This is a genomic window from Pseudoalteromonas distincta (genome assembly GCF_000814675.1).
Classification (GTDB): Bacteria; Pseudomonadota; Gammaproteobacteria; order Enterobacterales; family Alteromonadaceae; genus Pseudoalteromonas; species Pseudoalteromonas distincta.
The window spans coordinates 1-57,671 of the sequence record NZ_JWIG01000031.1 but is presented as its reverse complement, the minus strand read 5'-3'; the positions used below and the strand labels follow the sequence as shown (position 1 = coordinate 57,671).

General features: G+C 40.5%; 55 protein-coding genes, 1 rRNA gene and 2 pseudogenes (1 of these 58 running past the window's edge). 43 read left to right on the top strand and 15 right to left on the bottom strand.

Annotated features, from left to right (window positions below; genetic code table 11):
- Nucleotides 1-1,280 carry the 3' portion of an EcoAI/FtnUII family type I restriction enzme subunit R gene (hsdR, locus tag QT16_RS20290; protein ID WP_039490527.1) on the top strand. The gene continues 1,231 nt to the left of window position 1, outside the view, so the window shows 1,280 of its 2,511 coding nt (coding positions 1,232-2,511); its start codon lies off the left edge, out of view; it ends in the stop codon at nt 1,278-1,280.
- A 516-nt stretch (nt 1,281-1,796) separates the two neighbouring features.
- The gene (locus QT16_RS20285) at nt 1,797-3,083 is read left to right on the top strand and encodes a hypothetical protein (protein ID WP_039490525.1); all 1,287 of its coding nucleotides are present in this window, start codon (nt 1,797-1,799) and stop codon (nt 3,081-3,083) included.
- Between the two features lie 95 nt (nt 3,084-3,178).
- Here the strand turns inward: QT16_RS20285 and QT16_RS20735 are convergent.
- Nucleotides 3,179-3,319 (bottom strand): annotated as a pseudogene (locus tag QT16_RS20735) (transcription elongation factor GreB); the annotation flags it as partial.
- A gap of 195 nt (nt 3,320-3,514) precedes the next feature.
- Here QT16_RS20735 and ompR point away from each other — a divergent pair.
- Nucleotides 3,515-4,234, top strand: a complete 720-nt coding sequence (gene ompR / locus QT16_RS20280) for an osmolarity response regulator transcription factor OmpR (protein ID WP_002959552.1) — start codon at nt 3,515-3,517, stop codon at nt 4,232-4,234.
- A gap of 5 nt (nt 4,235-4,239) precedes the next feature.
- On the top strand, nt 4,240-5,556 hold the full coding sequence (gene envZ, locus QT16_RS20275) for a two-component system sensor histidine kinase EnvZ (protein WP_039490522.1): 1,317 nt from the start codon (nt 4,240-4,242) through the stop codon (nt 5,554-5,556).
- 19 nt (nt 5,557-5,575) lie between these two features.
- Here the strand turns inward: envZ and QT16_RS20270 are convergent, their stop codons facing one another.
- Nucleotides 5,576-7,618 carry a glycoside hydrolase family 97 protein gene (locus QT16_RS20270; protein ID WP_039490520.1) on the bottom strand — a complete coding sequence of 681 codons (2,043 nt, stop codon included), beginning with the start codon at nt 7,616-7,618 and terminating at the stop codon, nt 5,576-5,578.
- A gap of 158 nt (nt 7,619-7,776) precedes the next feature.
- Here QT16_RS20270 and QT16_RS20265 point away from each other — a divergent pair, with 158 nt between their 5' ends.
- The 3 genes from QT16_RS20265 to QT16_RS20255 all read left to right on the top strand — a co-directional run bounded on the left by QT16_RS20265 (nt 7,777) and on the right by QT16_RS20255 (nt 11,289).
- Nucleotides 7,777-8,400: a cupredoxin domain-containing protein gene (locus QT16_RS20265; protein ID WP_039490518.1), complete on the top strand. Its 624-nt coding sequence runs from the start codon at nt 7,777-7,779 to the stop codon at nt 8,398-8,400.
- The gene (locus QT16_RS20260; protein ID WP_039490539.1) at nt 8,390-9,622 is read left to right on the top strand and encodes a hypothetical protein; all 1,233 of its coding nucleotides are present in this window, start codon (nt 8,390-8,392) and stop codon (nt 9,620-9,622) included. The genes QT16_RS20265 and QT16_RS20260 overlap by 11 nt, the downstream gene beginning before the upstream one ends.
- A gap of 65 nt (nt 9,623-9,687) precedes the next feature.
- On the top strand, nt 9,688-11,289 hold the full coding sequence (locus QT16_RS20255) for a methyl-accepting chemotaxis protein (protein WP_039490515.1): 1,602 nt from the start codon (nt 9,688-9,690) through the stop codon (nt 11,287-11,289).
- A gap of 180 nt (nt 11,290-11,469) precedes the next feature.
- Here the strand turns inward: QT16_RS20255 and speE are convergent, their stop codons facing one another.
- Nucleotides 11,470-12,333: a polyamine aminopropyltransferase gene (speE, locus tag QT16_RS20250; RefSeq protein ID WP_008138747.1), complete on the bottom strand. Its 864-nt coding sequence runs from the start codon at nt 12,331-12,333 to the stop codon at nt 11,470-11,472.
- A gap of 198 nt (nt 12,334-12,531) precedes the next feature.
- On the opposite strand from speE, the gene speA reads away from it, so the two are divergent.
- From speA to QT16_RS20230, 4 genes are read left to right on the top strand one after another with little or no spacing between them, the layout of a single operon-like run.
- Nucleotides 12,532-14,412, top strand: a complete 1,881-nt coding sequence (gene speA / locus QT16_RS20245; protein WP_002959544.1) for a biosynthetic arginine decarboxylase — start codon at nt 12,532-12,534, stop codon at nt 14,410-14,412.
- Nucleotides 14,413-14,472: 60 nt separating this feature from the next.
- Nucleotides 14,473-15,351, top strand: a complete 879-nt coding sequence (gene yihG, locus QT16_RS20240) for a 1-acylglycerol-3-phosphate O-acyltransferase, YihG family (RefSeq protein ID WP_002959542.1) — start codon at nt 14,473-14,475, stop codon at nt 15,349-15,351.
- Between the two features lie 25 nt (nt 15,352-15,376).
- Nucleotides 15,377-16,297, top strand: a complete 921-nt coding sequence (gene yihG, locus QT16_RS20235; protein ID WP_002959541.1) for a 1-acylglycerol-3-phosphate O-acyltransferase, YihG family — start codon at nt 15,377-15,379, stop codon at nt 16,295-16,297.
- Entirely contained in the window at nt 16,294-17,553 is a 1,260-nt protein-coding gene (locus tag QT16_RS20230) for a mechanosensitive ion channel family protein (RefSeq protein ID WP_039490513.1), read from the top strand. Before yihG (QT16_RS20235) ends, QT16_RS20230 begins: the two co-directional genes overlap by 4 nt.
- Here the strand turns inward: QT16_RS20230 and chrA are convergent.
- A complete protein-coding gene (gene chrA / locus QT16_RS20225) occupies nt 17,510-18,664 on the bottom strand; it encodes a chromate efflux transporter (RefSeq protein WP_039490510.1) in 1,155 nt (384 codons plus the stop codon). The two genes, QT16_RS20230 and chrA, sit on opposite strands and share 44 nt — an antisense overlap.
- Nucleotides 18,665-18,854: 190 nt before the next feature.
- Here chrA and QT16_RS20220 point away from each other — a divergent pair, with 190 nt between their 5' ends.
- Nucleotides 18,855-19,487 carry a YiaD family glycine zipper/OmpA-like lipoprotein gene (locus QT16_RS20220; protein WP_002959537.1) on the top strand — a complete coding sequence of 211 codons (633 nt, stop codon included), beginning with the start codon at nt 18,855-18,857 and terminating at the stop codon, nt 19,485-19,487.
- Here QT16_RS20220 and QT16_RS20215 read toward each other — a convergent pair whose 3' ends face one another.
- On the bottom strand, nt 19,488-21,266 hold the full coding sequence (locus tag QT16_RS20215; protein WP_039490507.1) for an ABC transporter transmembrane domain-containing protein: 1,779 nt from the start codon (nt 21,264-21,266) through the stop codon (nt 19,488-19,490).
- Nucleotides 21,267-21,357: 91 nt separating this feature from the next.
- Between QT16_RS20215 and QT16_RS20210 the strand changes: the two genes are divergently transcribed.
- The 7 genes from QT16_RS20210 (at nt 21,358) to QT16_RS20180 (ending at nt 31,100) form a co-directional block, all read left to right on the top strand.
- Complete coding sequence (locus QT16_RS20210; protein WP_024604489.1) at nt 21,358-21,756, top strand: DUF3224 domain-containing protein; 399 nt, start codon at nt 21,358-21,360, stop codon at nt 21,754-21,756.
- Between the two features lie 17 nt (nt 21,757-21,773).
- Nucleotides 21,774-21,956 carry a hypothetical protein gene (locus tag QT16_RS20205; RefSeq protein ID WP_002959534.1) on the top strand — a complete coding sequence of 61 codons (183 nt, stop codon included), beginning with the start codon at nt 21,774-21,776 and terminating at the stop codon, nt 21,954-21,956.
- Nucleotides 21,957-22,574: a LysE family translocator gene (locus QT16_RS20200; protein WP_039490504.1), complete on the top strand. Its 618-nt coding sequence runs from the start codon at nt 21,957-21,959 to the stop codon at nt 22,572-22,574.
- Nucleotides 22,575-22,740: 166 nt separating this feature from the next.
- On the top strand, nt 22,741-25,614 hold the full coding sequence (locus tag QT16_RS20195) for a TonB-dependent receptor (RefSeq protein ID WP_039490502.1): 2,874 nt from the start codon (nt 22,741-22,743) through the stop codon (nt 25,612-25,614).
- A gap of 22 nt (nt 25,615-25,636) precedes the next feature.
- Nucleotides 25,637-29,941 (top strand): alpha-1,6-glucosidase domain-containing protein, encoded by a 4,305-nt coding sequence (locus QT16_RS20190; protein WP_039490500.1) that lies wholly within the window; start codon nt 25,637-25,639, stop codon nt 29,939-29,941.
- Nucleotides 29,942-30,115: 174 nt separating this feature from the next.
- Nucleotides 30,116-30,661 (top strand): PH domain-containing protein, encoded by a 546-nt coding sequence (locus QT16_RS20185; RefSeq protein WP_039490497.1) that lies wholly within the window; start codon nt 30,116-30,118, stop codon nt 30,659-30,661.
- 37 nt (nt 30,662-30,698) lie between these two features.
- Nucleotides 30,699-31,100: a DUF1801 domain-containing protein gene (locus tag QT16_RS20180; protein WP_002959527.1), complete on the top strand. Its 402-nt coding sequence runs from the start codon at nt 30,699-30,701 to the stop codon at nt 31,098-31,100.
- Nucleotides 31,101-31,115: 15 nt separating this feature from the next.
- On the opposite strand, the gene QT16_RS20175 is transcribed toward QT16_RS20180, so the two are convergent.
- A complete protein-coding gene (locus tag QT16_RS20175; RefSeq protein ID WP_039490495.1) occupies nt 31,116-31,460 on the bottom strand; it encodes a rhodanese-like domain-containing protein in 345 nt (114 codons plus the stop codon).
- 285 nt (nt 31,461-31,745) lie between these two features.
- Here QT16_RS20175 and QT16_RS20170 point away from each other — a divergent pair, with 285 nt between their 5' ends.
- Nucleotides 31,746-32,054 (top strand): ArsR/SmtB family transcription factor, encoded by a 309-nt coding sequence (locus QT16_RS20170; protein WP_010554926.1) that lies wholly within the window; start codon nt 31,746-31,748, stop codon nt 32,052-32,054.
- On the opposite strand, the gene QT16_RS20165 is transcribed toward QT16_RS20170, so the two are convergent.
- Nucleotides 32,047-32,724 (bottom strand): nitroreductase family protein, encoded by a 678-nt coding sequence (locus QT16_RS20165; RefSeq protein WP_024594835.1) that lies wholly within the window; start codon nt 32,722-32,724, stop codon nt 32,047-32,049. The genes QT16_RS20170 and QT16_RS20165 overlap by 8 nt on opposite strands.
- 187 nt (nt 32,725-32,911) lie before the next feature.
- Between QT16_RS20165 and QT16_RS20160 the strand changes: the two genes are divergently transcribed.
- The 4 genes and pseudogenes from QT16_RS20160 (at nt 32,912) to QT16_RS20145 (ending at nt 38,202) form a co-directional block, all read left to right on the top strand.
- Nucleotides 32,912-33,793, top strand: coding sequence for an ABC transporter ATP-binding protein (locus tag QT16_RS20160; RefSeq protein ID WP_039490492.1), 882 nt, complete (start codon nt 32,912-32,914; stop codon nt 33,791-33,793).
- A gap of 9 nt (nt 33,794-33,802) precedes the next feature.
- On the top strand, nt 33,803-37,381 hold the full coding sequence (locus QT16_RS20155) for an ABC transporter permease/M1 family aminopeptidase (protein WP_039490490.1): 3,579 nt from the start codon (nt 33,803-33,805) through the stop codon (nt 37,379-37,381).
- 183 nt (nt 37,382-37,564) lie between these two features.
- A pseudogene (locus QT16_RS21110) lies at nt 37,565-37,876 on the top strand (Bor family protein).
- Nucleotides 37,873-38,202, top strand: a complete 330-nt coding sequence (locus QT16_RS20145) for a Bor/Iss family lipoprotein (RefSeq protein ID WP_039490488.1) — start codon at nt 37,873-37,875, stop codon at nt 38,200-38,202. The pseudogene QT16_RS21110 and the gene QT16_RS20145 overlap by 4 nt, the downstream one beginning before the upstream one ends.
- Nucleotides 38,203-38,215: 13 nt before the next feature.
- Here the strand turns inward: QT16_RS20145 and QT16_RS20140 are convergent, their stop codons facing one another.
- The 8 genes from QT16_RS20140 to QT16_RS20105 all read right to left on the bottom strand — a co-directional run bounded on the left by QT16_RS20140 (nt 38,216) and on the right by QT16_RS20105 (nt 45,192).
- Entirely contained in the window at nt 38,216-39,454 is a 1,239-nt protein-coding gene (locus QT16_RS20140) for an ABC transporter permease (RefSeq protein ID WP_039490486.1), read from the bottom strand.
- Nucleotides 39,447-40,154, bottom strand: a complete 708-nt coding sequence (locus tag QT16_RS20135) for an ABC transporter ATP-binding protein (RefSeq protein ID WP_039490484.1) — start codon at nt 40,152-40,154, stop codon at nt 39,447-39,449. The genes QT16_RS20140 and QT16_RS20135 overlap by 8 nt, the downstream gene beginning before the upstream one ends.
- The gene (locus tag QT16_RS20130; RefSeq protein WP_024595210.1) at nt 40,154-41,320 is read right to left on the bottom strand and encodes an efflux RND transporter periplasmic adaptor subunit; all 1,167 of its coding nucleotides are present in this window, start codon (nt 41,318-41,320) and stop codon (nt 40,154-40,156) included. Before QT16_RS20130 ends, QT16_RS20135 begins: the two co-directional genes overlap by 1 nt.
- A 55-nt stretch (nt 41,321-41,375) precedes the next feature.
- Nucleotides 41,376-42,089, bottom strand: coding sequence for a YIP1 family protein (locus QT16_RS20125; RefSeq protein ID WP_039490481.1), 714 nt, complete (start codon nt 42,087-42,089; stop codon nt 41,376-41,378).
- Between the two features lie 192 nt (nt 42,090-42,281).
- Nucleotides 42,282-42,968 (bottom strand): TorF family putative porin, encoded by a 687-nt coding sequence (locus QT16_RS20120; protein WP_033020855.1) that lies wholly within the window; start codon nt 42,966-42,968, stop codon nt 42,282-42,284.
- Between the two features lie 276 nt (nt 42,969-43,244).
- On the bottom strand, nt 43,245-44,408 hold the full coding sequence (locus QT16_RS20115; protein WP_024606326.1) for a hypothetical protein: 1,164 nt from the start codon (nt 44,406-44,408) through the stop codon (nt 43,245-43,247).
- A gap of 155 nt (nt 44,409-44,563) precedes the next feature.
- A complete protein-coding gene (locus QT16_RS20110) occupies nt 44,564-44,764 on the bottom strand; it encodes a helix-turn-helix transcriptional regulator (RefSeq protein ID WP_002959505.1) in 201 nt (66 codons plus the stop codon).
- Nucleotides 44,765-44,772: 8 nt separating this feature from the next.
- The gene (locus QT16_RS20105; protein WP_002959502.1) at nt 44,773-45,192 is read right to left on the bottom strand and encodes a hypothetical protein; all 420 of its coding nucleotides are present in this window, start codon (nt 45,190-45,192) and stop codon (nt 44,773-44,775) included.
- Nucleotides 45,193-45,405: 213 nt separating this feature from the next.
- Between QT16_RS20105 and QT16_RS20100 the strand changes: the two genes are divergently transcribed.
- The 19 genes from QT16_RS20100 to QT16_RS20010 form a co-directional block, all read left to right on the top strand.
- The gene (locus tag QT16_RS20100; RefSeq protein ID WP_039490479.1) at nt 45,406-47,376 is read left to right on the top strand and encodes an AsmA family protein; all 1,971 of its coding nucleotides are present in this window, start codon (nt 45,406-45,408) and stop codon (nt 47,374-47,376) included.
- A 272-nt stretch (nt 47,377-47,648) separates the two neighbouring features.
- Nucleotides 47,649-48,017: a 50S ribosomal protein L14 gene (gene rplN, locus QT16_RS20095; protein ID WP_002959498.1), complete on the top strand. Its 369-nt coding sequence runs from the start codon at nt 47,649-47,651 to the stop codon at nt 48,015-48,017.
- Nucleotides 48,018-48,027: 10 nt separating this feature from the next.
- Nucleotides 48,028-48,342: a 50S ribosomal protein L24 gene (gene rplX, locus QT16_RS20090; RefSeq protein WP_002959496.1), complete on the top strand. Its 315-nt coding sequence runs from the start codon at nt 48,028-48,030 to the stop codon at nt 48,340-48,342.
- 16 nt (nt 48,343-48,358) lie between these two features.
- Nucleotides 48,359-48,898, top strand: coding sequence for a 50S ribosomal protein L5 (rplE, locus tag QT16_RS20085; RefSeq protein ID WP_010554915.1), 540 nt, complete (start codon nt 48,359-48,361; stop codon nt 48,896-48,898).
- 10 nt (nt 48,899-48,908) lie between these two features.
- Nucleotides 48,909-49,214, top strand: coding sequence for a 30S ribosomal protein S14 (gene rpsN / locus QT16_RS20080; protein ID WP_006794245.1), 306 nt, complete (start codon nt 48,909-48,911; stop codon nt 49,212-49,214).
- A gap of 21 nt (nt 49,215-49,235) precedes the next feature.
- The gene (gene rpsH, locus QT16_RS20075; RefSeq protein WP_002959491.1) at nt 49,236-49,628 is read left to right on the top strand and encodes a 30S ribosomal protein S8; all 393 of its coding nucleotides are present in this window, start codon (nt 49,236-49,238) and stop codon (nt 49,626-49,628) included.
- A gap of 13 nt (nt 49,629-49,641) precedes the next feature.
- A complete protein-coding gene (gene rplF / locus QT16_RS20070) occupies nt 49,642-50,175 on the top strand; it encodes a 50S ribosomal protein L6 (protein ID WP_002959488.1) in 534 nt (177 codons plus the stop codon).
- Nucleotides 50,176-50,184: 9 nt separating this feature from the next.
- Nucleotides 50,185-50,535, top strand: coding sequence for a 50S ribosomal protein L18 (rplR, locus tag QT16_RS20065; protein ID WP_002959486.1), 351 nt, complete (start codon nt 50,185-50,187; stop codon nt 50,533-50,535).
- Between the two features lie 9 nt (nt 50,536-50,544).
- Nucleotides 50,545-51,051 (top strand): 30S ribosomal protein S5, encoded by a 507-nt coding sequence (gene rpsE, locus QT16_RS20060; protein ID WP_002959485.1) that lies wholly within the window; start codon nt 50,545-50,547, stop codon nt 51,049-51,051.
- Nucleotides 51,052-51,053: 2 nt separating this feature from the next.
- A complete protein-coding gene (rpmD, locus tag QT16_RS20055; protein WP_002959482.1) occupies nt 51,054-51,236 on the top strand; it encodes a 50S ribosomal protein L30 in 183 nt (60 codons plus the stop codon).
- A gap of 4 nt (nt 51,237-51,240) precedes the next feature.
- A complete protein-coding gene (gene rplO / locus QT16_RS20050; protein ID WP_002959480.1) occupies nt 51,241-51,675 on the top strand; it encodes a 50S ribosomal protein L15 in 435 nt (144 codons plus the stop codon).
- A gap of 10 nt (nt 51,676-51,685) precedes the next feature.
- Nucleotides 51,686-53,014 (top strand): preprotein translocase subunit SecY, encoded by a 1,329-nt coding sequence (secY, locus tag QT16_RS20045; protein ID WP_002959478.1) that lies wholly within the window; start codon nt 51,686-51,688, stop codon nt 53,012-53,014.
- 22 nt (nt 53,015-53,036) lie between these two features.
- On the top strand, nt 53,037-53,150 hold the full coding sequence (gene rpmJ, locus QT16_RS20040; protein ID WP_002959476.1) for a 50S ribosomal protein L36: 114 nt from the start codon (nt 53,037-53,039) through the stop codon (nt 53,148-53,150).
- A 125-nt stretch (nt 53,151-53,275) separates the two neighbouring features.
- The gene (gene rpsM, locus QT16_RS20035) at nt 53,276-53,632 is read left to right on the top strand and encodes a 30S ribosomal protein S13 (protein WP_002959473.1); all 357 of its coding nucleotides are present in this window, start codon (nt 53,276-53,278) and stop codon (nt 53,630-53,632) included.
- 12 nt (nt 53,633-53,644) lie between these two features.
- Nucleotides 53,645-54,031 (top strand): 30S ribosomal protein S11, encoded by a 387-nt coding sequence (gene rpsK, locus QT16_RS20030; protein ID WP_002959471.1) that lies wholly within the window; start codon nt 53,645-53,647, stop codon nt 54,029-54,031.
- Between the two features lie 21 nt (nt 54,032-54,052).
- Nucleotides 54,053-54,673 carry a 30S ribosomal protein S4 gene (gene rpsD / locus QT16_RS20025; protein WP_002959461.1) on the top strand — a complete coding sequence of 207 codons (621 nt, stop codon included), beginning with the start codon at nt 54,053-54,055 and terminating at the stop codon, nt 54,671-54,673.
- Nucleotides 54,674-54,697: 24 nt separating this feature from the next.
- Complete coding sequence (locus tag QT16_RS20020; protein WP_002959452.1) at nt 54,698-55,684, top strand: DNA-directed RNA polymerase subunit alpha; 987 nt, start codon at nt 54,698-54,700, stop codon at nt 55,682-55,684.
- A gap of 39 nt (nt 55,685-55,723) precedes the next feature.
- On the top strand, nt 55,724-56,125 hold the full coding sequence (gene rplQ, locus QT16_RS20015; protein ID WP_002959450.1) for a 50S ribosomal protein L17: 402 nt from the start codon (nt 55,724-55,726) through the stop codon (nt 56,123-56,125).
- Nucleotides 56,126-57,219: 1,094 nt separating this feature from the next.
- Nucleotides 57,220-57,671, top strand: a 16S ribosomal RNA gene (locus tag QT16_RS20010); the annotation flags it as partial.

The following is a 57,671-nucleotide window of genomic DNA, read 5'->3' as shown; positions in this document are numbered from 1 at the left end:
TTGTTGTAAAAGGCGATCCTGAGCCTGGTAAACTGTATAAAGAAGGTGACTTTAACCGCATTATTACCATACCTCAGCGCGAAGAGCGCCGTGTACACTATTGGATGGAGCGCTTTAATCCTAAAGAAAAAACCATCGTGTTTTGTGCAACACAAGTTCATGCAGGTATGGTGCGCGATTTTATTAATCAGTATGCAGTTAAAAAGGGCTGGACTACCAACACTAACTATTGTGTTCGTGTTACCGCTAACGATGGCGTAGCGGGTGAAAACGACTTAAAAATCTTTTGTGATAACGAAAAAACTATTCCGACAATTTTAACCACATCACGCAAACTCTCTACCGGCGTTGATGCGCGTAACGTACGTAACATTGTGCTCATGCGCCTTTGTAACAATATGATTGAGTTTAAACAGATTATAGGCCGAGGAACCCGCACATACGATGGCAAAGACTATTTTACCATTTACGACTTTGTAAAAGCGCACCATAACTTTGCTGATCCTGCTTGGGATGGTGAGCCAATACCCAGCGAAGTATGCCCTGAGTGCGGCACAACGCCGTGCCAATGTGAAGACACTGGCGGCGATGGTGCCGGTGAAAAGAAACCGTGCAAGGTGTGTGAACAAAAACTATGTATTTGTGAAAAACCAGAGCCTGAAGGCTGTGATAAATGTGGCGAAAGACCATGTGTATGTGAAAAGCTTGAAATAAAGCTCTCAGACGGCCGTACACGACAAATTAAGCATATATCCTCAGCAATGTACTGGAGTGCTGAAGGCAAGCCCATTACAGCAAAAGAATTTGTTGAACGTATGTTTGACGACTTACCGCGCTTTTTTGAAAATGAAGACCAACTACGCGAAATCTGGAGCGATCCAACCACTCGCGAAAAGCTATTAGAAGATTTAACCGAAGCGGGCTACGATAGCGAAAAACTCGATAGTATGAAAGCCGTAATTGATGCACAAGACAGCGATGTATACGATGTTTTATCCTACGTAGCGTATGCCTCAGAGGCACAAACACGCACTGAACGAGCTCAACAAGCAAAACCTAAAATAAACTCTGCTTTTAGCGATTATAAACAACAAGAGTTTATAAACTTTATATTAAGTAAATACATTGAAGATGGCGTGCAAGAACTCGCACCTAAAAAAATGCGCAGTTTAGTAGAGCTTAAATACAACACCATTAACGACGCCGCCATTGAGTTTGGATCACCGACAGCGATACGCGATACGTTTATTGGTTTTCAGAAGTATTTGTATGCAAGGTAGTTAAATTATATAACTATCTGTAAGCGGAGGAACAACGAATTAACTTTCTCAAGTTGATGTCTCTGAGCTACTACATATAACAGGTTCAAATAAATACTGCTTTAATAGCGTTTACTCATACATTGATACTCAGAATATTATACTGTAGCCAACGCGTTTGAGCATAAGTTTCAAATTTTCCTCAGGAATTTTTTAAATTCATTTAGCTATGCACTTACGTTATTTTGTTTATCGAATTTCTAATGACTAATTAAACATTTTCGTTTAAATCCAGACACATCATGATACCCATATCATTCTCTACTTAATTTGCTGTAATAGGGAATACTGTTGCACCCAGCCATAGCATAAAAGCAAGTTATAGATGTAATAGTTCAGTCTTAGTTTATAAAAATGAAAGTAAAAATGTATATTGTTAACTTTGTTTGAATTTAGGTGTTTTACATTTAGAATAGTAATAAATTACTAATAAACTAATTGAAGCCAATTCTTTAGGCTTTCTTTGTCTGGAAAAAAATGAAAAATTACGCTTATATTTGTTATGAACAAGCGGTTAGTGAAGCTGAAGTTGAACTAATAAATCAATTTTGGGAATTAGAGAAAGGTGAGAATATTAAATTTGCAAATAATGCTCAAAATGTATTTAAAGAATTTAAAAGCAAACTAGATAAGCCTTTGTCAATAATAAAAAGTAAAAGTAGCTGTACCAATGTTCATTCAGCATTTAACTGCGATAGCTGCAATAAAAAAAAACTATTTTCTACTCGTAAAGAGTGCATTGAGCAGTTTGAGTCTGAGCGATATGTGTGTAAAAGTTGCCTTGTTGAGTGCTATTTAAAAGATGGAAAATTAACAATAGAAAAGTTAGGTGAGTATATTGAGCAGAGGCTAAAGTCTGAAAGTGCAATTTCTTGTTTAACATATATCGAAAAACTATATTTATTTCTTCTACTTACACGGTTTAATGATGGCAATAAGGCGCCGATTAAGCATCATTACGATGCTCATTCAGAAACTCTCGGTTGCGAAGAAGCAGAAAAAAGAATGATGAAAAGCTTAATTTCCAAAGGTTTTTTAGTCCGCATCACTGAGCATGACTTTAGGGAGGCTCAAGCTCAAGGTCGTGAATCTATAAGATCTTTTCTAGGCGCTTGTTTGCATCTATTTATTCGCAAAGATAATATTTTATCTGAATTGCCAACTTATTCGACTTCATTCATCAACTCCTTTGGATTGTACTTACGCTACTCTGAGGAATATAGCTCAGTTAGCGAATTAACTAAGAGGTTATATGATGATATTTGCGCTCGCAAAGTTAGTAAGAATGATGTAGAGGAGATTCAAGAATTATTGGAAAAAAATAGGATATACAACATCCTGTTGATTATAGAAGACGCTTGTTGTGACTTTAAAGTTACAGTGCAAAAATCACTCCGTTTTGGGAATCTTTTACAGTACCTTGCCAAAAATTATTCATTACCGATTATTAGCTATGTTGTATACAAAGAAGCAAGAAATTTAAGTGCATATTTATATAACAGAAATATCCCCAGTTACATATCTGATAAACTTTTAACAAAGAGAATAGAAGAGTATTTAGACTTAATAAAAAGAAAGAATTACTCTGCTGTTTACACTCGTAGATTGCCTGAAAATATTAGAGTATCAGAAATGGAGGCTTTTTTTTGTAGGGAATTTAATGAAGATTGCTTTAACTGGTTTCATTTAACAAATGAGGAGGTTTTGGACTCCTGGATATCAGGTGCAACAATTGAGTTTAATGTTCCATCTTTACTAAGTTGAAGAGTACATTAAAATAGTACTTGTACTATTTATAAGTTGTTGTTTTTAATGTGAACTTTGTATTCATAGTATGTTTTATGGGGTTATAAAGCTAGGTCTGCGTTCTCAGAGCGATCTCCGAGGCTGGCTGCCCAGCTAACTATTTTTGTTACTTCTGGGCGTTTTACGTTCCATAGTTGATCGTGTTCTTGTTGTAATTGCAAGTAACCTTCGCGGGTAACTAAATTTGTTTTCATGGCCAATTCTTTATTAACTCTAATGGTGTGCACGTTATTAAATTTGCCAAAACTTGTCGAGCGTAAAATATAATAAAGTACGAGTAAGTAAGCTTTGAAATGTTCAGTAACAATCTAAGCAAGTAATTAGTTTTTGATTATTAAGTTTTTCATTTATATTAACTAGTAATTGGATATAAAAATAAGAAAGAGATTATGGGACACGAGACCACAAAAGTATTAGTTGTTGATGACGATATGCGCTTACGCAGTTTGCTTGAACGTTACTTAGTAGAGCAAGGCTTTATTGTTAGAACAGCAGGAAACTCGGAGCAAATGGATAGACTCCTAGAGCGAGAAAACTTCCACTTAATGGTTCTCGATTTAATGCTCCCAGGCGAGGATGGTTTATCTATTTGCCGCCGACTACGCCAAAAAGAAAATGAAATTCCTATTGTTATGCTTACTGCAAAGGGCGACGAAGTAGACCGTATTATTGGCCTTGAACTTGGCGCTGACGATTACATTCCAAAACCATTTAATCCACGTGAGCTACTTGCTCGCATAAAAGCAATTTTACGCCGCCGCGCAAAAGAAGTGCCAGGTGCTCCAGCTGCTGAAGAAAACTTAATCGCTTTTGGTAAATTTACGCTTAATTTAGCAACGCGCGAAATGAGTGAAGGGGATAAAACAATATCGCTTACCAGTGGTGAGTTTGCAGTGCTTAAAGCGCTTGTTTCGCATCCGCGTGAGCCACTTAGCCGCGATAAGCTAATGAACTTAGCGCGTGGACGTGATTACAGTGCGCTTGAGCGAAGTATTGATGTGCAAGTATCGCGACTTCGCCGCATGATTGAAGTAGATGCAGCTAATCCTCGATATATTCAAACCGTTTGGGGCTTGGGGTATGTGTTTGTTCCCGACGGTGAAAAGTAATATTTATGGGCATGTTTCCGCGAAGTGCTTTTGGGCAAACTGTTTTTTTAGTGGCGGCTTTGCTGCTAATAAATCAAATAGTGTCTTATGTTACGGTTAGTTTTTATGTTGTAAAGCCAACTATTGAGCAAGTTAACTTGATGCTTGCTAAGCAAATTAAAACGGTATTTATTGACTGGGAAGATGGCGTTGAAATAAACGACGAAGTATCTGCAAAGTTTTTTGAAATTACCGGCATTGAAGTAATGACGCAGCGCGAAGCAATGCGTCAAGGACTTGGGCAAAGCCGCGAATATTCTATGCTATCGCGTAGCATGACTGAGCAACTTGGTGGTTATTCTCGTGTACGTATTAGCCAAACTGATCCATTGATTTATTGGGTTGAAGCACCGCAAGCGCCAGGTTATTGGGTAAAAGTACCGCTTAAAGGCTTTAAAGAGAACAACTTAGAGTTTTTAACTTTTTACTTATCAAGTATTGGCTTTTTAAGTGTGCTGGGTGGGTGGTTGTTTGCAAGGCACCTTAATAGACCATTAAAAGCACTGCAACAGGCTGCAGTGAAAGTGGGTAAAGGCGACTTTTCTACCAAGTTAGAAGAACAAGGCTCAACAGAAGTAATAGAAGTAACGCGCGCGTTTAACCAAATGTCGCGCGGAATTGCCGCACTTGAAAACGACCGCCGTTTACTAATGGCCGGTGTATCTCATGATTTACGTACGCCGCTTACGCGTATCCGTTTAGCCACCGAAATGATGGTTGATGAAGATGACTATCTCCGTGAAGGTATTATTTACGATATAGAAGACATGAACGGGATTATCGATCAGTTTATTGAGTATCTACGCCACCATAAACGTGAAGAACTAAGCTGCGAAGATATAAATGCTTTAGTTGCCGAGGTTGTCAATTCTGAGCTTCAGCATCAACGTACTATTACGTTTAAAAGTAATCCAAATATAGGCAATATACCGTTAAGCTCTGTGGCTATTAAACGTGTAATTACCAACATGATTGGTAATGCGCTGCGTTATTCTGAGGGCGATATTGAAGTACTTAGCTACTTTAATTCAAACAAAAAGTATGTAGTTATCGCTGTAAACGATAGTGGTCCTGGGATCCCTGAAAACGAATTAGAGTCTGTGTTTGAGCCCTTTAAACAAGGCGATGCTGCACGAGGCAGTGAAGGTAGTGGCTTAGGCCTTGCCATTATTAAACGCATTGTTGATATGCACGACGGTAAAGTAAAACTAGAAAACCGCCCAGAAGGCGGTTTAAGTGCACAAGTATATTTGCCAATCAAGGTATCAACCCCTGCACAATAAATGCAGGGGTTTTATTGTACTAAAGTGCTTTAAAGCGAATAGCAGTACCGCCACTGGTGGCCAGTTTAAGCGTAAGTTTATCGTTTGCAGTTACAACACGTTTTTCGATAGCTAGATCGTACGGATTGTTTTTCCACTCTGCATTTTTACCATCTTTATAAATTTGTGCTTCAAACTTTTTGTCTTGCTCTAAAAAGTTGAGTTTCACTTCAATTGTTCTGGCTTTCTCGTCAGTAACAGCACCTAGGTACCAATCGTTTCCTGAGTATTTAGTGCTTTTACGTTCTTTACGGGCAAATACAATAAAGTCGCCTACTTCGCCATCAAGGGCAATACTTTGCTGCCAATCTGTTGGTACGTCTTGAATAAATTGAAATGCGTCGGGCTTAGCCAAATAGTTTTTAGGTAAGTCGGCAACCATTTGAATTGGGCTATACAACACAACATAAAGTGCAAGTTGTTTGGCAAGTGTAGTTTGTGGGCGGTTTGTATCGCCTCCTAAACCATTAAAGCTCATATCAAAAATACCTGGCGTAAAGTCCATAGGGCCAGAGAGCATGCGGATAAAGGCAAGCATTGGTACGTGTTCTGGTGGGTTAGGAGGCGAACCCCATGCATTATATTCTTGCCCGCGTGCACCTTCGCGCGCGATCCAGTTTGGGTAAGTACGGCGCAGGCCTGTATCTTTAATTGGCTCGTGAGTATTAATGCTAATTTTATGTTTAGCCGCAAGCTTTACGTTATAAAGGTATTCGTTAACCATAAATTGGCCGTCATGCCATTCATGGCGCGCAATACCGTTTTTGTCTATACGTTTTATATTTCCGCCATCGGCTACATAACCTGTTTTTACTTGGCTGACGTTTGATTTTTCGTAAAGTGTAAAGGCATCTTCCATTTGGTCTCGGTAGTTGCTTACATTGCCTGATGTTTCGTGATGGCCAATGAGCTGTACGCCTTTTTCTTTGCCGTATTGAGTCAGCGCTGCTATATCAAAATCATCGTACGGTTTGGTAAAGTTAAATACATCGCCATTAAAGTACCAATCGCCATCCCAGCCAATATTCCAGCCTTCAACGAGTACGCCATCAAAACCATACTGCGCTGCAAAATCCATATAGTATTTTGTGGTTTGCGTAGTGGCGCCGTGTTTTTTACCGCTACCCCAAGTTTGCGTGTTTATATGCATACCCCACCAAATACCGACATATTTGCCAGGTTTAACCCACGACACGTCACCGAGTTTATTAGGCTCGTTTAGGTTTAGTATTATATCTGAATTAACTAAGCCAACAGCGCTGTCGGCTATTTGAATGGTGCGCCATGGTGTTTTAAAAGCGCCTTGCTTTTTAACGGCAATACCATCTGACCAAGGGGTTAAGTCGGCTGTAAATGTGCCTGGACGGCGCTGATTAAGCACCATACCCGCGTAATCAACAAGAGCGGCTTCATGAATACTAATATGAGTACCGTCACTTGTTTTAAACGTAAATGGTGTGTGAGCTAGTGGAGCTTCGTTAAGCGCGGTGGTGTTATAAACATATTCGTAGCGGTTCCAGCCACGAGCAGGTATCCACCATGCTGTTGCATCATGGCTATTGTTTATTGCAAATTCAGTTAACTCCTTGGTTATTTCTGTATGTTCGAAGCCAGTTTGTTGTGGTACTTCGTATCTAAAACCTACACCACTATCAAATGCTTTAAATCGAATAGTGTAGGTGCCTTTATTTGGCTCGTTTTTTGTAAAGGTAACGGCTACTTCGTTATATTCGTCAACAACGTTTTGGCGTTCGCCCCAAGGTTGTTGCCACTGCGAGTTAACGCTTTGTTGTTCAATGCTTTTAATTTTAAAGCCGTCGCTAAAAGCTGCTTGTGTTTTAAATTCAAACCCCAGTAAAGATTTGTTTATAACCGCTTTGTTTTTAAATTTTATTGCGTAGCTTGGCGTGTTGTTTTCGTCAGAGATGCTTACTGTTATTTGTGTGTCTGGCGATTTTAGCTCTACGGTTTGTCCGTAGCTATTACTAGCAAAGGCTAAAAGCACAAGTGTAGGGATTCTCATGGTGTGTCCTTAGATGAGTCGGTGGTGACATTTAAGGATAATGACTGTTGATGATTAATACGACTGCCTACATACGTATTCAATGTTTTAAAAAATAGAAAGAATTTGGTGGCTTAATCGGTCTATAATGTAAACAAATTGATAATAGCGACAAGAAAATGATAAAAAGCTTACTTTGTGTATTTTTACTAAGTGTTAGTACTGGAGTTTTTGCAGCAAATATTACAATTAAAAATGCTAATAATGACCCATTACCTAATGCTGTTGTGTGGTTAACTGCAGGTGATTCCTCTAGCGTTATTCCTCCAGAAGCACCTTATGCGATGACCCAGCAAAATCGAGAATTTAAGCCGCGTATTTTAGTTGTCCCACAAAATGCAAAGGTAGAGTTTCCGAATGCGGACTCAATCATGCATCACGTTTATTCATTTTCTAAAGCTAAAACATTTGAATTAAAGCTATATAAGGAGCATCCAAAAGCGCCCATTACTTTTGATCAAACAGGTGTTGTTGAGCTTGGCTGTAATATTCATGATTGGATGTTAGGTTATATTGTGGTGGTCGATAGTACTATTTTTGCAATCACTGATGAAAATGGTCATGTTGATTTAAATGCCAATGTAGGCGAATACACGTTAAGTGTTTGGCATTCTGGGTTTAGTGATATTAGTAAGGTTGAATCTCAAACTATTACTGTGGCTACTAACCCGATCACTTATAAAGTAAAGCAGGAAATTGCGGAGCAAATTGACTTTGCTACGGATGAATTTGATGACTATTAATCGCTTAATGAGGCTGGCATTTTTAGCCGGTGCTTTATGTTTTAGTAATGCATTGTATGCACAAGTAAAAGGCTTGATACAAATTAGAGCCGTGCAGGGGGACGATATACGTAGCTTCCAAGAGGGCGGCCTTGGGCTATATCGGCACGATACTAAAAGCGACGAACTTATTTTATCCCAAGGTATTTTAGATTTTAATGTTGATTTAGCATCTAGTTGGTCGGCTCATGGGGTGTTAAATGCGAATCAAGATCCTGATGTTGGCCTTGGTTTGACACAGGCTTATATAAAGTATCAGCCGCTATCTAACAGCAACTATAAATGGCACATGCGCGTGGGGGGCTTTTACCCACTTATGTCGCTTGAAAATCCTGATATAGGGTGGACATCTCCTTATAACTATACAAACTCAGCTATTAATAGCTGGATAGGCGAGGAAGTACGCACTGTTGGCGCAGAGGTAACTATTAAGCGCCCAGCAAAACGTTTCAACAGCGCTCATAGCTTTAGTTTTGTAGGTGCTACATTTAAAGGCAATGATCCTGCAGGTACTTTGCTTGCGTGGCGTGGTTTTGCATTACACGATAGGCAAACTACATTTAACGAAAGTGTTAAATTTGCGCCTGTAGCGGCATTAAATGCGTATGAATTACGCTGGCAAGCTAATCAGGTTTTACCGTTTGAAGAAGTAGACGGGCGTTTTGGCTATTACGCTGGCGTACATTGGGATTACTTAAAAAAATCACAATTTCGAATTTATTATTACAACAATAACGGTGACCCAACCACGCTTAATATTAGTACAGGGCAATATGCTTGGGATACTCGCTTTACTAGCGCCGCTTGGCTTTATAAGTTTAATAATAAAACACGTTTAATAGCACAGGTGCTCAATGGTAAAACCGAAATGGGCGCTAATGCTTTAATAGATAATGCCTTTTACAGTCATTATTTAATGTTAAGCCATAAAGAAGGCAAGCATCGAGTTTCAGTACGCTACGATTACTTTAAAGTGACAGATAACGACACAACCGCGTTTGACCCTAATGCAAGTAATGGGGAAGGCTTAACCGCAACATGGCGCTACCAGCTCACTAATAAACTACAAATAGGGGTTGAAGGTTCTGCACTTAAAAGTGTTGCAAAAAATAGAGAGCCAATTGGATTTAATGAACGAATCTCGCAGCAGCAAATAATGCTAAACGCTCAATGGCGATTTTAGGTTTTATAAACTAGATTTATTATCAAAAAGGTAGGTATTAAATGTGATTTTTTTTGGAGTAAGTAATGAATTTGAATAGTATCCGCGTCAAAGTCTCTTTTCCTATTGTTATTTTAGGTATTGCTATCTTGTCGTTAATTATTGGGTATTCATACTTAATTAACTTACAAAAAAATGCATTAGATGTGCAATCCGATAAATTTATTAAGGCTGTGTCTCTTGCTTTGAGTGCCGACAGGGATTTGTATCAAGCAAAGGTTGCTGAGTTAAATTTAGTCGCACATAACGACAATAAAGAAGCTTATTTGCAAGAGCATAAAGAAAATGCTGAGCAAGTAACGCAAAGGTTAGAGCAGTACTTAGCTTTGTTATCGGATTATCCAAAAGCTATAAATGGGCTTCGCGGTTTTGATGGTGCTTATAATACTTGGTTAAACGCTTCACTGGCCTATATGAATGATAAAACAAATTTAAAAAAACGGTCTCAATCAGAAAAAGCATTTGACGAATTAAGAGCTACGCTTGATCAAGCTGGTGAATTAGCAGAGCAAACATCAGTTGAAGAAGTTCAAAAACTATCAGACACAATTGCTTCAACTAAGTTAACTATGCTTATTTTTGTCATATTAATTTTATTAGTGGCGTGTTGGTTTAGTTACCTTATTCCTAAGCAATTAACACAGCAAATTAACTATGTAACTTCTCGTATTAACGATATAGCCTCTGGTGATGGCGATTTAACTGGCAGGATCGCTATAACGTCTAAAGATGAGTTTTCTGAACTTGCAACGCAGTTCAATCGATTTCTCGACAACTTACAGCAATTAATTCGCGATATTTTAGAGCAATCAAAAGAGCTAAGTGAATTAGGAGGTGAGTTAAGTCAGGTTGCAAATAAAAACAATGCTGTAAATCAAACGCTCAGCCAAGCCTCTGAGTCAATAGTAAGTGCAGTGCATGAGATGAGTGTAGCAAGTAGAGAAGTTGCAGGTGTTGCTCAGCAATCATCAACAGAAGCTGATAAATCGTTAAATTTAGCTCAGCAAGGACTAACAGCGGTTGCGCACTCTAGTTCTCGTATTATTTCTTTGTCGCAAAATATGGAGCAAGCTATGGCGCGCTCTACAGAACTACAACAAAGTTCTGATAACATTGCCAAAGTACTTGAGGTCATTCGTGCAATTGCAGAGCAAACAAATCTGCTGGCGCTTAATGCTGCTATTGAAGCCGCGCGAGCTGGTGAATATGGCAGAGGTTTTGCTGTGGTAGCAGATGAAGTAAGAACATTGGCTACACGCACGCAAGTAAGCACAAACGATATTCAAAAAATGATAGAGCAATTTGCAACGAGCGTAGAACAATCAATTAAAGCGATAGATGAAGGTAAGCAATTTGCAGATGATGCGGTTGGCTCGTTTAGTCAAACTAATGATGTGCTTAATGCAATGCAAAGCTCGTCTACTAAAGTAAATGATATGGCGATGCAAACAGCGCAAGCGACTGAAGAGCAGACAACTGTTGCAGATGAAATAAGTCAAAACCTATCATCATTAAACGATCAAACTTTAGAAGGGGGGGCGCTTGCTCGAACTACTGAGGATGTATCTAAAAAAATGGAACAATTGACTGATGAGCTAAATCACTTAGTACATCGATTTAAAGTTTAAATAAGCTGATTATTTGGTTAGATAGCTCTTTAAGGTTTTGAAATATAACTGTACTTATGTTGTTTGCTAGCTCGAGTTCAGTTTGAATAGTCATTATAAATATAAAAAGGGACTTTAAAAGTCCCTTTTTTAATGCAATTTTAACCTTGAAAAGTCAACAAAGCCTAAAGTGAATTAGTATTATTTTTTATCAAAAGCGCGTTTCATGTAGTTAGGTGTAGCGAGTGCACCATGATGAATACCGCTGTTGTAGTATTCACTTTGCTCAGCTATTTGTGCTGCGCCATCTTCTCTAAAACCGTCAAATGCTTGTGATTTACGTGCAAGTGTTACCGACCATAAACCGCTTGGGTAAATTGGTTGTGGGAATGGCAGTGTTTGTAAATCGTTAAAGCCTACGCTTAGCATTGCTTCGCGCATTTCAACTAATAATGGCATGTGCATAAGTGGCGATTCACTTTGTTGTACTAAAATACCACCTGGGCGCAGTGCATCTAAACAGCTTGTGTAAAACGCATGGTTAAATAAACCCTCACCTGGACCTACCGGATCTGTGCCATCAACAATCACTACGTCGATAGATTCGCCAGCGGCTTCGCGCATGTATTTAATACCGTCGTCAAACATAACAGTTGCACGGGCGTCGTTGTTAGATTCGCAAAGCTCTGGGAAGTATTTTAACGACATTTGCGTTACTACTTCGTCTATATCTATTTGCGTTACAGTTTCTACGCCTGGGTGTTTTAATACTTCGCGTAAAGTACCGCAGTCGCCGCCACCAATAATAACGACGTTTTTAGGGTTTGGGTGCGCTAAAAGTGCAGGGTGGCTGATCATCTCATGATAAAAGAAGTTTTCGCGGGTTGTTACCATAGTACACCCGTCGATGATCATTAAATTACCAAAGTCTGTGGTTTCAAACATTTCTACCTTTTGAAAAGGAGACTGTTTTTCATCTAACTTTTTATTAATACGTAATGAAAATGCGCTGCCATCGCGGTCGCTAATTTCAGTAAACCACTTACTTTGATCTAAATTTGCCATAGTTACTATTACACTTTTTAGGTTGAGTATGAAAAAGGGGCAATTCTGCCAGTGCTTGGCGTTTTGCTCAATGACATTTTAACTGATTTGACGAATAAAGTTAGTTAGGAGTGAGTGAAAGTTCAATTTTTGTTAGCCTAGTGGATAGTGACGTATTAAAATGCGCCTTTATACCTAATTGACTAAAGAAGAGTTGCCATGACCTGGGGTTTAGAAACAGCACGCGCCACTTATAACGTTGCTCATTGGAGTGATGGCTATTTTGATATTAACGCACAAGGCGAACTGGTGGCTTACCCAGATGGCGACCAAACAAAACCGGCCATTTCTTTAACGCAATTAACAGAGCAGTTTAAACAACAAGGTTTAACGTTGCCGGTGTTAGTACGCTTTACCGATATTTTAAAAAATCGTGTAGACACCCTTACTAATGCGTTTACGCAAGCGCGAGCAAATCGTGAATATAACGGTAAATACACCTGTGTTTACCCAATAAAAGTAAATCAGCAACGTTCTGTAGTAAGTAAGCTATTAGCGCATCCAAGCGGGCTTGTTGGCCTAGAAGCAGGCTCAAAGCCAGAACTTATGGCTATTTTGGGTGTAGCAAAAGAGCCAATCACTATTGTGTGTAACGGCTATAAAGACAGTGAGTTTTTACGCTTAGCATGTATTGGTCAAGCTATGGGCCACAGCGTAAAAATTGTGGTAGAGAAGCTTTCAGAACTAACCACACTACTTGAAGAAATAGACAACCTAGGCATTGAACCTGCTATTGGTATTCGTATTCGCCTAAACTCAGTAGGCAAAGGCAAGTGGCAAAACACGGGCGGCGAAAAAGGCAAGTTTGGTTTAACGGCAGGCCAAGTACTAAGTGCTGTTGAAGTGCTGAAAAAGCATAATAAGCTGCACTTAATGCAAATGGTGCATTTTCATATTGGTTCTCAAATTGCCAACATTCGTGATATTCACCGTGCTTTGCGTGAATGCGCACGCCACTTTGCTGAGCTTACGCAATTAAACGTACCGTTAAATACCGTTGATGTAGGCGGCGGCTTAGGCGTTGATTACGAGGGTTCTGGCTCGCGCAGCGCGTGTTCAATGAACTACACAGTAGAAGAGTACGCGCGTAATGTAGTGAATGCATTTGCAGAAGTGTGCGATCAGCATAACCTTACGCATCCGGCCATTATCACCGAATCGGGGCGCGCTTTAACCGCTCACCATGCGGTATTAATTACCGATGTAATTGACGTAGAAAAAGCGCCCAATCATTTAAATCCAGAGCCACCGCTTGAAAATAGCGCGTTAGTGCTTGATGAAATGTGGCAGTGTTTACAGCGTTTAAACCCGCGTATGGCACTTGAGATTTATCACGACGCTATGCACTTATTTAGCGAAGCGCACGATCAGTACGTGCATGGCTTAGTAAGCATGCTAGAGTGGGCGAAAATAGAGCAGCTTTACTTTACTATTTTACATCGTGTACGTGCATCGCTTAGTAATAACGCGCGCGCGCACCGTGAAGTCCTCGACGATTTAAACGAAAAGCTTGCCGATAAATTGTTTGTTAACTTTTCATTATTTCAGTCATTGCCTGATGTATGGGGTATTCAGCAGTTGTTTCCGGTTATGCCAATCGAAAACTTAACTCAACCATTGACTCAGCGCGCGATTATTCAAGATATTACCTGTGACTCTGACGGTCAAATCCGCGAATACGTTGAAGGAGCTGGTATCGAAACCAGTCTACCAATACCAGAATATAAACACGGCGAGCAATACCACATTGCTATGTTTATGGTGGGTGCATATCAAGAAATTTTAGGCGATTTACACAACTTATTCGGTGACACTGATTCAGTGCATGTAGAGCTTAACGATGAAGGTTATGTGTTAACCAATGCCATAAAAGGTGATAGCGTTAAGGATGTATTAAAGTTTGTTGACTATGATAGCGCCATTTTAGCTGACAACTTTGCGTACCAAGTTAATAAACTTGATGTATCAGCGCAGTGTAAAGAAGGTTACTTGGCTGAGCTTAATGCAGGCCTTGAAGGCTATACCTATTTTGAAGATTAATTTGTAAGCAACTGAAAGCGCAGTATTAGTGGCTGCGCAATGTTTAAAGGAATGGAAGTAATGTCAGTTATTCGCGGTGTATTTAGTATTATTTTTTACACAATAAACACACTTTTTTGGTTTGTGCCTATTTTTGTTTGTGGGCTTATAAAGCTTATACCTATTAAGCCTCTACAAAAGATTATGAGCTGGGCTGCAAAGAAATTTGCAACTATTTGGGTGACTTTTAATAGCTTAAATCAAAAGTTATTTACGCCAACTAAACTTAATGTAACTGGCCTTGAAGAACTTAAACTGAAGGATTGGTACCTAGTAATTGCAAATCACCAAAGCTGGGTCGATATTTTAGTATTGCAGCGCGTGTTTAACCGTAAAATTCCATTTTTAAACTTCTTTTTGAAAAAAGAGCTTATTTATGTGCCTATTCTAGGTTTGTGTTGGTGGGCGCTTGATTTTCCGTTTATGACCCGCACGAGTAAAAGCCAACTAAAAAAGAATCCAAAGCTGCGTGGCAAAGACTTAGAAACCACGCGTAAAGCCTGCGAAAAATTTAAAGAGATGCCAGTAAGTGTGGTTAACTTTGTAGAAGGCACTCGTTTTACTACGCAAAAGCACGCGCGCCAAAATAGCCCGTTTCCACATTTATTAAAACCAAAAGCGGGCGGTATTGCTTTTGTAATGCAAGCGATGGGCGAGCAAATAACTAAAGTGGTTAACGTTACAATTCATTACCCTGATGGCATTCCTACATTCATGGATTTTGCAGGTGGTAAGGTAAAAAATATCAACGTACACGTGGATGTAAGGCCTGTAAGCGAAGAGCTTATTGGTGACTACACCGGCGATTCTGAATTTAGAGTACGCTTTCAAAGCGAGCTAAATCGTTTATGGGAAAATAAAGAGCAAACATTACAATCGCTCGAAAAACACCCCAAATAAAAGGCAAAAATATGAGCTTACAGTTATGCTAAAAAAGTGGTTACCAAATTGGCTTAACGGCTTAATTGTGGGCTGCGTATTGTTTTCTAATGTAATGCTTTTTGGTTCGCTAGTATTTGTACTAGGGCTTATTAAGTTATTACTGCCTTTGTCTGTTGTTAACTCTTTATTGCATAGCGCTTATCGAGGGTGGTGTAATGGCAATCGGTTTGGCTTGTGGCTAGGTTGTCCTAATATTGTGGTTGATATAAGTGGCGATTTAAATTCAAAAAGTTGGTATTTACTTATATGTAATCACACGAGTTGGTTAGATATAACCGTGCTTAGCTCATTACATGCATTGCCAGCCCCTAAGTTTTTTTTAAAAGATGAATTAAAATACGTGCCTTTTATTGGCACTGGTGCGTGGGCTATGGGTATGCCGTTTATGAAACGGGTAAGCAAAGCACAGCTTGCTAAAAACCCAAAGTTGAAAGGGTTGGATGTAGAGCGCACAAAGCACAGCTGTCGCAATTTTCGTCACTATCCTACTACCATCGTTAATTTTGTTGAAGGCACACGCTTTACGCCAGCTAAGCATAATCTGCAGCAAAGTCCTTTTAAGCACTTATTAAAACCCAAAGCGGGTGGCATTGCTTTTGCGCTTGAAGTGCTAGCCAACCAATTTGATGCCATGCTAAATACAAGTTTAGTGTATAGCGGTAAAACAGATCACGTTTGTCGGAACTTACTCAAAGGCGAGCTAGATTCTATTTATGTTTCAATAGACGTAACGCCCATTAATGACAATATGCAGGGCAGCTATCAAACCGATGACGTATTTAAAGCTAATTTTCAACATTATGTGAATGAGCTATGGGTTGCGAAAGATCAGCAGCTTGCCGATATTTATGCTCAACAAGATTTACCTGAACCACAAATCAGTAAGGAAATTGAAACACTATGACCAACACCCACCTACAGGAGTTAATCGCTCCTTGGTTTGAAAAAGTACCCGATGCGGATTTTCTTAGTTCTATTACCGCAGTTTCAATAGGGATTTTTTCTTTATTAATTGTTTACTTATTTACTCGTAGGTTAATGTTACCAGGCATTCAAAAAGTGGTAACTAAGCTTTCGCCTCAACGTATTGGTTCGTTGTCGCCTATGCTTAATAAGCTTAATAGACGTATTGCAGGTATGCTTTGCAGCGTATTATTTTTGGCGACCTTTGACAGTGTTTATCCGGTTAATGAGCTGACCGCTGAAATTTTGAAAACGGTTGGCCAAGCTATACTAATTATTCATGTAGGTTTTATTTTTAGCAGTATTGTAAGTATTGCGGGTTCTATTTATAACCAATTGGAGTTTGCACGCGAAGTCCCTATTCAGGGCTTAATTCAGGTTGTTAAGCTAATCACCTTTATTGTGTGTGCTATTTTAATTGTAAGTATTTTCCTTGAGAAGTCACCCACTTATATTCTCTCTGGCTTTGGTGCTATTGCTGCTGTTACGTTATTAGTATTTAAAGACACTATTTTAGGCTTTGTAGCTAGTATTCAAATCGCAGCAAATCGCCTAGTAACCTATGGTGATTGGATTCAAGTAGAAAACTACGGCGCCGATGGCGAAGTAATTGATTTGGGTTTAAACACTGTAAAGGTACGTAACTGGGATAACACCATAACAACTATTCCAACTTATATGCTAGTTGCGGGTTCGTTTAAAAACTGGCGTGGTATGCAAGAGTCGGGCGGTAGACGTATTAAACGTTCACTTAATATAGATATGCACAGTATTTGTTTAGTAAGTGATGAATTTAGAAAGCAAATAGATGCGGCTATTCCGCTTCATGACTATATCCGAGTGACGACATTACCCGCTCAAGTTTCTAATTTAGGGCTGTTTCGTCGTTATGCTGAGGGCTATTTAAAGCAGCACAGTAAAATTAATACGTCGCTTACGTTAATGGTACGAGAGCTACAACCAATGAACCACGGGTTACCGATTGAGTTTTATTGCTTTAGTGAAGACAAACGCTGGATTTCGTACGAGCATCTACAAGCCGAAATAATGGACCATTTACTTGCAGTATTGCCAGTGTTTGGGCTTAGGGCATATCAAAGTGTGAGTGGGCAATTAAGCCCTCCTAACGAGCAACAAACAGATAAGCCAACATTTAGAGTGATGGCAAATAGTGCTGCAAAAGACCCACAGCAATAAATAAAGCTAAGAGCCACCAAATAGGTGGCTTTTTAAATCGCAGCCATGCAAATGTAATTATTACTAACGCAACCTGCCAAAGGCTATGCACAGCCGATGTCCAAATTGGTGAATACAATGCGGCCGCTAAAAAACCGACTACCGCTGCATTAAGCGCCGCTATTGAATTTGCAAAACGTGGCTTACTTGCCAAATTAATCCAACTCTTCTGAAACGCCAGTATAAGTAAAAAACCAGGCATAAATATAAGCAGTGTAGCTATAAGGGCACCCACTAAAGGCTGCTCGGTAGTAAGTTGTGCGCCTAAGTAAGTAGCAATAGTAAACATTGGCCCTGGCACTGCCTGTGCACTCGCGTAAGCACTTAAAAACTGATCATCACTCAATGCTGGTACGCCAGCTTGAAGTACCGGCAGTACTACGTGTCCGCCGCCAAACACCATTGCACCCGCTTGGTAAAAAGGGGTAAACAAAGCAAACTCATGCCCTAGTGGAATAAAGCTAACCCCAAGTAAGAGCGCAAATAACCCCAGTGCAATCCAATTAATATTACTGTTTTTACTGCTAACATCTTCTGCTACTGTGCCAAGTTTTAATAAAGGCCATATAGCACCTACTGTTGCAGCAGTGATTAAAATCGCTATTTGAGTTCCCATCATTGGAAATAACACCAAGGCAAGTGTACTCATTATCGCAAGTAACTTAAGCGCAGCACTTGTACAAAAGCTTTTAGCCATACTAAGTGTTGCATCCGCGACTATAACAACGGCAAATAACTTTAAGCCTGCAATAATTGCAAAGTAAACAGCGTCAAACTGATGGGCACTAACCGCAAGCAGCACCATTATTAAAAACGAAGGCAAGGTAAAGCCTACAAAAGCAGCTATACCACCCAGTACTCCTGCACGCTCAACACCAATAGCAAAACTAACTTGGCTAGAGCCTGGCCCTGGTAATGCTTGGCTTAAACTAATAAGTTGTGCGTAACGGGTGTTAGTTAGCCAATTTAACGAGTCTACAAAGTGGCGCTTAAAATAGCCTAAATGCGCAGCGGGGCCACCAAAACTCATGCACCCTAGTAAAAAAAATTGTCTAAAAATAGCAATTAACATTGCGCCAATATCCTTTGTAAAATTCATTAAATTGTCACAGCGTAGTATGACATTTTTATTAAAACGACACATTAGTTTGAGGTCTGTTTAACAATCAAGCAAGATGCGCTGCTTTTAACACTCTCTTCATAGTTTGTTCATACATGTATTTGCATACTCTTGCTAAATTCTTAATGAATAGGGTATCACCATGACTTTAACTAAATCACTTTTAAGCGTAACCGTAGTAGCTGTATTACTTTCTGGTTGTGAAATGAATAACACCGGCAAAGGTGCGGCTATTGGCGCAGCAGCGGGTGGCGTATTAGGTAAAGCAACAAGTAACCATAAAGATAAGCGTATTTTTATAGGCGCTGCTATCGGCGCACTAGCTGGCGCTGCAGTGGGTAACTACATGGATAAGCAAGAAGAAGCATTTCGTGATGAACTTGCAGGCTCTGGTGTTGAAGTTGTACGTGAAGGCGATAACTTGCGTTTAGTTATGCCATCTAATATTACGTTTGCGACCGACCAATCTTATATTTCGTCTGGCTTTAACGATACCTTAGATGCTATTGCTAAAGTGATGAACAAATACGAAAAAACGTACCTAAGTATTGAAGGCCACACAGATAGCACAGGTAAAGACAGCTACAACATGAACCTATCGCGTGAACGTGCTCAAAGCGTTAAAAACTACTTAGTGAACCAGCAGATTATGGCTGAGCGTGTAAGTACTATGGGTTATGGCGAAACACGTCCAATTGCGACTAACGATAGTGCAAATGGCCGTGCTCAAAACCGCCGTGTAGAAATTCAAATAGTGCCAAACACAGAAGAATAATTAGTCTTTATTAAACTGTAATTCACACAGTTTTTGATACAACGGGTTACTTGCCACTAATTCTTGGTGGGTGCCCGTTGCTATAATCTCTCCATTTTCCATTACCACAATCACATCGGCATGTTTAACCGTTGCCAGCCTATGGGCAATAATAAGCGTTGTTCTATTTTGCATTAAATGCTCAAGCGCTGCTTGTACATGGTGCTCACTTTGCGCATCGAGTGCACTGGTTGCTTCATCTAAAAGCAGTATTTCAGGATCTTTTAAAATAGCGCGTGCCAGTACAATACGCTGCTTTTGCCCACCCGATAACCTCACACCTTGCTCACCTAAAAAACTGTTATAACCTTGCGGTAATTGTTTAATAAATTCATCAGCATGAGCATGTTTGGCAGCGGCATATACTTGCTCGTCACTTGCTTTTGGGTTGCCGTAGCGAATGTTATGCATTACATCGGAGCTAAATAAAATAGGGTTTTGCGCTACCATACCCATCTTACCTCTGAGGGTATTAAGCGATAATTCTTTAATGTTTATATCTTTAAATTTGATGGCTCCGCTAGCCGGATCGTAAAAGCGCTGTAGTAATTCAAATAAGGTTGTTTTACCTGCGCCAGAAGGGCCAACAATAGCCACAGTTTGGCCTTGAAGTATATTTAAACTTATTTTATTAAGTGCGCTTACGTCTGGGCGAGAAGGGTAGTTAAAGCTTATATTCTCAAGCGTAATAGCAGGGCTGTTACTATTTTTTAGTAAGTTACTATCTTGTGGATTTAGTGGGTTTTCTATCTCACTTTTAACAGCAAGTAACTCAAGTAATCTTGCAGCTGCGCCTGCTGCGCGTTGTAGTTCGCCATATACTTCAGCAACGGTTGCCACCGACATTGCCACCATAATAGCGTAAAACACAAAGGCTCCTAGCTCACCGCCAGTCATGGTACCTGCTAATACGTCGCTGCCGCCGACCCACAGCATTGCGCTAATAGCACTAAAAGTTAAAAATATTACCGCTGCAATTAAAAACGAGCGTTGTTTAATGCGGCTTTTAGCCACATTAAAGGCTTTTTCGGTTTCAAGTGCAAAAGCGTGCTGCTCTTGTTCTTCGTGGCTATAGCTTTGCACTACTTTAATATTTTGAATGATCTCGCCGGCATAGGTGCTTATATCGGCTATGGCATCTTGGCTGGAGCTTGCAAGTTTGCGCACCTTTTTACCAAATACCATCATAGGAACAAGTACCAACGGCACACAAGCAACAACCACTAAAGTAAGTTTTAAATTAGTAAACAACAGCATGGCAAGTCCACCAACCAGCATAAGTACACTGCGCAGCGCCATAGAAAATGATGAACCAATAATTGATTGCAGTAATGTTGTGTCGGTTGTTAAACGCGACATAAGCTCACCACTGCGGTTTTCTTCAAAGTAGCTTGGGTGCAAAGTAACAATGCGATTAAACACGGCTTTGCGAATATCGTTACTGACTCGCTCGCCAATCCACGACATTAAATAAAAGCGGCTAAAGGTGCCCACGGCCAATAAACTAATTAAACCAATAAGCACTAATACAGCTTGTTGTAGCTGATCTTTAGAGCCAGCTATAAAGCCATGATCTATGACAAACTTAACCCCTTGCCCTAAGGATAAGTTAACACCTGCTGTTACTAACAGGGCAGCAAGCGCCGCTACTACCATCCATTTATACGGTTTAATAAAAGCAAAAATAGGTAATAAACTACTAAAAGCGGCTTTTTCGTTCTTAGGGCTTGTTTTTGACATAGTGGATTCTTTTTAAAGGTTAAGGTATAGATATGGCACTAAGATAATAAAAATCAATACTTTTAAACATTAGCATCAATAAGGAAACGTTATGACTACTGCAACTGTAAGTGGAGAATTTAATGTAAATCTAGCCCCAATTGAAGGTTACGCAAGCGGCCAAAACGGCGTTAATTTAGGGCGTATGTCGATAGATAAAACATTTAAAGGTAGCTTAAATGCCACCAGCCAAGGCGAAATGCTAAGCGCCATGACACCCACACAAGGCAGTGCCGGTTATGTTGCCATAGAGCAAGTAATAGGCGAGCTTGACGGCAAAAAAGGCAGTTTTGTACTGCAGCATTTTGGCACTATGGATAAAGGCCAAGACAGCCTAATTTTAAATGTAATTCCCGACTCAGGCACTAATGAGCTAGAAGGATTAACGGGCAGTATGAAAATACGTATTGAGCAAGGGATTCACTACTACGATTTTGAATACACGTTATAAGATACTCAAGGATTAAAATGCAAAAAGTAATCGAATTTAGAAAGACCCGTTTTTTGGGTGGTGTAGATATAGCCGCACTAAATGACCGCATACAGGAATTAAACCAAGATGGCTGGAAAGTAATAAACGCAGTGCCCTTGGCAGGTTTTTATGGGCAAGTGCACGGTTATACATTACTTATTGAAACTGACGAGCTTTAAATGACATTTACAGTATGGTTAAGCCTAGCGGCTATTTGTATGATGGGCGCAATGTCGCCAGGACCAAGTTTAGCGGTGGTTTTAAAGCACTCACTTAACGGTAGTATGAAAAACGGTATGCTTGCCGCGCTCAGTCATGGTACTGGCGTTGGCTTGTATGCCGGTGCATCGTTATTAGGGTTAGGCGCTTTAATGACGCAGTTTCCAACTGTTTATCAAATACTCGTTTACTTAGGTGCGGCCTATTTGGCGTATTTAGGCATAAAAATATTGCTAGCAAAACCAAGTAATGACGAACTTGAAGTACAAAAAAGTGAGGTAAGTGCAGCTAAAGCATTACAAGATGGTTTTGCCATTGCTTTTTTAAACCCCAAGCTCGCTATTTTCTTTTTAGCCTTGTTCTCACAGTTTATTGACCCTCAGCTACTTACTTTAAGTGTGGGCATAATTATGTGCTTAACCGTGTTTGTAATTGATACCGGTTGGTACTTGCTGGTGGCGTTACTGACCGAGGTTTCAAAAAACCGCTTTGGATTTACCAAACAAAACCCGTGGCTTGATAAAATACTGGGAGTCGTATTTATTGCTCTTGCGATAAAAGTGGTGCTTAGTCTTTAAATAGCGTTCCAAATGTAGGTGTATGTACGCGCATACACCTGCAGCCTAACCCTCATGCCCTGCATACGTATTCATCACATTAATTTTACCTTTTAGTTACAATTTGTTGGTTGTGTTTTGAACAACACAGCAACACCTGACAACAATAACTCAAAGGTTCACACACATGGACAAGTTTAAACTAAGTGCACTTATGCTGGCTTTATTTGCCGCTAATAGTGCATTGGCTGCAAACGAAGACTCAACAAATCAATCACCCAGCACACAAGCTGAAGATTTAGAAATTATTGAAGTGCGAGGCTTTAGTCGCAGTTTAATTCAATCTTTAAATCAAAAGCGTTTTAGCGATACGGTGTCAGAACAAATTTCTGCCGATGATTTAGGGGCACTGCCTGATATTTCAATGGCCGATGCACTTACACGATTACCTGGTATTTCAGCGGTGCGAACGGGTGGGCAAGCGGCGCAAATTAATATACGCGGGCTGTCGGGCGGGTTTGTATTTTCAACACTTAATGGCCGCGAGCAAGTATCTACAAGTGGCAGCCGCAGTATTGAGTTTGACCAATATCCGTCAGAATTAATTAGCTCTGCGGCGGTATACAAATCGCCAAAGGCATCGCTTATTGAAGGTGGCGTGGCCGGTACGGTAGAGCTTGAAACCGCCAGTCCACTTAATAATGATCAAACGCATAAATTTGTAGCTAATGTGCGCGGTATGTATAACGACCGCGCCTCAGAGGTATCGGATGCCACTGAATTTGGCGATCGAATTAGTTTTTCGTATCAAGGCAAATACCTAGACGACACGTTAGGCGTAGCGCTGGGCTATGCGCGTTTGTTTCAGCCAAGTGTAGCAACGCAGTTTATTGGCCTTGCGTACAACGACACAAAAGACGTTGATGGCGCAGTTAACGACACCAATGGCCCTTTAGCTAACCCAGAAAACGAATACATTAGCGAAGGCTTTGAGCTACAGCATTTAGGTGGCGAAGAAACCCGTAATGGTTACTTAGCAGCCATAGAGTGGGCACCGGCAGATAACTTTAAATTAAAAGGTGATGCGTTTTTATCGCGCTTTGATAAAGAGTCATTTGCCCGTGGCCTGAGGGTTAAATTAGGCGGGCCAACAGCTGCATATGCTAACGCTCAGCTCGATGGTAATGCCGTGATAGGCGCAGCGGTTAACCGTACTTCGCAAAGCTATACCCGCGTTGAAATAGTAAACGACGACAACCAAGACTTTGACGAAGTAGATAGTTTTGGCGTTAATGCTGATTGGCAGGTAACCGATAGATTCAGCGTAAATGCCGATGTGTCGCTTTCTCGCGCAAAAAGTAATTTTAGAAATGGCTTACTGTGGAGCTTAGTAGCAGAAGATGCCAATGCAGAAACGCCAGTATTTGATAACAACGTAGCAATTAACTATCAATTAAACGGCTTAAATTTACCTGACGTTGGGTTTAATCAGGCGGCCGCCTTTAGCGATATAGACCGTGTAATGGTCAGCAAATATGGTATTTACCCAGATCAAACAGAAGATGAAGTAACGGCATTTAAGCTCGATTTTAAATACGAGCTAGAAAGCGACATATTTAGCTCAGTAGAGTTTGGTGCGCGCTACTCAGATAGAGAGTACAGCCGTAAACGCTCGGTATTTGAGTATGGTAACGACGGGGCGTTTTCAGCAACGCAACCGCCTTTGCGTTTAACCGACGATATGGCCTCTGTGGTTGACTGGCAGGGCGAGTTTAGTTATTTCCCATCGTATTTAGCCATTGATTTAGACAAAGCACTTAACGCATGGTTTCCAGATGGCACGCCAGAGCCTGTTCAAACATGGGGCAACGCTGATGGCGTAGACGACGCGCAAGGTTACACAACTAACTATTCGTGGACAGTGCTACAAAGCGGCTCGGTGTTTGAAGATGTGCTAGCTGCGTACGTTATGGTAAACATTAACACGCAAATTGCCGGGCTCGACCTATCGGGTAATGTGGGTGTGCGCCGCGTTGAAACCGATCAATCCGCAACGGTACTAGAGAACGTAGCAGGCGATGCGCGTTTAGGAGCGCAAAATATTGTTGATGAGAACGGCATTGTAAATAATTTATACGCACCTAATGTATTAGGCACTAAATACACCGACTACTTACCTTCATTAAATTTAAACCTGCAACTTAACGATAATTCACTTGTGCGCTTTGCAGCGGCTAAAGTAATGTCGCGTGCGCCAATTAACCGCTTAGCGGGCGATGCCAGTGCAAACGTAAGCGATGATGGTGTTATTAATGGCTCAAGTACTAATAACCCATTTTTAAAACCCTTTTATGCCGACCAATACGACTTATCTTACGAATATTATTTTGAAGAAGGCAACGGCACTATCGCTGCGGCGTTATTTTATAAAAATATAGACTCGTTTGTTGAAACCTTATCAATCGAAAACTTCGACTTTAAAGGCAATGGCTTTAACGTACCTGATTCTATAGAAGACCCCGTTAGTGGCGAGCAAGTTGCGACAACAAACGGTATTTACACCACGGCAGTTAATAACGGTGAAGGTGGCTATATCAGAGGGCTAGAGCTTGCTTATACGCAAGTGTTTACCTTTTTACCTGAGCCATTTAATGGCTTAGGCGCTAACGCAAGTTACTCATACACCGAAAGTGAAATTGAATCGATCACCAGTTTAGGGGGCGACACATTAGCGCAATCTTTACCTGGGCTATCTAATAACGTGTTTAATGCCACGGTTTTTTACTCAATGGATGATTTTGAAACCCGCCTCAATGTGCGCTACCGCGATGAGTTTGTATCAGAGCAGGTTGCCATTAACGAGCAAGTGGTTAATTTTGATGCTGAAACCGTAGTCGACTTTCAAACCTCTTATCGCTTTAGCGACTCGCTAACAATGCTTTTGCAAGTTAATAACTTAACCGATGAACCAACCCAAAGTTACTTTGGCTCAGAGCAACGAACAGGGACGACTCAGTACTTTGGTCGTCAGTTCTACCTTGGTTTTACATACAGTCATTAATTAGCAAACGGAGCGTTTAAAAATGAAAATTATAACTATGTCTAAATATTTGCTAATAACGTTAGCGTTAATGCTATTAGCAGCGTGTGGTGGAACAGGTGATGTTGAATCTGGTGAACCATTACTTACCTGTAATGTGCCACAAGTCCCTAATGAAGCGGGGTCACAATGTGTCGATCCCGAACCTATATCGTGCCCTGCACCTACAGTACCTGATGAAAATAACGAAAGCTGTGTGGTTGGCGCCGACCCAACCCTGCCAGACCCTGTGGTATTTGCAGGGGAAGGAGAGGCGGTTTTATTTTATAACCGCCTAGCCGATGATAACTATGAAGGCTACCGATTACATTCGTGGAATAACGAAGTATGCGATGCGTATGCACCGCCATTTGATACCAGCGATTGGGCTAACGGCCATGAATACGATGGTATTGATCCAAACTACGGTGCGTACTGGATAATTAACCTTAAAGAGGGTTATAACGAATGTGCCAATTTTATTATTCATATTGGTACAGAAGGGTCAGGTAAGGCGTTTGGTGATGTGGATTTAACCATGCCGCTGATGCAAGACGATGAAACCTTTCAGCGTATGAACTTTACCATTCATGGCGAGCCTTCGGTGTTTGAATACCCTATATTAAGTTTAGGCGAACGCGCAGTTGCTATAACAGGTGCTTCAGCGCATTGGATTGATTTAAATACTATTTTGTATAAACCAAGTAACGAGTTTACAAGCCTAATTAAGTTACATTCATCAGCTACGGCTGAGCTTGAAGTGGATATTGATACTGGTTTAAACGGCGATACTGTTACGCTGCAATCAAGCAATTTAACTGATGAGCAAGCGGCAAAAGTACCGCATTTAACCACTTGGAACGCTTACGAAGGAAGTTGGGATACAAACACGGCTAAAGCGCTTATAAAATCGCAGCTTGTTATTGCCGGTTACGATAGTGAAGGTAAGCTGCTAGAAGCAAGCTTTGTGCAAACCGCTAAAGCACTTGATGCCCTTTACACACAAGGCGAAGATGACGCTAACGAAGCTGTACTGGGTGTAAATTATGGCAATAACGCGATTGATGTAACTGTGTGGGCACCCACCGCTAATAACATGATGCTAAACGTGTTTGATGATGCAAAAACACAAGTGCACTCTACGCCAATGACATTAAATACACAGACAGGTATTTGGCAAGCAAGTTTAGATATGCAATACGACCGCCACTACTACCGCTTTAATTTTGATGTTTACCACCCACTGACTCAGCAAATAGAGTCGCTTTGGAGCACAGACCCTTACTCACTAAATGTATCTACCAATGGTTTATACAGCCAGTTGATTAATTTAGCCGATGAAGACACTAAACCCGAAGGGTGGGATACACGCCTTATTCCTACGGTAGAAAATCCAGAAGATGCGATTATTTACGAGGGCCATGTACGTGATTTTAGCGCACGCGATAACAGCGTAACAGAGGCTAACCGTGGTAAGTACTTTGCGTTTACTGAGCTAAATAGTGCTCCTATGCAGCACTTACAAACTTTGGCTCAAAATGGCTTAACGCATTTTCATTTATTACCTATTACTGATATTGGCACCATAGATGAAGACATCAGTAAACGTGTAGATATTAGCGATACGCTAGGAGATTTATGTGAGCAAATTAATGATGAAGCCGATGCGTGTAAAACCCAAGATAAAAGCAGCACCATTATTGATTTAATGAGCGGTTATTTACCAGGCTCAGATGACGCACAAGCACTTGCTAATGCTATGCGCAGCTTAGATAGCTTTAACTGGGGTTACGATCCGCATTACTTTATAGCGCCTGAAGGCTCGTACGCCTCAAGTCCAGAGGGCATTGCCCGCGTTAAAGAAACCCGCGCTATGGTGCAATCACTGCAGTCTATTGGTCTGCGCGTAGTGCTTGATGTGGTTTATAACCATACAACGTCATCGGGTATTTGGGACAAGTCGGTATTTGATAAGCTAGTACCGGGTTACTACCATCGCTATAACGAAGTAAGTGGTGAAATAGAGCGCTCAACGTGTTGTGAAAATACAGCTACAGAGCATGTAATGATGGATAAGTTTGTTAGTGATTCATTAGTTATTTTGGCGCGCGAATTTGGTTACGACAGCTTTAGATTTGATGTAATGGGGCACATGCCAAAATCGTCAATTCTTGCAGCACGTGATGCAGTGCAAGCTGTTGATGAAGATAACTACTTTTATGGCGAAGGTTGGGACTTTGGTGAGGTGGCAAATAACCGCTTATTTGTGCAAGCCAAACAAGCCGATATGGCCGGTAGCGAAGTAGGTACCTTTAACGACCGTATTCGTGAAGCCGTTCGCGGTGGTGCATTATTTAGTAATAGCTCAACAGATGGCAATTTAGCAGAGCAAGATACTTTACGTTTGTCACTTGCGGGTAATTTACAAAACTACATTTTAAAAGGCTTTAAAGGTAACTCAGCAAAGGGTAATAGCTTTACTTGGAATACTCAGCCAACGGCGTATGCACTAGACCCTGCCGATAGCATTCATTACGTATCTAAACACGATAACGAAACACTATGGGATCAGCTGCAATATAAACACAGCGCTAACATGAGTATTGAGCAGCGCGTTCGTGCTCATAATATGGCGTTAGCACTCCCGCTTATGAGCCAAGGTATTCCATTTATGCAAATGGGCGCCGACTTGCTACGTTCAAAATCGATGGATCGTAACAGCTACGACTCGGGCGACTGGTTTAACTTTGTTGATTTTACCCAAGATACCAATAACTGGAATATTGGCTTGCCACCCGCACAAGACAACGAAGTGAAATGGCAAGAAATTATGCCTATTTCTGCTAATACCCAAGCGGCTGCACAGCCACAAGATATTACCTTTGCACATGATGTATTTAATGAATTTTTACAAATACGTAGTAGCAGCCCACTATTTAGATTAACCACAGAGCAAGATGTTATTGAGCGGGTGGGTTTTCATAACGTAGGTAAAGCGCAGCAACATGGCTTAATAGTAATGAGCATTGATGATGGCGAAGGGCTAACAGACTTAGACCCTGCATTTGATGCGCTTGTTGTCGTGATTAACGCAACCGAGCAAACCCTTAGCCATACTATTGCCACCGCAGCGGATTTTGAATTACACGATGTATTAAAAAACAGTGTTGATGCAAGCATGACCGGTACTAATTTTGCTGCTGGCGATAACGAAGGCACATTTACTGTACCGCCTTACACATTAGCTGTATTCACTAAAAACCAAGGTGCGAGCCAAGGTGTTGGTTTAAGTGCAAATGCAACCGTAGGCGCGCCTGATGTAGTACCTTATGGCAGCACCGCTGTGTTTGTGCGCGGTAGTTTAAACGACTGGGGCACACGCGATGCATTTGAATATATTGGCGATGGTGAATACCGTATAGCAATTGCACTAAGCGCTGGCGATTACGAATTTAAAATTGCCTCAGAAGATTGGTCTACGGTTGATTTTGGTGCGCTTACTGACGCTGATAAAGATGTAGTTGAAAACCAAAGCGAGGCATTAACGCGCTCAGGTGCAAACATGACATTCAGCGCTGCTATTGATGCAACCTATGTATTTTCGCTTGATGCTTCAAACCCTGAAAATCCAACGTTTACTTTATACAACGAAGAGCCATTTATAGGCACTGCTATTTATGTGCGCGGTACGCTTAATGACTGGGGAGTAACCGATGAGCTAAGTTATAAAGGTAAAGGTATTTACACCTTTACTAAAACACTGAGCGCTGCAAGTTATGAATTTAAAGTAGCGTCAGAAGATTGGAGCACGGTTGATTATGGCTCGGCTGAGGGGGATGCCAGTGTAATGGTTGGCACCGCTGAGCAGTTGTCGGTTGCGGGCGCGAATATGACCATCGACATTGCAGAAGAAGGTGAATACCAGTTTATATTTGACGCCAGTGATTTAAATAACGTATCGCTAAAAGTGCTCAACGCTGAAATGTTTGCACAAACGACAGTGTTTATTCGTGGCAGCTTAAATGACTGGAGTACTGATAACCCGCTGATGTACGAGGGTGATGCAATTTACTCTACATCAATAGAGCTAGAAGCGGGTGACTACGAATTTAAAGTAGCGTCTGAAGATTGGAGTACCGTTGATTACGGTGGAGCAGGCGATACGCCGGTAGTGGCAATTGATGAACTAACACCACTTGAAGCCGTAGGTGCCAATATAGCACTAAATATTACCGAACAAGGTATTTACACCTTTAAGGTAATAGGCCCAGATAGAGAGAATGTGAGCATACTTATCAACAAACAGTAGCGGTTATATTTTCCCAGACCTAAGCCGAGCATAGCCCTGTATGCTCGGCTTTTTTGTATGTACATAAGTGTGTGAAAGTATATTTGAATGCTAATTATAAATGTTTGGACTAAATTGCATTCAATATTAGATTGGCGTACTTTTATAAATCCCCAACCATACAAAAGAAAGCTAATGAGTAACTTAACCTTAAAAAGTGCTAATTTTGATCCTAAAGTAAAACAATACTGGATGGTTACTGCCTCGCTATTTGCAATGTTGGCTCTTGTTACTATACCGCTTATACCTATCATTTTACTGATTGTATGGCTGGTGGGCGGACGAATACTCGCAGCTATGTCAGCTGACTTATTACCACAAAAATTGGTAGTTAAACGTGGCATATTATTTAAAGAAGAAAAATCTATTCCGCTTGAAAAAATAACCGATGTTGGGTTAAGCCAAGGGCCGCTTATGCGAATTTTTGGATTATATCGTTTAAGTTTTGAAACAGCTGGGCAGTCAGGAAATGGTGCTTTAGTGTCTTTGCTTGGTGTAGTTAATGCGAGTGAGTTTAGAGAGGCGATACTTGAGCAAAAAGATGTATTGGCTAATCAAGGTAAAGCGTCGCAGCAGGCAACAGAGCAAAGTGAGAAAGAGCTACTGAGAGCACTTACTTATAGTGTTAAAAATATTGAGCAGATGCTACTTGTTTTACTTGATGAAAGGCAGCAAAAGTAGCCTGCTTTAAAATTGTAAAGTTTATAAGGATATTTTTATGAATACGGAAATAGAAAATATATTTAATAATTATCCTGAGATAGTAAAAAGTAAGCTTATAAAATTACGAGAGTTAATTTATACCGTAGCACAAGAGCAAAACTTAGGAGCTGTTGAAGAGTCTTTAAAGTGGGGAGAGCCAAGTTATAACACAATAAATGGCAGCCCCATTCGCGTAGGCTTTAAGGGCTCCTCGTGTTATTTGTTTTTTCATTGCCAATCAAAGCTAGTAAGCACATTTAGAGAGTTGTATTCCCACACTCTCACTTTCGAAGGTAACCGGGCAATTGTATTAAATAGTGAAAAGCCATTACCAGAACACCCAGTTAAAGAGTGTATTAAATTAGCACTGACTTATCACAAAGTTAAACGCCTACCTTTACTAGGCGCATCATTATAAGTATTCAGTTGATGTTTAAAACACACTACATATTTGGTTTGCGTCACAGGTAATAACGGTTACGTTTTCATAACCCACACGCGTTAACGCTTCTGCTCCCAACGTTGCGCGTGCACCACTTGCGCAGTGCACGTAAATAGGGCGAGCTGCGTCTTTTTCTATTTCCATCAGCTTCATATCGAGTAATCCACGCGGAATATTTATAGCGCCAGTAGCTGCTTTTGTAGCGTGCTCTGCAGGTTCTCGTACATCAATAAGTAAACCTTTATTTTGTTCAAGTTCGAGTTTCGCTTGCGCTGCGTCAATACGGCGTTGGTTAGGTGTGATAATTTTTAGTAAGTCAGGGATTGATGTAAGCATTAGTTTGTAAATCCTCTTGTTCTAAAAAAGGTATTAATGTGCACCACTTGGTATAAGTAGGTTGAATTAAGTTAATACCTATAAATAACGTTAAAAACTGAAAGTTACTTTATACAAAGTAACTTAATAGCGCGGATACTGCCACAGCACTTCCGCCGATTAATAAAACGGCATCGTTAATTTTGTGATTGCCTTAATATTAGTAAGGTCTAATGTTAATTATATTAGAACCTACTAATGTAAAAGTCTATACTTAAAAAGGTATCAAAAAGAGAAACAATAAAAATGAATATTGAACAACTAGCTGTCAACGCAGAGCAAGCCGAACAGTTTTTAAAATTAATGGCTAACAAAAATCGCTTAATGATTTTATGTAGTTTATTACAAGGTGAGCAAAGTGTAGGTGAGCTAAATAAAAATGTACCTTTAGCACAGTCAGCGTTATCTCAGCATTTAGCAAGTTTACGCAAGGCAGATATGGTTGCTACTCGCAGAGAAGGGCACACTATTTATTACTCGTTGACCGACCCAAAAGTTGAGTCGATCATTGCTTTACTATATGAGTGGTTTTGCCGACAAGAAAATACTAAATAAACGTAGCTATTTCATCGAGTGATTTTTTATCCAGTGCATGAGCAGGTATTGTTGCATCATCACTTGGGTAGCCTGTAATAAGTAGCATGTATGGACGTTCGTTATCTTTATCGCGATTACATATGTCGGTTAAAAAACTCATTGGCTTTGGAGTATGAGTAAGGGTTGCCAAACCACTGCGGTGCAAAGCTTGAATTAAAAAGCCGGTAGCTAAACCAACAGACTCATGCACATAATAATTCGTATTTTTATCATCAGTACTTACACCGCCCTTTTTTTGACTAAATACAGCTATGAGCCAAGGTGCATGCTCTAAATAAGGTTTATTGGCGTCGGTACCTAACGGTTTTAGCGCATCTAACCATTCTTCACCTGCTCTGCCTTCGTAAAAAGAACGCTCTAATTTTTCTGCGGCTTCTCTTATTTGTTTTTTTACATCGCTACTGTTTATAGCCACAAAATGCCAAGGCTGATGATTCGCTCCACTTGGTGCTGTGCCAGCTGCTTTTATACATGCTTCAATAATATTTTTTGGTACTGGGCGATCGCTAAAGCTGCGAATGCTATGGCGGCGTTGGCTGGTTTGTAAAAACTCGTTAGCACGATTTAGCATTTCTTCATGTGGATATTCTATAAAGTCATTTAACGGCTGGCTTTGGTGATCTTGCATGGCTTTTCGCTTCTTATAAAAAGTATATGTGGTTTTTATACCGAGTGAATACAGTACAGGCAAGTGTTATGAGTTTAAAATATGTTTATTTGTTGTTACAAATTTAACCAGCAAGTAACTTATGTTCCTATTTTCCTTGTGGTATAAAACATTATAAAAATAATTACTCATATTCAAGGAAGTAAAAATGCTATCAATAACAGGGTTATCTAAAACCTACGATAACGGCGTACATGCACTACAAGGTGTTGATTTATCTATCGGTAAAGGGATGTTTGGATTGCTTGGGCCAAATGGCGCAGGTAAATCATCGCTTATGCGTACCATTGCAACACTGCAGTCGGCTGATTCAGGTTCAATTACTTTTGATGGCATTGATGTATTTAAAGACCCACAGGCACTGCGCCAACGCTTAGGTTACTTACCACAAGATTTTGGTGTGTACCCGCGTGTTAGTGCTTACGACTTACTGGACCATATGGCTGTTTTAAAGGGTATTCATAATAAAGCAGAGCGTAAAGAGTCGGTTGAAGGATTACTTGCGCACACTAATTTATATCAACATCGCTCAAAAGCGGTCAGTGGCTTTTCGGGCGGTATGCGCCAGCGTTTTGGTATTGCACAGGCATTACTGGGTGACCCTGATTTACTAATAGTTGATGAGCCAACAGCGGGGCTAGATCCTGAAGAGCGTAATCGTTTTCATAACTTGTTAGTAAGCTTAGGCGAGCAAAAAGTAGTTATATTATCGACCCATATTGTTGAAGACGTAGCAGAACTTTGCCCAAACATGGCGGTGCTGGCAGGCGGTAAAATACTATTAGAGGGCAACCCAATTGCCCTTACCGATAAGCTCCAAGGCCAAATTTGGCGCAAAGCCATGAGCCAAGAAGAAGCGCTAGAGCTTGAACCGCAACTGCCTGTTATTTCAAAACGCTTATTTGCTGGGCAAACCATATTACATGTATTAGCCAGTGAAGCCCCTGAAGGTTTTGAGCTCAGCAGTGCAAACCTAGAAGATGTGTATTTTTCTACGTTGCTTAATCATCGTAACAGCCAAGTAGCATAAGGGGGCGCTATGTTTTTTAATATGCTCGCGTTTGAGCTGCGCTATTTTATGCGTCAGCCTTCGTTTTATGTGACCTCATTAATCTTCTTTTTTATGGCGTTTTTTATAAGCTCCAGTAGTAAGTTTCCGTTAGGTGGGGCGAATGTTCATATGAACTCGCCTTTCTCTATTATGCTTTTAACCGTTACATTTTGTACGCTTGCTATGTTTTTAGTGGTTAACTTTGTTGCCAGCTCTGCTATTCGCAACAGTGAAAGCAAAATGGATGAGCTGGTTTTTAGTAAGCCTGTTAATCCTGTGCCTTATCAAGCAGGGCGTTTTTTTGGTTCTTACTTAGTTGTACTTATTGTGTTTTTAAGCGTGCCATTGGGTGTGTTTTTAGGGTCGCAATTTGGTTTATTAGTTGGCTGGCTCGATGGCGAATTGATTGGTCCTAATAAGCTAATGTACTACGCTGCGCCTTATCTTTATTTAGCAGTGCCAAGTTTACTGGTGCTTTCGGCTATTTTTAATAGTGTAGCGGTCTATTTTAAAACCATGATGTCGGTGTATGTAGCAGCTGTTGTGATTTTTATAGCCTATCAAATTGCCGGCGTTTACTTTGATGATTTAGCATTTAGAAATATTGTTGTTTACGCCGACCCATTTGGCTCTGGTTCGTTAATTGATTTAACACGTTATTGGACTGTAAATGATAAAAACACAGAAGTGCTAACGCTCACAGGTGACCTTTTAGTTAACCGTATATTGTGGGTGGCAATCAGTGTTGCACTGTTTTTTGGCCTTGGAAAGCTAAGCAATCGCATAGTAACTAAAAAACAGAAGAAGCAATTTAAAGTCTCTGCTTTTGTACAAAATAAACAAGCTGCACTTATCAATAGTGCTAAAAATTATAAATCAGCGGGGGTTAGTACTAAATCTCAGCTAATAATGCGCAGTATATTCGAACTTAAACAAGTTATATTTAGTGCTCCTTTTATGATTTTAGCGGGTGTAAGCATTGTAACGCTTATGATCCCTCTGTTTGCGCCTATTGGTGCTTATGGCACTACTAACTGGCCTTTAACTCAGAATATGGTAAATGTTATTAGTGGTATTTCTGGTTTATTTTTGTTTGTTATTATCGCTTTTTATAGTGCTGAGCTTGTATGGCGAGAGCGACAAAGTGGTATGGGCGATATTGTAGACAGCTTTCCAGTACATAATAGTGTTTTTTGGGTGTCAAAAATACTGGCTTTAATCGCCGCTATTTCTGGATTGTTCCTCGTGGGAATGATACTCACAATTACAGTTCAGTTATTTAAAGGTCAATTTAATTTAGAGCTAGGACAGTATTTATTTAGGATTGTTTACTTATCGATTTTACCGTTGATTATGCTGACGGTACTCGCCTTCTTTTTACAGATTATTAGCCCGAATAAATATGTAGGAATGGGTTTGTTTATTTTGTATTACATAGCGCAAAAAGTAATGGGTTCTTATGGGTTTGAGCATCATATGTATCATTTTTCGCAAAGCAGTAGCGTACCGTATTCTGATATAAATGGTTATGGGCATTTCTTACAAGCTGCGAATTGGTACACATTATATTGGGGTGCGTTAAGCCTTGTTTTAGCGATTGTTGGGTTTGCGTTATGGCATCGTGGTCCTTCACAAACGCTGCGCACACGCCTGTCTATGCTTCGTTATAATATGTCGTTAAAAGGGCAAGCGATTGCGGTTGTTAGTGTATTAGTGTTTGTTGGTGCAGGCTACAATATTTATAACAACACGCGAGTTTTGAATGAGTTTACTACGAGCGATGAGTTTCAAGACAAGCAAATAAGTTATGAGCAGCAGTTTGCACAATACAAAGACTTAGCACTACCTATGGTGACCGATGTTGACTTAACTGTTGATATTTATCCTAAAAGGCGCGCTTTAAACGCCGTGGCTAAAATTAAGTTTACCAATACCTCTAACGAGCCAATTACGCGAGTATTGATCACCTCACCTCAACACGCTAAAAGTTGGGATGTAGCCATGGCTGGCGGTAAGATAGTTGAAAAATTACCAGCGTTTTATTCAGCATGGTTTGAGTTTGAGCAGCCGCTTATGCCAAACGAAGTAAGAGAAGGGCAACTGTCGGTTACTCGTGATCATACAGGCTTTACTGATCAAGGCTCTGATACACAATTAGTTGCCAATGGCACGTTTATTAATAACTTGGAACTCCTTCCTAGTTTTGGTTATAACCGTGGTTTACAGGTAGCTGATAAATTTGAACGCCGTAAGCATAATTTACCTGAGCTTGAACGCGCCCATAAGCTAGAGGACAGTCAGTACTATACACAAAGTAATTTTGGTGCAGCTAATGGGTTTATTAACTTTAAGGCGACGGTAACAACCGACGAGTCGCAATTTGCTATTACCCCAGGGTATTTACAAAGTGAAAGTGTAAAAGAGGGGCGCCGTACCTTTGTTTATGAAATGGATGCGCCCATTTTAAACTTTTACGCGGTGCTTTCGGCAGAACTTGAAAGTAAAAAGGTTGAGCATAATGGGGTAAATGTTGAGGTGTACTACCACAAAAATCATGCATGGAATGTTGACCGTATGATTGAGTCGGTACAAGACTCTATAGATTACTTTACACAAGCATTTGGGCCGTATCAGCATAAACAACTACGTATTATTGAATTTCCTAAGTATCGCTCGTTTGCACAAAGTTTTGCCAACACAGTGCCATACTCCGAAAGCATGGGGTTTATTACAGACTTAAGAGATGAGAGTAAAGTTGACTACCCTTACTATGTTACCGCACATGAAGTAGCGCACCAATGGTGGGGGCATCAAGTATCGGCGGCTAATGTAGAGGGGAGCGCGGTTATTTCTGAAACGCTTTCACAGTACAGTGCGCTTATGGTGCTTGAGAAACGCTTTGGCGCAGAGAAGCTACGTAAGTTTTTAAAATATGAGCTTGATAGGTACTTAATAGGGCGTACAGGGGAAGCCTTTGAAGAAATGCCACTATATAAAACACAGTCGCAACAATATCTTCATTACAATAAAGGATCAGTTGTGATGATGGCGATTTATGATCGTTTAGGTGAAAAACGTTTAAACAATGCTCTCAAAGCATTTTTAAATGAATTTCAGTACCAGTCAACGCCATACCCAACTACGCTTGATTTACTTAGTTATTTAAAGCGAGATGCAACACAAGCTGAACAACGTTTTATTGATGATCAGTTTAAATATATAACGCTTTATGAGCTTGAAATGAAAGAAGTGTCGGTTACAGATGATGTTGATGGCGAAGGTTTTTATACAGTAACACTGAGCGTTGAAGCAACTAAGCAGCATGCCGATGGACAAGGTGAAGAAACTGAGCAGCCGCTCGATGAGCTAATTGATATTGCATTATTTAGCGACGACCCTGAAAACTTACTCGCTGAAGACTTTGTTATTTACTCGAAAAAGCATCAAATAGTATCTGGTAATAATACTATTGAGCTAAAAGTAAAAGAAAAACCATTATTTGCAGGGGTTGATCCTTACATTAAGCTGGTCGATAAAGACAGTAAAAACAACTTAGCTAAGTTTTAAAGTCTATTTATTTACTAAACACTTAAACTGACTACTTTAAAGGCCGCATTTATGCGGCCTTTATGTGTAATAAACTGTATAAAACTTCATAGCGTTTCTACATATTCCCCACAGCTTTTTACGCTAATATTTTATGTTCTCTTATAAAGTTACCTTACTGGTATTTAGTTTATAAGGAAGAGTATGAAACCATTAATTATAGGGGCGATAGCATTAAGCCTCAGTGCTTGTTCTGCGGTAACCATTCAGCCACAGGCAACAGCAAAAATAACGAGCCAAGCTAATTACGAAGATAGCCGCCCATTTTATTTATAGGGATTAGTGGGTGAGCAGCGGGTAGACGTAAAACAAATATGTTCAAATACACCGGTTATTCAAATGCAGTCACAACAAACGTTTAGTGATGGAGCGCTGAGTTTAATTACGCTTGGAATATACTCGCCCCATACCATTAAAGTGTGGTGCCAAGAGCAAGTACTAGGGGAGACATTATGAGCATCAAGCTATTTGCAGCCGGTTGCACACTGATTATTTTAACGGGGTGTACAAATATTTACTTTGATAACGGTATGCAGAGCAAAGTAAGCAATAAAACGCTAAAAAGCTCACAATGGCATCATAATTTTGCACTTGCGTTGTACGAGGGATCAGAGCCGTTAGATTTAACAAAACATTGCCCACAAGGGGAGTGGCAAAGCGTTCATACGTATAAATCGTTTACTAATGGTTTAGCTGAGGTGGTTGTGAATCAAATTGGCCCAGCTTGGTACCCTAAAACAGTAGAAGTACAATGTAATAAGGTACCATTTAAAGCTAAATAATTATTTAAAATAGTTATTCGTAACGCAGTGCATCTATAGGGTTTAGTCTTGCTGCTTTAATAGCAGGGGCTAAACCAAATATAATCCCAATCATTGATGTAAATCCGAACGATAGTATTACAGCCCATACTGGTATGTATGCATCAGGCATACTTGGGACTAAAAACGAAATAAGCCCTGCGGCGCCATATCCTATAATGAGTCCTATTAAACCACCAAAAAGTGAAAGCACAACGGCTTCAACTAAAAACTGCAGCATAATAAAACCAGGTGTTGCGCCTAGTGCTTTTAATGTACCAATAACGCGTGTGCGTTCAGTGACCGACACTAGCATTATGTTCATAACACCAATACCGCCAACAAGTAAGCTAATGCCAACAATACCAGCAGTAATAGCAGTAGCACTGCTGGTAAATTTATCTATTTGAGCACGAGATTTTTCAGCGGTTTCAAATTCAAAGTCGTTTTCATCTTTCTCTTTTAGTTTATGTAGTTGGCGCAATACACGAGTGATTTTTGCAAGCACTTGTTCTTCGTTAGTACCTTCATTTAACCTAAACATAATTTGCACATTAGTTTGTGTACTTCCGCCCTCTAAAGCACTCATGGTACTAATTGGAATATTAATGTAATCGTCTTGGTCAAAACCAAATAAGCTACCTTGTTTTTCAGCAACGCCAATAATTCTAAACCATTCACCACCTAGCTTTATATATTCACCTACTGGGTTTTCAGGAAGGTTTAGCTTTTCTATGATTGAAGGGCCGATAAATGCGACCCTTCTTCGCTTATCATCGTCCTCAGCACGAATAAAGCGACCAAGTTCAGGATAAGTACGATACGCTTTTTGATAGTCTTGCTCGGTACCGATAACACGCGATGAATGGCTTTTATTTCCATACTCAGCTCCCCCCGAAAAGCGCCAGGTAAACATTAGGGCAGTTAGCGTTTCAGCTTCTTTTATACGCGACTTTAAAGCTAAAAAATCGTCGTAGGTAAGCTTGGCATTTTTACCAACCATTTCAAGTTCAATACTGGTGTAAGGTTTTATTGTTGTTACATCTGGCGACATATCAGCAAGTTGATCGTTTATTTGCTTTGTAAAACCTTGCATTACTGCAACGACAGTAACTACGGCGGCAACACCAATAATAATGCCCAAACAGGTCAGTGCGCTGCGCATTGCATTAGCTTTAATAGCTGAAAAAGCGGCTTTAGTGCCTTCCATTATGGCAAGAGCTGATTTAAACATGCTGCTTGATTCCTTCATCTTTAGTTACATCACTTACCACTTTACCGTCCACTAAACGAATCACGCGTTGGCAATGATCGGCAATTTCTTGCTCATGTGTTACTAAAATAATAGTGTGACCTTCGTTATGCAGCTCATCAAACAAATCCATAATTTCGCGGGTCGTTTTACTATCAAGATTACCTGTGGGTTCATCTCCTAATAATATATGTGGTTTTGTGACTAAAGCGCGGGCAATAGCAACACGTTGACGTTGCCCGCCCGATAGCTGGCTAGATAAATGATTAACTTTATCACCGAGACCTACCCGTTTTAGTGCTTCTAGGGCTTGTTGCTTGCGCTGTTTGCTAGGGATAAAGCGATACACTAAAGGCTGCATTACATTTTCTAGTGCGGTTGCACGTGGTATTAAGTTAAAGCTTTGAAATATAAACCCGACACTTTCATTACGCTGATGAGCAAGCTCTGTCTCGGTCATACTTTTTACTAGTTTATCTTTTAAGTAGTATTCGCCACTACTGGGTGTATCTAAACAGCCTAATAAGTTCATTAAGGTCGACTTGCCTGAACCAGAAGGTCCTATAATCGCCACGTATTCGTTGTGCATTATATGTACGTTTACATCATCAAGTGCCTTAAATACCTCTGAGCCCATTTTGTATTGTTTATTAATATGCTCTAGCTTGATTACCGCAGACATTAGGCTTCTTCCTTGTCTGCATCTGATTTAAGTTTTACCACATCACCTTCAGTCAGAAGACTTACTGGGCGCGCAGGGCCAATAACTATTTTGTCGCCCTCATTTAAGCCGTCAGTAATGGCTTGCTCTATATCAGATGATATTCCAACAGTTACGGCAATTTTGCTAACGGTGTTATCACTATTTAGTCGCCATACAAATGTTTTATCGTCTTCTTTTTGGATTGCTTCTATTGGAAGTTTTAAACCGTTTTCGGCAATGCTTGTTGCGATCTCTGCTCTACAACTCATTCCTGCATATAGCTGGCGCTCAGTAGTATCGAGTAATACTTTTACTTTAAACGATAAACCTTGAGAGCCGGCTTGGTTTTTAGCTGAAGTACCAATATTGATTACTGTGCCGCTAAATGGTTTATTAGGGTATGCGGCCGCATAAATATTCGCTTTTTGGTTAAGCTTAATGCTCGCAATGTCGGTTTCATCCACACGTAGCTCGGCTAAGATAGCGCTAGGATCGGCTACTAGCATTAAATCAGAGCCAATAATATTAGTAGTACCGGCTATAACGGTTTCACCTTCTTTAATATTTACAGATGCAAGCAAGCCGCTCATTGGAGCTCTAAATACACTTTTACTTAAGCGATCTTGCGCAATTTGTAGTGACGCTTGTGCTTGGTTGTACGACTCTATTCGTGATTCAATATCGATTTTAGCTAGATCGCGTGCGCTTTCAATATTCTCGTAGCTCTCTTGATTACCTAAACCGACATCATATAAGTCTTTTTGTCTTTTAAGTTGGCGCTCTAGGTTAGCAAGGCGTGTTTTATTGTGTTTAATTTCAATTTCTGTGGCGCGAAGGATTGCTTTACTACGGGTAACTTCTGATTCAAAGGCAGTTGTATCAAGGCGCATTAACATATCGCCTTGTTTAACTCCTTGGCCTTCTTGAACAAATATTTTATCTACTCGGCCTGTCACTTCAGAGCGTAATTGCACTTGTGTATTAAAAACTAAATTACCTGAAGCCATTATTGAGTCAGCAATGTCGCCAAGCTCTACTTGAGCAATATTTACTTCGGCTTGTTTTTCATCGCCAGAAATTTGCTTTGACACAATTAGGGCTATAAATGCGCCTACAGCGAGTGTGATAATTATTGCTTTTTTCATTTTATCTATCCGTGAATTAAGTAATGTGGAGCTAGTATCTACCTCCACTTAAGAGTTAACTTGCTGCAATGATTGCCCAAATACCAAAAATAATAATTGAAGGAAGAGCAGAGAATAGGAGTGCTTTGTTAGTTGAAAAATTAGTCCAGCATTTTAAGCCGATCATCCCCAGCGCAATGCTCCAAAAGCTAAATAAGTTTATTGATTCTAATAAGCTATAAAAAGGATGGCCAATTTCAAGTCCTATTATTAATTGGTTAATAGATGCATAGCTAAATACGGCTTGTTGAGATATTTGATCTGTACTTGCACTTAGTACAAGAGCAATTGTTCCTAGGCTTGAAATAACAACGGGCATCATTGTCCAGGTAGCGAATCCATACCAAGCTCCGTAGCTATGTTCTGATTCAGGATCTTGTTTAGCCACAAGCATATAATAAAGTGCCATTAATGCATTCATGATAGCCAGCGCAATTACGCCGCCAAACAAACCAAACCATATTTGGCCTTCTGCATTTTGCTCTATACTTTGGCGAATCATTTTTTGCTCGCCAATCGTCGCATCAATAGTTGATGCTGCTACTTGCTCATTAATCAAAAACTGCATATCAACAGTGGAATAAAAAATATAAATACTCGCCATTGAAACTAAAGACATGACTATAAAAGCAAGCCATGACCAACCTTTGGCGTGTTCAACACCATTGAAAGCTTTACTAGGACTTATATAAATATCGAGTAGGGCGCTAAACGCGTTAGGTGATTTCATTATTATTCCTTTATACCTATTTTATGGCTAGGCAGTTATAAATGCCCAGTGACTAGGTAATAGAATAAAGGAAAATGTATGTATTGTTTTCATTCAATTGTAACGGTTTGTTAACAGATGTAAGGGGTCTTGTTCAAAAACGAGAAAAGGGCCAAAAGGCCCTTCGTGTCGCAGCAAGTAACACATTCTTTCTTATAAATTAAAGTCTACAGAATAAGCAACGTAAGCTTTAATATCTGAGTCATCCATATCTGTATCAGATAAACCAAAAGTGAACCCATCTTTCGAAATTGATACACCGTAATCTAAGATATTATCATCGCCAATAAAGTCACCAGAGTAGTGGCCTAAGTGAAGTGCCATTTCAGTGCCGTTACTGCCAACAGCAAAACCGTAGTCAGCTGTCAGGTAAAGTGAATCACCAAAGTCGGTGCCATCACCACTTGCAGCTGATGTTGCAAGTACTGAAGCACCAAATGTAAAGCCTTCAACACTGATGCTACCGTAAATTTCAGAGAAATCGGCGTCAGCTTCAGAAGCGGCATCTGGGTAAGCGTAATAAATATAACCAACATCGTAGCTAACACTTTCGTTAATATCGCCACCAAAGCCTGCATATAAGTCAAGCTCATAGGTCATTTCATCGGCCCACGATGCGTTTGAAGCCCAAGTACCTGCATAAAAGCCCGATTCATTGGCGTAATCAATACCGCCTGAAATAGCTGCATCGCCCCCAGTTTGCTCTTGACCACGCCATAAGTAGTTTGATGTTGCCGCTGCATTAGCAGTTACTTCAGCATGTACGGCTGTTGACGTTAAAGATGTTGCGCCCATTAATGCTATAGCACCTATAGCAATGGTTTTTTTTAGTTTTAGCATGTCCATTTCCCGTTATATGATTTTTGCTCGCCAAGGTTTTTATTATGTATTCGGAACCTTTAGGCTGACGGCTTTTTATTGTTTAACTAACGAGATAATTGCACTGTATGTGCCAGCTTCATTATTTTTTATTAAAAATTATTTTTATACATTAAAAACATGAGCTTGTATTTTATAGATTGAGAAGAGATATGGTATGTAGGAAGATGTTGCGCACACTGCTGGTGCATAAATTAACCTAGCCGCACCATAAAAGTACGGCTAAATTAGAAGTTTTTAGCCAAATATAGTGCGCATAAGGCTAATTGTTTCGTTTACACTACGACCTTTTTGAACTTCACTCACAATTGAATCGCGCTTACTGCGAATGTGCTCAGGAATATCGTCAGCAGCAAGTGCGCGGTCTACTAAAATTTCTGCAGACTCTTTACCTCTACGCTGAGTTTTACCTGTCGTAGTTGTAGTTCGTTTAGGCTTACTTAACAGTTTGATGTAGTTAGAGTTATCTGGTGTTTTTGCATCAGCATAGTGAAAGAAACATGGGATTAGTGCTTTAATAGCAACTAATTGTTCTTCTAACTCATTACTAGGTTTAGCCATTTTGTACCATGACATAGCTTGAATACCTTTTACAATATCTTGCCAGTAACGCTCAAAATCACTATTTTTTAGTTTAGAAACACCAAGGGCACCGCATAATGCATCTAATCGATTGTTTGTGATCGGAGTAAATATATCAGGGCGACGCATTGCAAGCAGTCGTGTTGCAGGCGCAAGTGTTGGTTTTTCATTATTGTCGGTGAATATTTTTGAATAAGCAGCAACAAATTGTTGATATTCGTATTGAGTAATGTCACCTTCAAGTGGAATGTTTACTAGTGCATCGTCAAAGGCACCTGGTAAATCGCCAAGCATTTGATGAAAGCTCTTCGCACTTTTTGTTGATGCAAACCATTCAACGTCAAAGTTGTATGTGCTTGGATCTAGTGATGCCATGTGCTTACCGCTAAACGCAAGTAAGTCTTCAGGAATCATATCTTTAAGAGATTGTTCACGAATGCTTTTAATGTAGTCTACTAAGCGAAGCTGTTCATCAAGAGCAATAACGTCTTTGTGTTGTTCTACAAATACACTTACTACAGGCCACGGAGCAATACGTAAAGTTTTAACCTGTAAAAAGCTGATAGCTGAAATAAGCTGATCGTGTAGCTTCTTAAGTACTGGTAATTGCTGCGGCTCTAGTAAATCGTAGTTCATACGATCTCTGCTTGCACTTAGCAATTCGTAACACCAAGGTAAAAAATCATCAGGGTGGTTTTCTACTTTCACGGCCATAAGGTTAAGGCTTAATTCTGAAGATTGCTTCAGAATGTTCTGATAGATTTGATTTTCTTGTTCGCCTAGCGTCATTTTTGACGGTGAAATTAGCAGTTTTTTCATGCCTTGTAGAATCTCCGGTTTAGATATATATTTTTTTGCTGGTCTATTTTAGCGCAATTACGTTAATAACAACAGCGCTGTCCTCCATACGTTGTAATTGAAGTAGCTAAATCGGCGTTTTTGCTAATAGAATGAGGCCAACGTTTTAACATGTATCAATCATTTTTATCTAGTACAAAGAGACTTTCAACTGAGGTATTAAAATGCTTTGCTATTTTTAGAGCAATTATTACCGAAGGGGTAAATCGTGCCGTTTCTACTGTACTAATAGTCTTACGTGAAACCGCAATTAGATCAGCCAAGTCTTGTTGAGAAAGGCCTGCTTCTTTGCGGTATTTTGCAATTTTATTTTGCACTTTTGCTCCTAATCTTTGCTTTGCCAAAGAATTGATACGCCGTATATTAAACTCATTACAGCAAGGTAAAATGTAGCCATCATGCTGTGAGATACTTCTAAAGCAAGAGTATCGGAGAGTAAGTACACGCCACCCATACTAAAAAGTAAGCCAAGCACGACATGTTTATAGGCAATAGTGTCGATGGTATTTAAATACTCATCTTTATATGTAAGGTGGTATTTCATTCTCCATGTAAACCCGCCTCTGATTACAAACATAAAGAATGAACCTAAAAAAGCAGCAGTTCCTAAAAACAATAGTGGGGCTGATGTTTGATTAAGCATTGGGTAAACACTAATGATTAATAAAGTGACCCCCATGAATAATGAAAACCATGCATTTTGGCCCATAAATTTTTCTTCACTTTTAATATCGTAATTAGACATAGCTCATTTCCTTTTAAAATATTTACAAAATGTAACCTTAAGGTTTCACCGGGTCAATATTTATTTGTAACCTAAAGGTATCAAAATGTTTCAGGGGCGATTCAGGATGGGAATGTAATATCTAATAAAAAGCTTTTTTATCAGAACGACAATGATTTTAAGGCTAACACTCGCTATGATAAGAACATTATTTGCACGTTTGAAAGGACGATCATGAAAACCTTACTTAAAATTGTAGGTGTAATACTTTTACTATGTATAGCACTAATTGTTGCCGCACCGTTTCTAATCCCTACTGATACTATTTTTAACAAAGTTTCAGAACAGGTAGAACAAACAACTGGGCGCACTCTTACTATTAAAGGTGATAAAACACTTAGCGTATTCCCTGCATTAAAGTTAGAACTTAACGACGTGCATTTTGCAAATATGGAATCAGGTTCGCGCGCCGATATGGCGAGTATGAAACAGCTTGCTGTACACATACCTTGGTTTTCATTATTTGGTGGTGAGTTTAAATTAGATAAGTTTGTTATAAACGAACCAAATATCCTATTAGAAACCGACAAAAATGGTAAAGCCAATTGGCAGTTGTTTGATGCAGTTGCAGAGCAACCAAAAGAGCAGAGCCAACCAGGTGAAGCGATAAAGCTTCCAGATAACTTTGATATTGAGTTAGGTGAGGTGGCTATTTATGGCGGCACATTCACTTATCTAGATGGTCAAACCGGTGCCAAACAACAAATTAGCGATTTAGAACTCGCTATTTTACTTCCTTCACTTCGTAAAACATTAGAAGTAAAAGGGGGTATTACTTACATGCAAGAGCGTTTTGATCTTGATATAAAATTAGATACTCCTGCTAAAGCAATTGAAGGTGCTACTTTTAATGTTAAACAAACCTTAGATTCTCGTTTAGTTGATTTAACGTTCGAAGGGAGCATAGCTAAGCAAGGCCAAGATATTAAAGGTCAGTTAGCACTAAGCGGTGAGTCTGTTAAAAGTATTGCGAAATGGCAAGGTGTAGAGCTAGACGCTAAAGACAATGCTTTTAACGGATTTAGTGTAAACGGTAAAATGCACCTACTAGGTGAGAAATTTAATTTAGAAGATTTAGTTGCGACGTTAGACGCATTAGAAATAAAAGGTAAGAGCGAGCTTAACCTAGGTAAGCGTTTAGCAGTAAATGCTGATATTGATTTAGGTATGCTTGACTTAAACCCGTATCTACCTGAAGCAGTGGCAAAACAAGAAGAGCCAGAAGAGCAAGAAGATAAACCTGCAGAGCCAATAGTATGGGATGACACTAAAATTGATTTAAGTGCATTAAATTCACTAGATGCAAATGTAGTGATTCGTTCAAGTGGATTAAAAGCCAATGATATTAAATTAGGCGCAAATCAATTTACTGTTGCTTTAAAAGATAGCGTTGCAAAACTAAGCCTAGATAGCTTTTCTGCTTATGAAGGGTCAGGTAAAGGCGTTATCAATGTAAACGCACAGCAAGTACCTTATAAAATATCAACTAACTTTGACTTAGCTGGAATAGATGCACAGCCTTTATTAACGGATGCGGCAGGTTTTGACAAGCTAATGGGTAAGGGGTCTTTAAATTGGAACCTAAACACAACTGGCCAAAGTCAAAAGTCGTTTATTGGTGCGCTTAATGGAAAGCTTGGATTTGAGTTTGCTGATGGAGCTGTAAAAGGTGCGAATATAGCTGAGATGGTTCGTAAAGGTAAGGAACTCATTTCAGGTAACTTTGGTGCTGCATCTGAAGGGCTTGATACCGGATTTGAAGAATCTGAGCAAACCGATTTTTCAGCATTAACTGGAAGTTTTAACTTTACTAATGGCGTTGGCAAAAATACCGACCTATCACTTATCAGCCCACTTATTAGAATATCAGGTGAAGGCGACGTTGATTTACCGCAAACAACGGTCAACTATCGTTTGGTTACAGGTATAGTTGGATCTATCGAAGGTCAGGGAACTACCGATGACAGCACTGGCTTTAAAATACCACTACGTATAAAAGGGCCTTTCCACGATGTAGGTATAAAGCTAGATGTTGGTGATGCGCTCAAAGATGAAGCTAAGCAGAAGGTCGATGAGGCAAAAGAAAAAGTCAAAGACAAAGCAAAAGATAAAATTAAAGATAAATTAAAAGGTTTATTTGGTTAATTTATTACACTTTAAGCAAACAAGGCACATTACAGGTGCCTTGTTTGTTTTGTAACCACCTGTAAAATAGCTACATAGCCGTAATTACTCAGCTTTAATTTCCCATCACTCCAAATTAATTAAAAAATAACCTATCGCTACCCCCTCAATGCTGGTACAATTGCCCGCCCTTAAGAGACAACTCGTTTGTTTTTGAGTGGGATTTAATCGAAATGTCTTGATTTTAAACAAATTTAAGACACGTTGTAATTACTACACCGGAGGTCATTAACATGATCCAAATGCAAACTCAGCTGGAAGTTGCTGATAACAGCGGCGCTCGCAAAGTGCAGTGTATAAAAGTCCTTGGTGGTTCTCACCGTCGCTACGCAGCGATTGGCGACATCATTAAAGTTTCTGTAAAAGAAGCTATTCCTCGCGGTAAAGTGAAGAAAGGTGATGTTAAAAACGCGGTAGTTGTGCGTACCAGAAAAGGTGTTCGCCGTCCAGATGGTTCTCTGATCCGTTTTGACAGCAACGCTGCTGTTATCTTAAATGATAACTTACAGCCAATTGGTACACGTATTTTCGGCCCTGTGACTCGCGAACTTCGTAATGATAAGTTCATGAAAATCGTTTCACTAGCCCCAGAAGTACTGTAAGGAGCCAATCATGGCAGCAAAAATACGTCGTGATGACGAAGTAATCGTACTAGCAGGTAAAGACAAAGGTAAGCGCGGAAAAGTGCTTTCAGTTGTTACTGAATCTGGTCGAATCTTTGTCGAAGGCATAAACTTGATCAAGAAACACCAAAAGCCGGTTCCACAATTGAACCAAGCTGGCGGTATTGTTGAGAAAGAAGCATCTATGGATGCATCAAACGTTGCGATCTTCAACTCGGAAACGAGTAAAGCTGATCGTGTAGGTTTCAAGATTGAAGATGGTAAGAAATTACGTATCTTTAAATCTACTGGTAAAACTATCTAATAGTTGGAGTAGAATGATGGCGAAACTGCATGAAGTATATAAAGACAAAGTAGTTGCTGAACTTCAAGAGAAGTTTGGTTTCAGCTCTGTCATGCAAGTCCCTCAGATCGAAAAGATCACATTGAATATGGGCGTGGGCGAAGCCCTAGCTGACAAGAAGATTTTAGATAACGCAGTAGCGGATCTAGCAGCAATCTCTGGTCAGAAACCTTTAATCACTAAAGCACGCAAATCTGTTGCTGGCTTTAAAGTGCGTGAAGGCTACCCGATTGGTTGTAAAGTAACCCTACGCGGCGAGCGTATGTGGGACTTTTTTGAGCGTTTGGTATCAATCGCTATCCCACGTATTCGTGACTTCCGTGGCGTAAGTGCAAAGTCTTTTGATGGACGTGGCAACTACAGCATGGGCGTACGTGAACAAATCATCTTCCCAGAAATCGATTACGATAAAGTAGACCGTGTACGCGGTATGGATATTACTATCACTACTTCTGCGAAATCTGATGAGGAAGGCCGTGCGTTGTTAGAAGCGTTTAACTTCCCATTTAAGAAATAAGGGTAGGGTTATGGCAAAGAATTCTATGAAAGCGCGCGAAGCAAAGCGCACAAAACTAGTTGCTCAGTACGCTGAAAAGCGCGCTGCACTAAAAGCTATCATCAGTGATGTTAACACATCTGAAGATGATCGTTGGGACGCGGTACTTAAGCTACAAGCTTTACCACGTGATTCTAGCCCTGCACGTCAACGTAATCGTTGTAACATTACGGGCCGCCCACATGGTTTCCTTCGCAAATTCGGCATGAGCCGTATTAAAGTTCGCGAAGCAGCTATGCGCGGTGAAATTCCTGGCCTTAAAAAGGCTAGCTGGTAATAGAATCATGGGAGTAAGACTATGAGCTTGCAAGATCCTATCGCGGATTTGTTCACACGAATTCGTAACGGTCAATCAGCGAAGAAAGTATCTGTAACGATGCCAACTTCAAAGCTGAAAGTAGCATTAGCTAAAGTACTAAAAGACGAAGGTTATATCGTAGATTTCGCTGTTAACGGCGAAACTAAACCTGAGCTTTCTATCGAGTTGAAGTACTTCGAAGGCAAAGCTGTAATTGAAAATATCCAGCGTGTAAGTCGCCCTGGTTTACGTATCTATAAGAAACGTGACCAATTACCTAAGGTAATGGGTGGTCTTGGTATCGCTATCGTATCAACTTCTAAAGGCCTAATGACAGACCGCGCAGCACGTAGTGCTGGTGTTGGTGGTGAAATCATTGGTTTTGTAGCTTAATCGGAGGGGAACTATGTCTCGCATAGCAAAGGCACCAATTACTGTTCCTGCCGGTGTAGAAGTTACATTAAAAGGCCAGGAAATCACAGTTAAAGGCAAAAACGGTGAACTTACTCGTACAATCAACAACGCTGTTGAAGTACAAGTAAATGACAACGTTATTACTACTTTACCTCGTGATGGCGTAGCTAATGCATGGGCTCAAGCAGGTACTGCTCGCGCTCTAATCAACAACATGGTTGTTGGTACGCATGAAGGTTACGAGAAGAAACTTCAGTTAGTAGGCGTGGGTTACCGTGCTGCAGCGAAGGGTAAAACATTAGATTTAACTCTTGGCTTCTCACACCCAGTTAATTTCGCAGTTCCTGAAGGAATTACGATTGAAACTCCAAGCCAAACAGAAGTTCTAGTTAAGGGCGTAGACAAGCAGTTAGTTGGTCAAACAGCTGCTAACATTCGTGCATACCGTAAACCTGAGCCTTATAAAGGTAAGGGTGTTCGTTATTCAGATGAGAATGTACGCCGTAAAGAGGCTAAGAAGAAGTAAGGTAAGACGATGGATAAAAAAACAGCTCGTCTACGTCGTGCTAAACGCACTCGTAGAAATTATATTGAACAAGGCACAACGCGTCTTGTTATCCACCGCACGCCACGTCACATATACGCTCAAGTTGTAAATGCTGAGGGTAATGTACTGGCTGCTGCTTCTACTGTTGAAAAGGCTATTAGCGAAACAGTTAAAGGCACCGGTAACGTTGAAGCTGCGCAAGCAGTTGGCAAAGCGGTTGCTGAACGTGCGGCTGACAAAGGCATCGAAAAGATTGCTTTTGATCGCAGTGGCTTTAAATATCACGGCCGTGTGAAGGCGCTAGCTGATGCTGCGCGTGAAGCCGGTTTGCAATTCTAGGAGTAGACTATGGCTAACGTAGAAGCAAAGCAACAACAGCCTGATCTAGCTGAAAAGCTAATCGCGGTGAACCGTGTGTCTAAAGTAGTTAAAGGTGGTCGTATCTTTAGCTTTACTGCACTAACTGTAGTTGGTGACGGCGCAGGTAAAGTAGGTTTTGGTTATGGTAAAGCACGTGAAGTTCCAGCTGCTATTCAAAAAGCAATGGAAAAAGCACGTCGCAACATGATCAATGTAGACCTAAATGGCAATACATTACAGCATCCTGTTAAGGGACGTCATGCTGGCTCACTAGTGTTCATGAAACCAGCCTCTGAAGGTACTGGTATCATCGCAGGTGGTGCTATGCGTGCAGTACTAGAAGTGACTGGTGTTCAGAACGTACTTTCTAAATGTTACGGTTCTACTAACCCAATCAACGTAGTACGTGCAACGATTTCGGCTCTTGAGAATATGAATTCTCCACAGTCAATCGCTGCAAAACGTGGCCTTCGCGTAGACGAAATACTGGGGTAACCATGGCAAATCAAACTGTAAAAGTAACACAAGTAAAAAGCTCTATCGGTCGTTTACCGAAACATAAAGCTACATTACGCGGTCTTGGTTTACGTCGTATCAACCACACTGTTGAGTTAGAAGACACAGCATGTGTACGTGGTATGATAAACAAGGTTTCTTACATGGTTAAGGTAGAGGGTTAATTCGATGCATTTGAATACACTTTCACCTGCTGCAGGTTCAAAAACTGCTCCAAAACGTGTTGGTCGTGGTATCGGTTCTGGTCTAGGTAAGACTGGTGGTCGTGGTCACAAAGGTCAAAAATCACGTTCTGGCGGCAAAGTACGCGTTGGTTTTGAAGGCGGTCAAATGCCTATGCAACGTCGTCTACCTAAATTTGGTTTTACTTCTCGCAAATCTTTAGTATCTGCAGAAATAAACCTTTTTGAAATCGCTAAAGTTGAAGGCGATGTGGTAGACCTAAGCGCGTTACAAGCAGCTGGTCTAGTTAAAAAGAACGTTCTTTTCGTTAAAGTTGTTAAATCTGGCGAAGTTTCACGCGCTGTTACCGTTAAAGGCCTTAAAGCCTCTAAAGGTGCTCGCGAAGCTATTGAAGCTGCCGGAGGCAAGGTAGAAGACTAAGGAAGTACTAATGGCTAAACCAGGTCAAGATACAAAAAGTGCACAAGGTGGACTTTCGGAATTGAAGCGCCGATTACTCTTCGTATTGGGTGCTATCATAATTTACCGTCTAGGTTCATTTGTGCCGATCCCTGGGATTGACGCCGCTGTACTTGCCGATTTCTTCGAGCAACAAAAGGGCACCATTGTTGAAATGTTCAACATGTTCAGTGGTGGTGCACTTGAGCGAGCTTCAGTGTTAGCACTGGGTATTATGCCGTATATCTCGGCTTCGATTATTACGCAACTATTAACGCATATGTATCCTCCGTTTATAGAGCTTAAGAAAGAAGGTGAGCAAGGGCGTAAAAAAATTAGCCAGTACACACGCTATGGCACGCTTGTGCTAGCTACTATTCAATCAATCGGTATTGCTACTAGCTTACCGGGCATGATGGAGGGGTTAGTTGTTAACCCTGGTATGGGTTTCTATTTCACCGCTGTGGTGAGTTTAGTTACTGGTACTATGTTCCTTATGTGGTTGGGTGAACAAATAACAGAGCGCGGTATCGGTAACGGTATCTCTGTTCTAATATTTGTTGGTATTGTAGCTAACTTGCCGTCTGCTATTGGTTCGACAGTCGAAATGGCGCGCCAAGGTGATTTGAATGTTTTTGTACTGTTGATGGTTGCGGTAATCGTATTCGCTGTTACTTATCTTGTAGTGTTTTTCGAACGTGGACAACGTCGTATTGTTGTTAACTACGCTAAACGCCAACAAGGTCGTCAAGTATTTGCTGCCCAAAGCACGCATTTACCACTAAAAGTAAATATGGCGGGTGTTATTCCACCAATCTTCGCTAGCAGTATAATTCTGTTCCCTGGTACAATTGCTAGCTGGTTCGGCCAAGGTGAAGGTCCAGTCGCTGATGTATTACAAGCTGTTGCTACTACGTTGACTCCAGGTCAACCGTTGTACTCGCTTGTTTTAGCTGCGGCTATTATCTTCTTCTGCTTTTTCTACACAGCGTTGGTTTTTAACCCACGTGAAACAGCAGATAACCTTAAGAAATCTGGCGCATTTATCCCAGGTATTCGTCCAGGTGAGCAGACATCTAAATACATTGATAAAGTGATGACACGCCTGACATTGGCAGGTGCTTTGTATATAACCTTTATCTGTCTGGTGCCTGAATTCATGACGATGGCGTGGCAAACGCCATTCTACTTCGGCGGTACATCAGTTTTGATTATCGTTGTAGTAATCATGGACTTTATGGCACAAGTACAGACTCACCTGATGTCTCATCAGTATGATTCTGTGCTGAAAAAAGCGAACCTTAAAGGCTACGGTCGATAAGGTCAGTTTACGGAGTTGAGCAATGAAAGTACGTGCTTCCGTTAAGAAAATATGCCGTAACTGTAAAGTTATTAAACGTGCTGGTGTAGTACGCGTAATTTGCAGTGAGCCTAAGCATAAGCAAAGGCAAGGCTAAGTAAACAGTCGTGCAGGCTGAGTTTTCTCGGCCTGTGTTTTTAGTAGTGATTTGGTCTTCGTTTGAGTATCCTTACGGGCTTTTCAAACTTTTGATTACCAAATTCGAATATAGGAGATGTGTTAGTGGCCCGTATTGCTGGCATTAACGTCCCTGATCATAAACATGCAGTTATTGGTTTAACAGCTATTTATGGCATAGGTAAGACTCGCTCTAAGGCTATCTTAGAAGCGACTGGTATCGCCGAAACCACAAAAATCGGTGAACTTTCAGACGAAATTCTTGACGTACTGCGTGATGCAGTTGGCAAGTACACTGTTGAAGGTGATCTTCGTCGTGAAGTTACTTTAAATATCAAGCGCCTAATGGACCTTGGTTGTTATCGTGGCCTACGTCACCGTCGCTCTTTACCACTACGTGGTCAAAGAACTAAGACTAACGCGCGCACCCGTAAGGGTCCTCGTAAGCCTATTAAGCGATAAGGGGATAGTATTATGGCTAAGACACCAATTCGTCGTAAAAAGGTTAAAAAACAAGTTGCTGATGGTATGGCTCATGTTCATGCGTCTTTCAACAACACTATTGTAACGATTACCGACCGTCAAGGTAATGCATTATCATGGGCTACTGCCGGTGGTTCAGGTTTCCGTGGTTCACGTAAATCTACACCATTTGCTGCTCAAGTTGCTGCAGAGCGTGCAGGTACTGCTGCTCAAGAATACGGTTTAAAAAATCTAGAAGTTTTCATTAAAGGTCCAGGTCCAGGTCGTGAATCTGCTGTACGTGCTTTGAATGCTGCTGGTTACCGTATTACCAACATTACTGACGTGACGCCAATACCACATAATGGTTGTCGTCCACCGAAGAAACGTCGCGTTTAACAATAGGTTAGGAGAAATAACATGGCAAGATATTTGGGCCCTAAGCTCAAGCTGAGTCGTCGTGAAGGTACTGACCTGTTCCTTAAGAGCGGCGTAAGAGCTATCGACTCTAAGTGTAAACTTGAGACTGCACCTGGTCAGCACGGCGCTCGTAAAGGTCGCTTATCTGATTACGGTTTACAATTACGTGAAAAGCAAAAAGTACGTCGTATCTACGGTGTATTAGAAAAGCAATTCCGTAACTACTACAAAGAAGCTGCTCGCCTTAAAGGCAACACAGGTGAAAACTTGTTACAGCTTTTAGAGCAACGTTTAGACAATGTTGTATATCGCATGGGTTTTGCTAGCACACGTGCAGAAGCACGTCAGTTAGTAAGCCATAAAGCGATTTTAGTTAATGGTCGTGTTGTGAACATTCCTTCATACGTAATTACTCCAGAAGATACTGTTGTAATTCGTGAGAAGTCTAAGACGCAAGCACGTATCATCGCTGCTCTAGAGTTGGCTGAGCAACGTGAAAAGCCGACTTGGGTTGAAGTTGACGGTAAGAAATTGGAAGGCAGCTTTAAGCGTCTACCTGAGCGTTCAGACCTGTCTGCGGACATTAATGAACAACTAATCGTCGAACTTTACTCTAAGTAAAGTTAAGAGTTAAGAGAGGATAAAATGCAGGGTTCTGTTACAGAATTTCTAAAACCAAGGTTAGTCGACATCGACGCTATCAACCCAACGCGTTCTAAAATAGTTTTAGAACCATTAGAGCGTGGCTTTGGCCATACTCTGGGTAATGCTTTACGCCGTATATTACTTTCATCTATGCCTGGATGTGCAGTAACTGAAGTTGAAATCGACGGTGTATTACATGAGTACAGCGCGAAAGAAGGCGTTCAAGAAGACATCATTGAAATACTATTAAACCTTAAAGGTTTAGCAGTAACGTTAGAAGGCAAAGATGAAGTTTTTCTGACCCTGACTAAATCTGGTGTAGGCCCTGTTACTGCGGCTGATATTCAGCACGATGGCGATGTAACAATTGCTAATCCAGATCACGTTATTTGTAATTTAACTACAAATAACAGCGAGATCAGCATGCGTATTCGTGTTGAACGTGGTCGTGGTTATGTGCCGGCATCTAGTCGTTTATCCTCTGATGACGATGAGCGTCCAATTGGTAGATTGTTGCTTGATGCATCATTTAGCCCAGTTGAACGTATTGCGTACTCGGTTGAATCAGCTCGAGTTGAGCAACGTACAGATTTAGACAAGTTAATCATTGATATGGAAACAAACGGCACTTTAGATCCAGAAGAAGCGATCCGCCGTGCGTCTACTATCTTAGCTGAGCAATTAGATGCATTCGTAGATTTACGTGATGTAACTGAGCCAGAAGAGAAAGAAGAGAAGCCAGAATTCGATCCTATTCTACTTCGTCCAGTTGATGATCTTGAATTAACAGTACGCTCAGCAAATTGTTTGAAAGCCGAGCAAATTCAATATATCGGTGATTTAGTTCAGCGCACTGAAGTTGAGCTTCTTAAAACGCCTAATTTAGGTAAGAAGTCTCTAACTGAAATTAAAGACGTGCTAGCTTCACGTGGACTTTCTCTAGGCATGCGCCTAGAAAATTGGCCACCTGCAAGCTTAGCTGAATAATCTAAATCACTATATTAGTTTAGTTAGAAGGATAGGGTCATGCGCCATCGTAAGAGTGGTCGTCAATTAAACCGTAACAGTAGCCATCGTAAAGCGATGTTTAGCAATATGGCAGGTTCTTTGGTGAAACATGAAATCATCAAAACTACTTTGCCAAAAGCGAAAGAGTTACGTCGTGTAATTGAACCTTTAATCACACTGGCTAAGACTGACAGTGTAGCAAATCGCCGTTTAGCGTTTGCTCGCACGCGTGATAATGAAGTTGTTGGTAAATTATTCAGTGAAATCGGTCCACGTAACGCGGATCGTCCAGGTGGTTACACTCGTATTCTTAAGTGTGGCTTCCGTACTGGTGATAATGCACCAATGGCTTATATTGAACTAGTTGGTCGCCCAGCGACTAGCGAAGCAGTTCAAGAAGACGCACAGTCTGCAGAGTAAGTCTTAAAGAAACCTAAAAGCCGAGCTTATGCTCGGCTTTTTCTTGCCTAAAATTTGTCAAACTATATGAACCAGTAATTACCTTCTATTATGTGCATCGACTCTTAGATTCTTAATCGATAGGTTGTTTTTACAGTTATTTTAATAGCTCTGCCTAGTTACCCTTTACTTACCATCGATCCAAAATAGCCTATCCGGTTTTAGTTAAAGAGCATTTTTACTTTATATAGTGATTTACAGTTATTAATAATAGCACTTCGAATTTAAATACCATTAAGCAATCCCTAACGAAGTTTTTATTGATTAGAGCTGATCAGAAGATATAAGGGTCGCTCTCTTATCTATATACCGGTACTAAGAACCTCATAGTAAAGCTAACCATTGGGGCCTTAGTAAACTCACTTCTCAAATAAAAATATAGCCCAATGAATTTAAATCTCAGCTTTTGACTATTTCAAATGATTTTAGTAACACGACTCTTAACTTATTGGTTGGCTTTTTCAGCATTGATGATCCAAATATGTCCCTACTGATCACTAGTTACCATAACTTTGACTTTAAATAGCTCTATAAACCTCTCAATACAGGTGGTTTAGTTGTGTTTTTGAGCGTTTAGCTCAAATACTCAGCGAACAGCACATTATTTCAAGTTTTCTTCAAAAAAGGGTTGATCTGTTTTTGGATCTCCCTATAATGCGACCCCACTGAGACGGGAAACAGCAACGCATAGCGAGGCACGAACAACTCAGGGTGTTAAGTGAAACTTAGATTGAATCTTCTTAGAAAGTTTAAATTTAAGTGTTGACAAAAAAATAGGAAAGCGTAATATGCGCAGCCCTAGCGAGGTAAAGTTCAACTTTATAATCGCAACGTTCTTTAAAAATATAAAGCAATCATCTGTGTGGGCACTCGTACAGATTGAGTTCTAACAGCCAAACTACTTAGGTAGCGAGGCAAACAAATTAGAGTCTCAATTGAAAACTGAGTGACCAACAGAATAGTTATTTCGGTAATTATTCGGCACAGTCAATTCAATATCGAAAGATATTAAAAAATTCAGAATTCATTGAGCTGTCGAAAGACATAAAACTTTTTAATTGAAGAGTTTGATCATGGCTCAGATTGAACGCTGGCGGCAGGCCTAACACATGCAAGTCGAGCGGTAACAGAGAGTAGCTTGCTACTTTGCTGACGAGCGGCGGACGGGTGAGTAATGCTTGGGAACATGCCTTGAGGTGGGGGACAACAGTTGGAAACGACTGCTAATACCGCATAATGTCTACGGACCAAAGGGGGCTTCGGCTCTCGCCTTTAGATTGGCCCAAGTGGGATTAGCTAGTTGGTGAGGTAATGGCTCACCAAGGCGACGATCCCTAGCTGGTTTGAGAGGATGATCAGCCACACTGGGACTGAGACACGGCCCAGACTCCTACGGGAGGCAGCAGTGGGGAATATTGCACAATGGGCGCAAGCCTGATGCAGCCATGCCGCGTGTGTGAAGAAGGCCTTCGGGTTGTAAAGCACTTTCAGTCAGGAGGAAAGGTTA

Excerpts from the sequence above, each read along its gene's own strand:
- QT16_RS20285 (WP_039490525.1), top strand. The coding sequence starts at position 1,797 with ATGAAAAATTACGCTTATATTTGTTATGAACAAGCGGTTAGTGAAGCT.
- ompR (WP_002959552.1), top strand. The coding sequence starts at position 3,515 with ATGGGACACGAGACCACAAAAGTATTAGTTGTTGATGACGATATGCGC.
- envZ (WP_039490522.1), top strand. The coding sequence starts at position 4,240 with ATGGGCATGTTTCCGCGAAGTGCTTTTGGGCAAACTGTTTTTTTAGTG.
- QT16_RS20270 (WP_039490520.1), bottom strand. The coding sequence starts at position 7,618 with ATGAGAATCCCTACACTTGTGCTTTTAGCCTTTGCTAGTAATAGCTAC.
- QT16_RS20265 (WP_039490518.1), top strand. The coding sequence starts at position 7,777 with ATGATAAAAAGCTTACTTTGTGTATTTTTACTAAGTGTTAGTACTGGA.
- QT16_RS20260 (WP_039490539.1), top strand. The coding sequence starts at position 8,390 with ATGACTATTAATCGCTTAATGAGGCTGGCATTTTTAGCCGGTGCTTTA.
- QT16_RS20255 (WP_039490515.1), top strand. The coding sequence starts at position 9,688 with ATGAATTTGAATAGTATCCGCGTCAAAGTCTCTTTTCCTATTGTTATT.
- speE (WP_008138747.1), bottom strand. The coding sequence starts at position 12,333 with ATGGCAAATTTAGATCAAAGTAAGTGGTTTACTGAAATTAGCGACCGC.
- speA (WP_002959544.1), top strand. The coding sequence starts at position 12,532 with ATGACCTGGGGTTTAGAAACAGCACGCGCCACTTATAACGTTGCTCAT.
- yihG (WP_002959542.1), top strand. The coding sequence starts at position 14,473 with ATGTCAGTTATTCGCGGTGTATTTAGTATTATTTTTTACACAATAAAC.
- yihG (WP_002959541.1), top strand. The coding sequence starts at position 15,377 with ATGCTAAAAAAGTGGTTACCAAATTGGCTTAACGGCTTAATTGTGGGC.
- QT16_RS20230 (WP_039490513.1), top strand. The coding sequence starts at position 16,294 with ATGACCAACACCCACCTACAGGAGTTAATCGCTCCTTGGTTTGAAAAA.
- chrA (WP_039490510.1), bottom strand. The coding sequence starts at position 18,664 with ATGTTAATTGCTATTTTTAGACAATTTTTTTTACTAGGGTGCATGAGT.
- QT16_RS20220 (WP_002959537.1), top strand. The coding sequence starts at position 18,855 with ATGACTTTAACTAAATCACTTTTAAGCGTAACCGTAGTAGCTGTATTA.
- QT16_RS20215 (WP_039490507.1), bottom strand. The coding sequence starts at position 21,266 with ATGTCAAAAACAAGCCCTAAGAACGAAAAAGCCGCTTTTAGTAGTTTA.
- QT16_RS20210 (WP_024604489.1), top strand. The coding sequence starts at position 21,358 with ATGACTACTGCAACTGTAAGTGGAGAATTTAATGTAAATCTAGCCCCA.
- QT16_RS20205 (WP_002959534.1), top strand. The coding sequence starts at position 21,774 with ATGCAAAAAGTAATCGAATTTAGAAAGACCCGTTTTTTGGGTGGTGTA.
- QT16_RS20200 (WP_039490504.1), top strand. The coding sequence starts at position 21,957 with ATGACATTTACAGTATGGTTAAGCCTAGCGGCTATTTGTATGATGGGC.
- QT16_RS20195 (WP_039490502.1), top strand. The coding sequence starts at position 22,741 with ATGGACAAGTTTAAACTAAGTGCACTTATGCTGGCTTTATTTGCCGCT.
- QT16_RS20190 (WP_039490500.1), top strand. The coding sequence starts at position 25,637 with ATGAAAATTATAACTATGTCTAAATATTTGCTAATAACGTTAGCGTTA.
- QT16_RS20185 (WP_039490497.1), top strand. The coding sequence starts at position 30,116 with ATGAGTAACTTAACCTTAAAAAGTGCTAATTTTGATCCTAAAGTAAAA.
- QT16_RS20180 (WP_002959527.1), top strand. The coding sequence starts at position 30,699 with ATGAATACGGAAATAGAAAATATATTTAATAATTATCCTGAGATAGTA.
- QT16_RS20175 (WP_039490495.1), bottom strand. The coding sequence starts at position 31,460 with ATGCTTACATCAATCCCTGACTTACTAAAAATTATCACACCTAACCAA.
- QT16_RS20170 (WP_010554926.1), top strand. The coding sequence starts at position 31,746 with ATGAATATTGAACAACTAGCTGTCAACGCAGAGCAAGCCGAACAGTTT.
- QT16_RS20165 (WP_024594835.1), bottom strand. The coding sequence starts at position 32,724 with ATGCAAGATCACCAAAGCCAGCCGTTAAATGACTTTATAGAATATCCA.
- QT16_RS20160 (WP_039490492.1), top strand. The coding sequence starts at position 32,912 with ATGCTATCAATAACAGGGTTATCTAAAACCTACGATAACGGCGTACAT.
- QT16_RS20155 (WP_039490490.1), top strand. The coding sequence starts at position 33,803 with ATGTTTTTTAATATGCTCGCGTTTGAGCTGCGCTATTTTATGCGTCAG.
- QT16_RS20145 (WP_039490488.1), top strand. The coding sequence starts at position 37,873 with ATGAGCATCAAGCTATTTGCAGCCGGTTGCACACTGATTATTTTAACG.
- QT16_RS20140 (WP_039490486.1), bottom strand. The coding sequence starts at position 39,454 with ATGTTTAAATCAGCTCTTGCCATAATGGAAGGCACTAAAGCCGCTTTT.
- QT16_RS20135 (WP_039490484.1), bottom strand. The coding sequence starts at position 40,154 with ATGTCTGCGGTAATCAAGCTAGAGCATATTAATAAACAATACAAAATG.
- QT16_RS20130 (WP_024595210.1), bottom strand. The coding sequence starts at position 41,320 with ATGAAAAAAGCAATAATTATCACACTCGCTGTAGGCGCATTTATAGCC.
- QT16_RS20125 (WP_039490481.1), bottom strand. The coding sequence starts at position 42,089 with ATGAAATCACCTAACGCGTTTAGCGCCCTACTCGATATTTATATAAGT.
- QT16_RS20120 (WP_033020855.1), bottom strand. The coding sequence starts at position 42,968 with ATGCTAAAACTAAAAAAAACCATTGCTATAGGTGCTATAGCATTAATG.
- QT16_RS20115 (WP_024606326.1), bottom strand. The coding sequence starts at position 44,408 with ATGAAAAAACTGCTAATTTCACCGTCAAAAATGACGCTAGGCGAACAA.
- QT16_RS20105 (WP_002959502.1), bottom strand. The coding sequence starts at position 45,192 with ATGTCTAATTACGATATTAAAAGTGAAGAAAAATTTATGGGCCAAAAT.
- QT16_RS20100 (WP_039490479.1), top strand. The coding sequence starts at position 45,406 with ATGAAAACCTTACTTAAAATTGTAGGTGTAATACTTTTACTATGTATA.
- rplN (WP_002959498.1), top strand. The coding sequence starts at position 47,649 with ATGATCCAAATGCAAACTCAGCTGGAAGTTGCTGATAACAGCGGCGCT.
- rplX (WP_002959496.1), top strand. The coding sequence starts at position 48,028 with ATGGCAGCAAAAATACGTCGTGATGACGAAGTAATCGTACTAGCAGGT.
- rplE (WP_010554915.1), top strand. The coding sequence starts at position 48,359 with ATGGCGAAACTGCATGAAGTATATAAAGACAAAGTAGTTGCTGAACTT.
- rpsN (WP_006794245.1), top strand. The coding sequence starts at position 48,909 with ATGGCAAAGAATTCTATGAAAGCGCGCGAAGCAAAGCGCACAAAACTA.
- rpsH (WP_002959491.1), top strand. The coding sequence starts at position 49,236 with ATGAGCTTGCAAGATCCTATCGCGGATTTGTTCACACGAATTCGTAAC.
- rplF (WP_002959488.1), top strand. The coding sequence starts at position 49,642 with ATGTCTCGCATAGCAAAGGCACCAATTACTGTTCCTGCCGGTGTAGAA.
- rplR (WP_002959486.1), top strand. The coding sequence starts at position 50,185 with ATGGATAAAAAAACAGCTCGTCTACGTCGTGCTAAACGCACTCGTAGA.
- rpsE (WP_002959485.1), top strand. The coding sequence starts at position 50,545 with ATGGCTAACGTAGAAGCAAAGCAACAACAGCCTGATCTAGCTGAAAAG.
- rpmD (WP_002959482.1), top strand. The coding sequence starts at position 51,054 with ATGGCAAATCAAACTGTAAAAGTAACACAAGTAAAAAGCTCTATCGGT.
- rplO (WP_002959480.1), top strand. The coding sequence starts at position 51,241 with ATGCATTTGAATACACTTTCACCTGCTGCAGGTTCAAAAACTGCTCCA.
- secY (WP_002959478.1), top strand. The coding sequence starts at position 51,686 with ATGGCTAAACCAGGTCAAGATACAAAAAGTGCACAAGGTGGACTTTCG.
- rpmJ (WP_002959476.1), top strand. The coding sequence starts at position 53,037 with ATGAAAGTACGTGCTTCCGTTAAGAAAATATGCCGTAACTGTAAAGTT.
- rpsK (WP_002959471.1), top strand. The coding sequence starts at position 53,645 with ATGGCTAAGACACCAATTCGTCGTAAAAAGGTTAAAAAACAAGTTGCT.
- rpsD (WP_002959461.1), top strand. The coding sequence starts at position 54,053 with ATGGCAAGATATTTGGGCCCTAAGCTCAAGCTGAGTCGTCGTGAAGGT.
- QT16_RS20020 (WP_002959452.1), top strand. The coding sequence starts at position 54,698 with ATGCAGGGTTCTGTTACAGAATTTCTAAAACCAAGGTTAGTCGACATC.
- rplQ (WP_002959450.1), top strand. The coding sequence starts at position 55,724 with ATGCGCCATCGTAAGAGTGGTCGTCAATTAAACCGTAACAGTAGCCAT.